We start from the raw sequence: 57,671 nt of genomic DNA, 5'->3' as shown, positions 1-57,671 counted from the left end.
GCCGCCGTCCGCGCCGACGGCCACGTCAACCGCTGGTGGCTCGACCCGATCCACGGCCGGGGCTACCCCGAGGACATGCTGCGGGTCTACGGTGTCGACCTGCCGGAGCGCCCCGGGGACCTCGACCTCATCGCCGCGCCGCTGGACTGGCTGGGCCTCAACTACTACTTCCGCCAGATCGTCGCCGACGACCCCGCCGGGCCGGCCCCGTACGTCCGCCAACTGCCCGGCCCCAACCGGGAGCACACCGCGATGCCCTGGGAGGTCCACGCGCCCGGACTGGAGCAGCTGCTGCTCCGGCTCACCGAGGAGTACGACGCCGAGCGGATCTACGTCACCGAGAACGGCTCGGCGTACGCCGACTCGGTGGCCGCCGACGGCAGCGTGCACGACCCGGAGCGGACCGCGTTCCTGGCCGAGCACCTCGCCGCCTGCGCCCGGGCCGTCGACCGGGGCGCGCCGCTGGCGGGGTACTTCGCCTGGTCGCTGCTCGACAACTTCGAGTGGGCGTACGGGTACGCCAAGCGCTTCGGGCTGGTCCACGTGGACTACCCGACCCAGCGCCGCACCATCAAGTCCAGCGGCCACCACTACGCGCGGCTGATCGCGGCGCACCGGGGGCGGTAGGGGCCGCGGGGGCGCTAGGGGGCGCGCGGGGGGCGTACGGGGTGCCGGGAAGCTGCCGGTCGATCTGCCGCCACCCGCCGTTCCGGCGGCCATAACCTGGGCGCCCGGCGCGCAGGAACGGACCGACGCGCCGTCAGATCAGCGGCCCCGACCGGGCCGCCCCGCACGTCCGGAAGGATCCCGTACCCCGCCATGACCAGTCTCCGCACCAGAGCGGCGGCCCTCGCCGCCGTCGCCGCGATCGGCTTCGCCACCTTCGCCTCCGGCACGGCCACCGCCGCCCCGGCCCCGGCCGCCCCCTCGACGGCCGGGGCCCCCGCCCTCGCGACGGCCGCGCTCACCCCGCCCACCCGCATCCCCGGCAACACCTCGATCGGCCGCAACCAGGCCTGGTACTCGCCGAACGGCAAGGTGATGCTGGCCATGCAGGGCGACGGCAACGTCGTGCTGTACCGCGACGGCAAGGCGATCTGGGTCGCCCAGGGCGCCATGCCCCGCGGCGAGTTCCTGGTGATCCAGGGCGACGGCAACCTCGTCGTGTACGCCGCCGACAACACCCCGCTGTGGAACAGCCAGACCGGCGGCAAGTGGGGCGCCGAGCTGACCATCTACAACGAGGGCGCGATCGCGGTCGAGCTGAACGGCAAGATCCTCTGGACCTCCGCCCCGCCGCAGCCGCTGCCCACGTGCCCGCCGTGGGGCCCGTCCTACCCCGGCCAGGTCATCCCGCCGTGGTGCCCGACCTGGCCCTTCCCCTCCTAGTAGTAGGGCCGGAGCGGGTCGACCGGCCGGGACATCCGCCGGAGCGGCGGGACGTACGGGCAGCCGCCCCCGCCGCTCCGGCACCCGGTCCGCTCGTCAGCCGAGCTTCTTCGCGCCCTGGACGGCCTTGGCCAGGTTCTCCAGCAGCGGGGCGGCGCCCAGCCAGGAGAAGCGCGGCACCGCGTCCCACGGGGCGACCTGGCCGGCCTTGACGGCGGGCAGCGCCGACCAGGCCGGCTTGGCCGCCAGGTCGGCGGGCTGGAGGGCGGTGCTGCGGTTGTCGAGCAGGATCAGGTCGGCCTGGTACTTGCCGGCGTTCTCCCAGCTCAGGCTCTCGAAGTAGCCCTGCGGGTCGAGCGCGTCCGGGACGACGAAGTCGACGCCCAGCTCGCGGAAGTACATCAGGTCGGTGCTGACCGCCGGGTTGGTGACGTAGAAGAGGTCGGCGCTGCCGGAGGCGGCCATCACCTTGAGCCCGCCGGCGGCCTTCGCGGCCTGCCGCAGGGTCTCCGCGGCGGCCTCGAAGCGGGCCTTGGCCTCGGTGACCCGCTTGGCGTTCAGGTCCGCGCCGAGCGACTCGGCCAGCGCGGCATAGCGCTTGATCGGCTCGGGCAGCGGGACCCGGGCGGTGGTGACGGCGACGCTCGGGGCGAGGGCGAGGATCTTGTCCTTGCTCTCGTCCGGGACGTACCAGAGGGCGTCCGGGTCGTACATGTGGGTGACCAGCAGGTCGGGGCGCAGCGCCGCGTACTTCTCGATGCCGAACTCGCCCCAGGCGTTGCCGACGATGGTGACCTTGTCGATGTCGAGCTCGCCGGCGGACGGGTCGGCCCTGCCGTCGGCGCGCCTGGTCTCGCCGAAGACGCCGGCGATCCGGTCGCCGAGTCCGAAGTCGTGCAGGGCGGCGGCGGTTCCGGTGAAGGCGACGATCCGGCGCGGGGTGTTCTTCGCGGTGACGGCCCGGCCCCGGTCGTCGGTGAAGGACCAGGCCTTGCCGTCGGCGCCCCCGCCGTCCGCGCCCTTCGTGCCGCCCCCGCCCCCGCTGCCGCAGGCGGCCAGTGCGGCGCCGAGGCCGAGGGCGCCCGCGGCGGTGAGGAGGGTGCGGCGGGTGGGTCGCCCGGGGGTCGGGAGGCCGGGGTTGGGCATGGGGGTGCCTTTGTTCGGTGGTGGGAGTGGTGAAGGTCCCGGGGCGGGTCGCACCCCGAGCCGGGACTTAGGTTAGCCTAACCATATTCACCGGCCTGTCGACCGTCCGTCGGCGCCCCGCCACCCACCGTCCGCACCCCGGTCCCCGGAGCACCCCACCATGCACGACGTCACCGCCCGCCCGGGACCGCCCGCACCGGCCGCGCCCGCCGGCCGCCGCCACCGCCACCGGACCCGCGCCCTCGGGCTGCTCGCCGCCCTCGCCCTGCTGGCCGCCGCCGTGGTGCTCAGCATCGCCGTCGGCGCCAAGGCGCTCTCCCCCGCCGAGGTCTGGCACGGTCTCACCGACCCCGCCTCCCCGGCCTACCCGGTCGTCAACCGGATGCGGGTCCCGCGCACCCTGCTCGGACTGCTCGCCGGCACCGCCCTCGGCCTGGCCGGCGCCGTCATGCAGGCCGTCACCCGCAACCCGCTCGCCGACCCCGGTCTGCTCGGCATCAACGCGGGCGCCTCCGCCGCAATCGCCACCGCGATCGCCTTCCTCGGCGTCGGCGGCTTCACCGGCTACGTGTGGTTCGGCCTGGCCGGCGCCGGCGTCGTCTCCGCCCTCGGCTACGCGGTCGGCGGCGGACGCCGGGCCACCCCCGCCCGGCTCGCCCTGGCCGGTGCCGCGCTCAACGCCGCCCTCTATTCCTACGTCAGCGCCGTGATGCTGCTGGACTCCGCCTCGCTGGACCGGATGCGGTTCTGGACCATCGGCTCACTGGCCGCCGCCGGACCCGGCACCGTCACCGCCGTCGCGCCGTTCGTCCTGGTCGGCGCGGTGCTGGCGCTCGCCCTCGCCCGGCCGCTCAACGCGCTCGCCCTGGGCGAGGACTCCGCCCGCGCCCTCGGTGCCCGGCCCGCCCGGGTCCGGGCCGGCGCCGTCCTCACCGTCACCCTGCTCTGCGGTGCCGCCACCGCCGCCTGCGGACCGATCGTGTTCGTCGGCCTGACCGTGCCCCACCTGGTCCGCGCCCTCACCGGCCCCGACCTGCGCTGGATGCTGCCGTACTGCGCCGTGCTCGCGCCGCTGCTGCTGCTCGGCTCCGACGTGCTCGGCCGCGTCGTCGGCCGGCCCGGCGAACTCCAGGTCGGCCTCGTCACCTCCGTGCTCGGCGGCCTCTTCTTCCTCCTCCTCGTCCGTCGCACGAAGGCGGCCCGCGCATGACCGACCTCACCCGCACCCGCACCCTGCGCACCCCCGGCGGACTCTCCGTCCGCTACCGCCCGCGCACCGTGCTCGCCGTCACCGCCTGCCTGTTCACCGCGATCGCCGTCGCCGTGACGACCCTCGGCAGCGGCGACTACCCGCTCACCCCGGGCGAGGTGATCGGTGCCCTCACCGGCGGCGGCGACCCCGCGGCCGACTTCGTCGTCAACGAACTGCGGCTCCCCCGGGTGGTCACCGCCCTGCTCACCGGCGCCGCCCTCGCCCTCTCCGGCGCCGTCCTCCAGGCCCTGGTCCGCAACCCGCTCGGCAGCCCCGACATCCTCGGCCTCACCCAGGGCGCCACCACCGGTGCGCTGCTGGTGGTCGCGACCGGCGGCAGCAGCCTCGCCCTGGCCGGCGGCGCCGTGGCCGGCGGCACCGCCGCCGGCGCGCTGATCCGCGCCCTCGCCCGGCGCGGCGGCAACGGCGGACACCGACTCGTCCTGGTCGGCATCGGCGTCGCCGCCGTGCTCGGCGGTGTCAACGGCTACCTGCTCACCCGGATCAAGCTGATGGAGGCCGCCCGCGCCCTGCTCTGGCTCACCGGCAGCCTCGACGGACGCGGCTGGGACGACGCCCTCCCCCTGCTCGCCGTTCTCGCCGTGCTGCTCCCGGTGGTCCTGCTCGCCTGCGGCCCCGGCCTGCGGATGCTGGAACTCGGCGACGACACCGCCCTCGGCCTCGGCGTACCGGTCGAACGGATCCGGCCCGTCCTGCTGGGCTGCGCCGTGCTGCTCGCCTCGGTCGCCGCGGCCGCCGCCGGACCGGTCTCCTTCGTCGCCCTCACCGCACCCCAACTGGCCCGCCGCCTCACCCGCGCCCCCGGCCCCAACCTGCTGGCCTCCACCGCGATGGGCGCGGCCCTGCTCGCCGCCGCCGACCTCGCCGCCCAGCACGCCTTCGGCGGGCGGCAGCTGCCGGTCGGCGTGGTCACCGGCGTGCTCGGCGGCGGCTACCTGGTCTGGCTGCTGGCCGCCGAACGCCGCGCCGGCCGGCTGTGACCGCCGCCGCCCCCCCACTACCCGACCCCGACCGAACGAGTCCTCGCCATGACCCTCGCCGCCACCCCGGACACCACCACCGCCCGCCTCACCGCCCACGACCTCACCCTCTCCTACGACCGGCGGACCGTCACCGAGGGCCTGGACGTCGAGATCCCCGACCACTCCTTCACCGTGGTCATCGGCCCCAACGCCTGCGGCAAGTCCACCCTGCTGCGCGCCCTCGCCCGCGTCCTGCGTCCCAGCCGCGGCACCGTCCTCCTCGACGGCGCCGACCTCGCCCGCCTCCCCGCCCGCCAGGTCGCCCGCACCCTCGGCCTGCTCCCCCAGTCCTCGGTGGCCCCCGACGGCATCACCGTCGCCGACCTCGTCGCCCGCGGCCGCCACCCCCACCAGGGCCTGCTGCGCCAGTGGTCCCACGAGGACGAGCGGATCACCGAGGAGTCGATGGCCGCCACCGGCGTCGCCGAACTCGCCGACCGCCCCGTCGACGAACTCTCCGGCGGCCAGCGCCAGCGCGTCTGGATCGCGATGGCCCTCGCCCAGCAGACCCCGCTGCTGCTCCTCGACGAGCCCACCACCTACCTGGACATCAGCCACCAGATCGAGGTCCTGGACCTCTGCGACCGCCTCCACCGCACCCAGGGCCGCACCCTGGTCGCCGTCCTCCACGACCTCAACCAGGCCGCCCGCTACGCCACCCACCTCATCGTGATGCGCGACGGCAAGGTGGTGGCCGCCGGCGACCCGACCGGGATCCTCACCGCCGAGCTGGTGGAGGAGGTCTACCGCCTCCCCTGCCGGATCATCCCCGACCCGGAGACCGGCACCCCACTGGTCGTCCCGGCCGCCCCGAAGCGGGGGTGAGGGGCCCCTCGTGCCCCGAGGAACCCCTCACCCCGAGGAACCCTTCACCCGAAGAACGCCGCGGCGGCGCCCGACGCACCGGCTGCCCGTCGGTGCGCACGAAGACATGACGATCCGTCAGTCGTCCTGACCGGTCGGGGCATTGGCGGCGGCACCAGCCGGTGCGTTGGCCGGCGCTCCGGCCGGGGTGTTCGCAGGAGCCGTGGCCGGCGGATGGGCCGGGGCCGAGGTCCGGCCGCCGCCGGTGCGGGGGTTGGTCGGGGAACCGGTCGGGGAGCCGGTCGGGGAGCCGGTCGGGGAACCGGTCGGCGAACCGGAAGCGCTGGCGCTGCCGCTGGCGTTCGGGTCCTTGCGGGGCGGGGCGTCGGGGATGTCGGCCATCGGTATGGTCTGCTTGGGCGTCCCGCGCAGGGCCTGGTTCATGGCGTCCCGCCAGATCGGCCCGGGGCCGTCGGCGCCGAAGACCTCCTTGCGGTACTTGCCGTTGATGGTGATGTTGCGCATCTCCACACCGCCGTTGGGGCCGCCGATCCAGACCGAGGTGGCGAGCTGCGGGGTGTAGCCGCTGAACCAGGCGGCCCGCTTCTTGTCGGAGGTGCCGGTCTTGCCGGCGATCTGCCGGTCCCCCTCCAGGCCCAGGTCGCGGCCGGTGCCGGTCTCGGTGACGCCGTTGAGGACGGTGTTCACCACCTTGGCGGTGTCGGCGGAGAAGGCCGTCTCGCAGTGGGCGGCCGGGACCGGCACGTCCTTGCCGTCGACGGTGGTGATCGAGGTGATGGCGAGCGGGGCGCAGTACTTGCCGCCGGCGGCGAAGGTCGCGTAGACACCGGCCATGCTCAGCGGGCTCACCTCCTCGACACCGAGGCCCATCGCGGGGACCTCGTCCAGCGGCTTGCCGCTGGCCTTGCCGCCGATGCCGAGCTTGTTGGCCATCTGCTTGACCGCGCAGAGGCCGATCTCCTGCTCCATCTGCACGAAGTAGGTGTTGACCGAGAGGGCCATCGCCTCCTTCAGCTGGTACGGCCCCTGCTCGCTCGCCGACTCGTTGGGCACCACCGCCTTGGGCTTGGTGGTGTTCTTCCAGGTGCCCTCGCAGGTCTTCATGGTCGGGTACTCGAGCTTGTTCGGCGAGGAGTACTCCTGGGTGGGCGTCAGACCCGCCTCCAGGGCGGCCGCCACCACGATCGGCTTGAAGGTGGAGCCGGGCTGGAAGCCGTTGCCGCCGCCCATCGCCGCATCGACGTTGAAGTTGACGACGGTCTGGTTCTTGGCCGCGGAGAGGCCGTACGGGCGGGTCTGGGCCATCGCCAGGATCTTGCCGGTGCCCGGCTCGACCATGGTGGCGGCGGCCGACACCGGGTCGGTGACGCGCACGTTCGAGCTGACCGCGCTCTGGGCGGCGGCCTGCTTGTCCGGGTCGAGGGTGGTGCGGATGTTCAGGCCGCCCTGGTCCCAGAGCTTCTTGCGCTCCGAGGCGGTGGCGCCGAAGGCCGGGTCCTGCTTGACCACGTGGCGGACGTAGTCGCAGAAGAAGCCCATGCCCGCCTTCGCGGTGATGCAGCCGTTCTGCGGCTCCTGGTAGTTCAGGCCCAGCGGGGCGGCCTTGGCCTCCTTGGCCTGGTCGGCCGTGATGTGGCCGTTCTCCAGCATCTTGTCGAGCACGGTGTTGCGCCGGTTGAGCGCGGCCTGCGGGTGCGCCTTGGGGTCGTACTGGGACGGGTTCTGCACCAGTCCGGCCAGGGTGGCGGCCTCGGCGACGGTGAGGTCCTTGTTCGACTTGCCGAAGTACCGCTGGGAGGCGGCCTCGACACCGTAGGCGCCGTTCCCGTAATAGGTGATGTTGAGGTAGTTGGTGAGGATCTGGTCCTTGGTCAGCTCCTCCTCCAGCTTGATGGCGATCTTCAGCTCCTGGATCTTGCGGCCCAGGGTCTTGCGCTGCGCCTCCCGGACCGCCACCGGGTCGTCGCCGGCCTTCTCCACGTTGACGTTCTTCACGTACTGCTGGGTCAGCGTGGAGGCGCCCTGGGCGGTGGTCCCGCTCTCGGCGTTCTTGCTGATCGCCCGGAGCAGGCCCTTGGGGTCGACGGCGCCGTGCTCGTAGAAGCGGGCGTCCTCGATGTCGACCTGGGCCTGCCGCATCAGCGGGGACATCTGCTCGGCCGTGAGCACGGTGCGGTCCCGCTCGTAGACCTTGGCGATCAGCGCGCCGCCGGCGTCGAAGATCTGGGTCGCCTGGGTGAGCGGCGGCGTCCTGAAATCGTCCGGGATGTCGTCGAACCCCTCCGCCGTGTTCTTGGCGGACAGCCCGAGCGCGCCGACGGCCGGCAGGGCCATGCCCGCCAGCAGCGCGCCGGACACCACACTGACGCCCAGGAAGGTCGCTCCGTGGCGGGCCAGCCGCAGCGGCGAGCTCCGGGCCGGCTGCGGTGTCTCGTCCTCGGGCGAGTTCCATATCGGGGGAGTGTTCGATTCCATGCCGGAATGCTAATCCTCGATCGTGAGAGGTCGAACCGGTTTTCCCACAGGATTGTCACAGCCGCGCAACAAACGGCCGGGGCCGACCCTCGGAAGACATTTGTGCACGAACTCAGACGCCGTGAAAGGGTTTCCGCACCGGCACCGCCCGGGGCGACGGGCGGTGCGCCGTCACTGTATGGATGCCTCGGGCGGGTGGAAAGGTTGCACACGCCCGCGCCCGAACGGGCAGGCGGTCTGCCCGGGCGTCCGCCGGGCACCCGGGTCCGGTGTCCGCAGGGTGCCCGGCGGGACCGCTCAGTGGCGGTGGTGGTTGTCCGGCTGGGCCGGGTCCCCCGGGTGTTCGAGGCCGGGGACGAGGACGAGCCGGGTGGCGCGGGCGTGGTCGAGCCAGCGGACGAACGCGGACCGGCGGGCGGCGGCCCGCACCACGGCCGACGGATCGGGGTCGGGGTCGGGCTCGGCGGCAGGCCCGGCGGCGAGGCGGGCGGCCGTCCAACCGGCGGCGGTGACCCACTCGCCGGGGGCCGCGCCGCCCAGGGCCTCGGCGAGGGCGAGCGGGAGGGTGTCCGGGGCGGCCTCGAAGACGGAGCCATCGGGGAGGGCGAGCCGCCACGGAGCGGCGGACGGGGGCCGTTCGGTGAGGGCGCGGTAGTGGGCCACCTCGGCGGCGGAGGGCTCGACCCCGGCGGTGACCGCTTCGCAGACGGCCCGCACCGCCGCGCTGCCCTCGTACGCGGCGGCGGTGACGGAGCCGAGTTCGACCGCGGCCTGCTGGTCGAGGCGGGCGGGCGGCGCCGCCGGGTGGACGGCGAGGCCGCGTTCGGCGGCGACCGCTTCGCAGAGCGCCTCGGTCAGCAGCACCTGGGCGACCCAGCGGGCGAGTTGGCGGTCCTCGCCGCTGCCCGGCACGGGCAGCGCGGCGGCCCCGGGGCCGGCGCGCAGGGCGGCGAGGCGGCGGTCGAGGCCGGTGCGGGGCAGCGGCCGGCCGTCGAGCAGGCCGAGGACCGGGGCTTCGGCGGGGGCGCTCACGGTGCGACCACCACCGCGACGGTGGGGGCGTACTGGCAGCGGCCGAACCACATCACCTTGGCCAGGGCCCAGTACGCGCCGGGGTCCATGGCGGCCGGGGCGGCGAGTTCGAACTCCTCGACCGATTCGGCGCCCGCGGCGAGGGCGAAGCCGCGGACGGGGTCGGCGACGGTCTGCCAGGCGCCCCAGGGCGAGACGAGTTGCAGTTCGCCGCGGATCCCGCCGCGGGTGCGGTTGGTCAGCCGCAGCGCCAGGACGCCCCGCTCCCCCGGGGCGAGCCGGACGGTGTCGGCGAGCACCGCGACGCCGAGGCCGGTGTCGCGGCCCGCGGTGGCCGTGGTGCCCTGGGCGGCGGTCCAGTCCTCGGGGGCCTCGCCGGGGACGGGGAGGAGTTGCGGCAGGTCGCCGACCGCCACCGTGACCACGTCCTCGATCTCCTGCCCGTCGTGGACCACCCGCACGGCGGCGAAGTACAGGCCGGGTTCGGCGCCCGCGGGCGGGGTGAGGGTGACCGGGAAGCGGAGGTGGCCGCCCGGGGCCAGCCGGTAGGGGCGGGCGGTGGGGCCGGCCGTCCAGCCCTCCGGCGGGTGGACGGTGGCGGTGCCCTCCACGGCGGCGTCCTGGAGCTGCGAGGAGAGCGCGACCGAGAGGGTGACGGGCTCCCCGGCCGTCCGCAGCAGGCCGGGCGAGGCGCCGACGGACACCGGGAGGTAGCCGAGCGGCGCCGGGCCCCGGTTGTGCAGCCAGTAGCGGGCGTGCACCGGCTGGGCCAGCTCGGCGACCGCACCGAGGACGGCTCCGGCCGGGTCGGCGGCCACCCCGGGGCGGGCCAACAGGGTGGCGAACGCCGAACCGGGGAGCGTGAGTCCGCCGTCGACCGGGCCGGTGGGCCGCTCCAGCAGATCGGCGTGGCGCAGGTCGACCAGGCCGAGCGCGCCGCCCAGGGCGACGGCGCCGCCCAGTCCGGTCGACTCGACCAGGCGGAGGGTGAGCTGCTCGGTGGAGGTGGTGACGGCGGACCCGTGGGCGATCGGGTTGCCGGCCGCTTTGAGGGCGCCCAGCAGCACCCGGCGAGCGGGTTCGACCCGCAGCCAGGAGAGCGTGGCCGGCAGCGGGCCCGACTGTCCGGCGGGTACCGCCCGCGCGTACAGCGGGTGGTTGAACTCCTGCCCCTGAGCGGGGAGTTCCTGGTCCCGCCAGTCGCCGGGCCCGCCGACCAGGGCACAGTGGAAGTCGTGCGTCCAGTGCTGGAGCTGGAAGGACGCGCCGTCGGGCAGGGTGCGCCGCGGCGGGTCGATCCAGACGCCGGAGGGCCAGCCGGTGCACGAGCGCAGCAGCGACAGATGGAGCGCGCCGGTGGTGTCGACGGCGAAGCCGGGCAGGCCGTAGGTCAGCAACGCGACGGTGTGGTCGGTGAGTTGTTCGGCGGCGGGCGGGACCACCGGGCAGCGGGCGGTGATCCGGGCGTCCGCGAGGTCGGCGGCGAGCGCGGCCGGGTCGACGACCACCAGCGCGGGCAGGGCCCGCAGGTCGCGGAGGTCCGCGCCGGGCCGCCAGACCTCGGCCAGCGGGGCGTCGGCGGGCACCCAGACGGCGCCGTGCGCCTTCAGCACGGCCGCGTACTCCTCGCCCGCGCGCTCCAGCAACTCCCGGGTGGCGTCGTTGGTCTCGGGCCCGCCGAGGAGGATCCGCAGGTCCGGCAGGTTGGAGTCGACGTCCAGCCAGCCGTACCGGGCCCAGTCGGCGCCGGAGGTGGTGGCGGTGACGCCGACCCGGGCGAGGGCGACGACCAGCTCCCGGGCGTCGGCGGCGGCGTCCAGCCCGGGGACGACCACCTCCGCGACACCGAAGGCCCGTTCGCCGAGCGGCGCGCCGGTGACCGGGTCGGTGAGCACGGCCCGCGCGGTGGAGCCGAGGCCGAACCAGGTGTTGGCGGGGTTGTCGAGGGTCCACGGCGCTTCGGCCGAGTCGACGTCCGGCATCGCGAAGCCCCGGCCGACGACGGCGCCCGCCACCTCGCTGACCGGCAGCGCCCCCGGCAGGTCGACCGGGAAGCGCAGCCGCAGCAGCCGGTCGGCGCCGCGGTGGTCGAGCACCCTGGTCCGGCAGTCGACCCGGTCGAGGCCGCGCCAGAGGGTGACCGTCTGCTCGAACCGCAGGCCGTCCACCGTCCCGGTGACCACCAGGCGTTCACCGAGCGGGCCGGTCTCCCGGCGGACCTCGGCCGGGCGTTCGGCGGAGCCGGTCACCGGTCCCTTGGGGATCAGGTGCCAGGGGCCTTCGCCGAAGTCGGGGTGCTGGGGGTACTCCTCGTACACCCGCAGTTCGTTGCCGACCAGTCCGGTCCGGATCAACTCCCTTTTCTGGCGCAGGTCCCGGACGGAGCAGAGGCCGCCGCCGCGGGCCGGGTCGGCCGTGACCCGGTAGCGGGCGTTGGCGACGGTGAGGCCCTCGGCCGGGTACCAGGGCGTGCTGTCCGGGGCCCCGGGCAACAGCCGCCAGGTCCGCCAGCCGAGCGCCGGCACGTCCTCGGCCAGGAAGCGCAGGGTGCCCCGGTCCAGCGCGCAGGGCACCGGCGCCCCCGTGTCGTCCAGCACCCGCACCCCGCCGGCCGTGACCTCCGGGGGCAGCGGGACGGCCACCAGGTCGGTGCGGTCGAAGGAGAGCGCATTGGTGACGACCAGCGCCCGGCCCTCGCCCGCCGGGGTGGCGATCCGCGCCGTCAACGCGTCCAGCGCCCGGTCCCGGACGTCGACCGCGAGGTCGTACGCCTCCCGCCAGCCGCCGAGCAGGTCCAGGTACACCTGGTCGGACTCGGAGCCGGTGATCGCGTCGTGGTGGGCGCCGTAGGCGAGGTGGCGCCACGCCTTGTCGAGCGCGGCCGCCGGGTAGCGGCCCAGGCCCTGCGTCTCGGCGAGCGCCGCGAGCTTCTCGGCGTCGACGGCCGCGGTCTCCGCCGCCCGCTGGGCCTGCTTGGTGTCGATGTAGGAGACGTCCTTGCCGGTGTAGACGGGGTTCATGTCGCGGCTCTGCGGGCCGGGACGGCGGCCGGTCGCGGCGAGTTCGGCGCGCACCGCGTCCAGGAAGTCGCGGGGGGTGGCGCAGACGAACCTCGGCCACAGGTACTTGGCGGCCCAGGAGCGGTGGATCTCGGTGACCCACTTGTTGGGCGGGGTGTAGTCGGTGCCGACCGGCAGCAGCAGGTTCCTGGTCGCGCCGACCGGCTTGAGCTTGCGGTAGAGCTCGTACACGGCACGTTCGGCGGCGGCGAGGTCGGCCGAGGAGTCCATCCACCAGCCGGCCGAGTAGTGGTGCGGCATGTAGTGCGTGAGCACACCCTCGCCGCTCGGGGCGATCCATTCGAACTCGCTGGGGAACTGCATCACCCGGGCGTCGTCCTTCGCCTCCCGGAAGTTCTTCTGGATCGGGCCCCACTGGTGGAACGGGCCGCGCGCCCAGGCGCTGCCGGTGAGTCCGGCGGCGGCGAGGTGGCCGGGGAACTGCGGGTCGTGCCCGAACACGTCGAGCTGCCAGGCGGTCCGCGGATCGCCGCCGAGGATGTCGCGCTGGTAGCCGATGCCGTACACGATGTTGCGGATGGTGGTCTCGGCACCGGTGAGATTGGTGTTGGGCTCGTTGTAGGTGCCGCCGACGAGTTCCACCTGGCCCCGGTCGAGCAGCAGCCGCAGGGTCTCCCGGCGCTCCGGGTACTGGTCGAAGTACGGCTTCAGGTAGTCGACTTCGGCGAGCACGAACTTGTACACCGGATCGCGCAGCGCGAGGTCGAGATGGGCGTCGACGAGCGCGAAGCCGTTGCGCTCCCAGAGCGGCCGGGTGGTGGCGTCGGCGGAGAGCAGCTCCCAGGGGGAGGTGTAGGCGGCCTGGGTGTTCCACCACACCGGGTCGTAGTGGAAGTGGGAGACGAGGAACATCGTCCAGCCGGGCTCGGCGACCTCGACGACGGCCCCGGCGCGGGCACCGCCCGCCTCGACCGGCCCGCCCGCCTCGACCGTGACCGGCAGCCGGTCACCGGGGGCGGCGCCGGTGATCTCCAGGGGGACTTCGACCTGCCCCGTGCCGGCCGCCGCGCCGCGCACGCCCGGGCCGGTGACGGTGATCCGGGTGGCGGGCGGGCCGTCGAGGGTGACCCGCAGCAGTTGCCGCGGGGCGTGCTCGGGGCCGGTGAACAGATCCGTGCTCTCGACGGCGGTGAGGGTGACCGGCACGGGGAGGGTCCTTTCGGGTAGGGGCGGTCCGGGAACGGCGGGGTGTCACCCGCTCCGGGGGGCGTCGGACGCCCGGAGGGGGTCGGGCCCCCGGCGGGTGTCGGACGCCCCGGCGGGTGTCAGGCGCCCCAGGCCTCGAACTCGTAGATCCGGGCGGCCGGATCGGTGCCCTGGGTCGGTTTGGTCACCACCAGCCGGACGTACCGGGCCGTGGTGGTCACGGGGTGGGTGGTGGTGCCGGCGGTGTTGCCGGTGACGGTGGCGACGGTGGTCCACGGGTCGGTGGCGGCGGAGCGGACCTGGACCGAGAAGTCCCGGGTGTTGTACGCGGCGCTCTCACCGCCCGCCTGCGCGTGCTTGACCACGAACTTCGTCAGCGGCTTCGCCGAACCGAGGTCCACCTCCAGCCACTTGGCACTGCTGAGGGTGCACCACTTGTCCCCGTTGCCGCCGTTGACGGTGCCGTTGACGGCCTTGGCCGGGCCCTCGTCGGTGTTGCACTGTCCGGAGGCGGTGGCCGGGCGGCCCAGTGCCAGGTTGGTGCCGGTGGGCGGGGTGCCGGTCCAGGGGACGGTGGTGGCGGCGACGGTGGAGCGGCCGAACTCGGTGGACACGGCCTCGACCTCGACGGTGGTGCTCGCCTCCGTTCCCGCGCGGTCGAGCCGGTTGACGAAGAAGGCGTCCGACGGGGTGGCGCCCAGGTACCCCCGGGTGCCGTCGGCGTTGCGGCGGTACAGCTCGTAGTGGTGCACGTTCCCGCCGGCGGACGGCGTCCAGGCGAGCCGGAGCGACTGGCTGCTCCCGGCCACCACGTCGGCCGCGCCGAGCAGGGTCAGCCCGGACGGTGCCGCCGGTGCGTCCACCGTGCCGTCGTACACCGCGAGTTGGCCGATCCGCAGGTCGTAGGCCGAGCCGGTGCCGGTGGTCCGCAGACCGATCTGGGCGATGGTGCGGCCGGCGTAGGCGGACAGGTCGAGGGTCCTGCGCTCCCAGCCGGTGCCGGTGGTGGCGCCCAGGTCGAGGGTGGTGAAGGTGGTCGGCGCGTCGGTGAAGGAGACCGCGGCGGCGAGGCGGGTGGCACCGGCGGCCGGGGTCTTCAGCACCACCGACAGCTTGGTGTCGGCCGCGACCGGCAGCCTGCTCTGGTACAACCGCACGGTGTTGACGGCGCTCGGCGTCCCGGTGAGGCGCAGCGAGGAGCCGCCCTCGTAGGCGTCGGCGAAGTCGACCGACGGGGTCACCTTGCTGCCGGCCGACTCCACCAGCCAGTGGTAGGTGGGCGGCACGTCCTGGAGCGAGAGGTTGTTCCAGCCTCCGGTGGCGACCCGGGTGCCGGCCGCGTTGTAGAAGTCGCCCTCGCCGGAGGAGAAGTTGGTGACGAAGGGCTTGGCGGTGACCGGGGTGGACTCGGCGACGTAGCTCGCCAGGCCCTTCCAGGAGGAGGAGGTGGAGGTGTTGGAGGGGTCGTTGTTGGCGCCGACCCAGTACCGGGCGTCCTTGGTGAGGTAGTCGGCCCGGTCGGTCGACGACTTCCAGGTCCACTCGGGGCGGTAGAGGCCGAGCGAGGTGGTGTGCGGTTTTCCGGCCGGGAAGAGCGCGTTCCAGTCGACGCCGGTGTTGTAGCCGTTCGCCTCGGTGTCGATGCCGGAGTAGAGCTCGTACTCGCCCCGGCCGAGGCCCCGGGCCAGGGTGCGCGAGGAGTCCAGGCCGCCGGACGACCAGTTGAAGTTGAGGAACATCGAGTCGGAGGTGCGCTTCGCACCGTCCTGGAGGAAGGCGTCGTTGGCCGTGGTCAGGGCGTTCTGCCAACTGACCGATCCGGACTCGGTCATGGCGTCGTACCACATGAACTCGGTCCCGCTCTGAGCCTTGGTGTACTGCATCAGGTCGCGGACCTGGCCGGCGAGGGCCGAATCGCCGCCGCCGGTCTCCTGGTTGACGAACCAGCCGTCGAAGCCGTAGTACTGGGCGGCCTGGACGAGTTTGTCGGCGACGGGGTAGCGGCTGCCGGACTTCTGCACGAAGTCGCGCACCCACTGGAGTTGGCCGCCGTACGCGGCGGGCGGGAAGAAGACCGTGCCGTAGACCTTGACGCCGTTGCGGTGGGCGGCGTCGATCACGGTCGGGTTGGGGGCGAGGATGAGGCCCTCACCGGCCGAGCCGCCCCAGAACACCAGCTTGTCGACGTACTGCCAGTAGCCGAAGGCGTAGTAGTTGGAGTCGGTGGAGCCCTGCGAGGGGTTGTTGGAGGTGGGCCCGAAGGAGACCAGGGAGGCGATCCTCCCTTCGCCCGCACGGGCGTTGGGGTTCGCCTTGAGAGCCGGGTCGGCGGTGCGGGGCTGGAGCGGCACGCGGGCGCGGTTGAACCGGGCGTCCGGGTCGGTGGCCGGGTCCCAGCCGAGGATGGTGTTCGGGTACCAGTAGGAGGCGTAGGGCTGGGTGCCGGTGGCGGCACTCACCGCGGCGGGGGCGGCCGCCGGGCCGGGGGCGGCCCCGGCGATCGTCGGGGTCAGGCCCAGGACGGCTGTGCCGAGGGCGGCGCCGAGGAGGCGGGGGATCCTTCGTCGTGACATGCGCTGGCTCCGTTCGCGCGGAAGGCGGAGGAGGGTGGGGGCGGGCCTCGCCCGGGGCGGGCGCGGCCCGGGGGTGCATGTGCGGGTGCGGGTGCGATGTGTACGGGTACGGGTGCAACGTGCACGGGTGCGTGTGCGGCGGGTACGGGGTGCGGCGGGTGGCTGCGGGACGGGGCCGGGTGCGCGGTGCCGGTGGTGCGGGCTCCGGACGGGGTGCGGCGCGCGGGCGCGGTGGAACCGGCGCGGGCCCGGGTGCGAACGGGCCGGCCGGGCGGCCGTGGGCGCCCTCGCCGCGCTCCGGCCCACGGTGCTGCGCCGAGCGGGGCCCGCTCGGCGCCAGCGAGGCTAAACCGGTTCAGAGGCGCTGTCAACGGTGCCGGTGGAGTTCACACCCACCGGTGAACCGCCGGCCGGCGGCGAGGTGGACTCCCGCACGGTCAGCCGCGGGGTCGGCATCTGCAGGTCACGGTCCGGGCCGGTGCCGTCGATCACCGCGAGCAGGCTGCGCGCCACCTGCTCGCCGAGCGCGAAGGTGTCCCGGCTCAGCGCGGTGAGCGGCGGGTGCACGATCCGGGCGAGCACCGAGTCGTCGAAGGAGACGATGGACAGCTCCCCGGGCACCGCGACGCCCATCTCCCCCGCCACACCGAGGCCGGCCACCGCCATCACGTCGCTGTCGTAGACGATCGCGGTGGGCCGCCGGGGCCGCGAGAGCAGGGTGCGGGTGGCCGCGGCGCCCTCGGCGTCGCTGAAGTCGGTCGGCACCGAGAGCGCCTCCTCCAGCCCGAGCCGGCGGGAGGCGTCGCGCAGCGCCCGGATCCGCCGCTGGGTGTGCTGGAAGTGCGGCAGCCCGGCCAGGTGGGCGATCCGCCGGTGCCCGACGGCGGCCAGGTAGTCGACGATGGAGAGCATCGCCTCGCGGTCGTCGGCCCAGATCCGCAGCGGCCCGGCGCCCTTGCCCGGCCCGCCGAGCACGACGGCGGGCAGGCCGAGGGCGTCCAGTACGGCGAGCCTGGGGTCGCGCAGCTGGAGGTCGACCACGATGAAGCCGTCGACCCGGTGCTCGGACGTCCAGCGGCGGTAGACCTCGATCTCGGCCGCGGTGTCCTCGACCACCATCAGGTGCAGGGCGACGGAGTGCGCGGACAGCACCGCCTGGAGGCCGGAGAGCAGCTGGCTGAAGAACGGCTCGACCCCGATGGTCCTGGCCGGGCGGGCGATCACCAGTCCGACCGCGTCCGCCCTGGCCCCGCCGAGGGCCCGGGCCGCGCTGTGCGGCCGCCAGTTCATCTCCTCGGCGACCTGGAGGATCCGGGCCCTGGTCGCCTCGCTCACCCCCGGGCGGCCGTTGAGCGCGAAGGACACCGCGCCCTTGGAGACGCCCGCCCGACGGGCGATGTCGGCGATGGTCGGTCTGCCCACGCGTTCCGACTCCTCTCTTGACAGCCAAGTTTAGGCCGGAGCATAGTCCCTGCAACAGCTAGACCGGTTTAGTAAGACAGGTTCCAGAACCGCACGCAATCCCACCCGCGCAGTCCCACCCGCGTCATCCCCGATGCATCCCCCTCCCCCACCCACCACGGGAGAACCCTCATGCGTAGAATCCGGGCGGCAGTCACGACGGCGGTACTCACCGCGACCCTGGCCACCGGCTGCGGACTCGGCTCCGACGGCAGCTCCGGCAGCGGCGACAGTGCGGCGAGCGCCGCCGCCACCGGCGAGGTCAAGGGCAAGGTCTCGCTCCAGACCTGGGCGCTGAAGCCCAAGTTCACCGCCTATGTGCAGGGCGTGATCGACGGCTTCAAGCAGAAGTACCCGGGCGTCGAGGTCGACTGGCTGGACCAGCCCGGCGAGGGCTACTCCGACAAGGTGCTCAGCCAGGCCGCCGCCGGCACCCTGCCCGACGTGGTCAACCTCCCACCGGACTTCGCCCTTCCGCTGGCGAAGCAGGGCCTGCTGCTGGACGTCGCCAAGGCCGACCCGAAGGCCGCCGAGGAGTACGTGACCGGCGGCCTCGACGCCTACCGCTTCGCGGGCCAGGACGGCACCTTCGGCTATCCCTGGTACCTCAACACCGACGTCAACTACTGGAACGCCGAGCTGCTGACCAAGTACGGCCTGGACCCGAAGAAGCTCCCCACCACCCTGGACGAACTCATCGCCCAGGCCAGGACCTTCAAGGAGAAGGCCGGCGGCTCCGCCTACCTGATGAGCCGAAAGCCCGGCCTCGGCGACCTGGTCGACGCGGGCGTCAAGGTGATGGCCGAGGACGGCAGGTCGTTCACCTTCAACACCCCCGAGGCCGCGGCCGTACTGGACAAGTACCGCGCCGCGTTCAAGGAGGGGCTGCTGCCGAACGACGTCCTCACCGACACCTACGCCGGCAACTCCAAGCTCTTCACCGCCGGCACCGCGGCCTGGACCACCGCCGGGGCCAACTTCATCACCGCCGTCGCCACCGACAACCCCACCCTCGCCCCGAAGATCGTCTCCTCCCCGTCGATGGGCACCCCTCCGCTCTACGTCCAGGGCGTGTCCGTGCCCAGGAACACCAAGAACCCGGCCGCCGCCGTGGCCCTGGCCCGCTGGGTCACCAGCCCGGAGAACCAGGCCGCCTTCTCCCGGCTGACCAGCATCTTCCCCTCCACCAAGGCCTCCGCGAACGACCCGCTGTTCAGCAAGTCGGACGGCAGCAACGCCGGCGACGCCAAGGTCGTCGCCTTCACCTCGCTGGCCAGGGCCAAGATGCTCCAGCCGGTCCAGGTGGACGACGCCATGAGCACCATCGTCAAGCAGCAGTTCACCCTCGCGATCAGCGGCGACACCAGCTCCAAGCAGGCCCTGGACACCGCCGTCGAGCGGTGCAACCAGCTCCTCAAGGGCTAGGGGTTGCCTGACGGTTCCCCAGCCCTCCCGCCGGCGGGCGGCGGCCCTGCCCCCGGGAGCCACCGCCCGCCGGGTACCACCCGCGACCCCCGCCCCAGGAAGGCACGGCATGACCCACCGGCGCTGGTTCACCCCCTGGCTGCTCGCCGGGCCCGCACTGATCTGGCTGGCCGTCTTCAACCTCTGGCCCGCCGCCAACACGGTGATCCTGTCGTTCACCAACGCCAAGCCCCTCGGCGGCGGGCGGTTCACCGGCCTCGACAACTACCAACGCGCCTTCAGCGACGACCAGTTGGCCGACGCCCTGCTCAACTCCGTGATCTACCTGCTGATCTGCCTGCCGCTGCTGACCCTGCTGCCGCTGCTGCTGGCCCTGCTGGTCCAGCGCCGGCTGCCCGGCATCACCTTCTTCCGCACCGCGTTCTACACCCCCGTCGTCGCCTCCGCCGTCGTGGTCGCCCTGATCTGGGGCTGGGCGCTGAACGACCGCGGGCTGATCAACGGCGTGCTCCAGCAGACCGGCCTCGCCGACTCACCGGTCCCCTTCCTCACCGACCGCTGGCTGCTGCTGCTCAGCGCGATCGCCCTGACCACCTGGAAGGGCCTCGGCTACTACATGGTCATCTACCTGTCGGCGCTGGCCAACGTCGGCCGGGAGCTGCACGAGGCCGCCGCCGTCGACGGCGCGGGAGCGCTGCGCCGCTTCCTGCACGTCACCCTGCCGGGGGTACGGCCCACCATGGTGCTGGTCTCGGTGCTGATCTCGGTGTCCTCGCTGCGGGTGTTCTCCGAGCTGTACGTGCTCTCCAACGGCACCGGCGGCCCGGGCGGCCGGGACATGTCGGTGGTGATGCTGATCCAGATGTACAGCCGCGGTTTCACCGGTCACCTCGGCTACGCCTCGGCGCTCAGCCTGCTGCTCTTCTTCATCACCCTCGGCCCGATGCTGCTGCTGACGCGCCTCAACCGGAAGGCGGCCTGACCCGTGCGGCGCTCCCGAAGCTTCAACACCCCTTCCCCCGCCGAGACCGCGCTGCGCTACCTGCTGCTCCTGCTCGTCCTGCTGCTGGTCGTCGGGCCGTTCCTGTGGCAGCTCTCCACCTCCCTCAAGGGTCCGACCGAGGACGTCTGGTCCGCCACCCCGCGCTTCCTCCCGGACCACCCCACCTTCGACAACTACCTCAAGGTCGCCGACACCGTCCCGGTCTGGACCTACGCCGCCAACTCGCTGATCGTCGCCGCCATCGCGATCATCGGCAACGTGGTCGGCTGCACCCTGGCCGGCTACGCGCTCGCCAAGCTGCGCTTCCGCGGCGCCCGGCTGGTGTTCGGCCTGCTGCTGGCCACCCTGATCCTGCCCGGCGAGGCCACCGTCGTGTCCCAGTACGTCACCGTGCGCAGCCTCGGCCTGGCCGACACCCTGACCGGGGTCGCCCTGCCCGGCGCGCTGGCCATGCTGAACGTGCTGCTGATGCGCACCGCCTTCGCCGCCGTCCCGCCCGAGCTGGAGCAGGCGGCACTGGTGGACGGCGCCAACGTCCGCCAGCGGCTGTGGCACATCGGGCTGCCGAACGTGCGCGGCATGCTCAGCGTGATCGTGATCTTCACCTTCATCGGTGCCTGGGACGACTTCCTCTGGCCGCTGATCGTGCTCAACGACCCGCAGAAGTACACCCTCACCGTCGGTCTCCAGTACCTCAACGGCACCTTCAGCGCCAACCCCCGGCTGATCGCGGCCGGCACCATGATCGCCTTCCTGCCGATCGTGGTGGTGTTCGCGGTGTGCCAGCGCTTCTTCTTCAAGGGAGTGGAGGAGGGTGCCGTGAAGGGCTGAACCCCGCACCGGACCGCACCGGACGACCGCACCGCACCGGACGGCCCCGCCGGACCGCACCGGACGCACCGCCGTTCCTCCTCCCAGGGAGCCACCGACCATGACCACCGCTCCGCGGACCACCGCCCCGCGCTTCGGCGTCAACTACACGCCCGCCGCCGGCTGGTTCCACCACTGGCTCGACTTCGACCTCGACGCCGTCCGCGCCGACCTCGACTCGATCGCCGCGCTCGGCCTCGACCACGTCCGGGTGTTCCCGCTCTGGCCGCTGTTCCAGCCCAACCGCACCCTGATCCGCCCGCGCGCCGTCGAACAGCTCGTGGCGCTGGTGGACGCGGCCGGGGAGCGCGGGCTCGACGTCGCCGTGGACGGCCTCCAGGGGCACCTGTCCAGCTTCGACTTCGAACCGGCCTGGATCCGCACCTGGCATCGCCGGAACATGTTCACCGACCCGGACGTGGTCGACGGCCAGGCCGCCTATCTGCGCACCCTCGCCGCGGCCCTCGCCGAACGGCCCAACTTCCTCGGCATGACGGTCGGCAACGAGGTCAACCAGTTCTCCGGCGAGCCGCACCCCGACCCGCACCGGGCCACCCCCGAGCAGGCCGGGGCCTGGCTGCGCCGGATGGTCGACGCCTGCGAGCGGGGTGCCCCCGGCCGGCTGCACCTGCACGCCTCCTACGACGCGGCCTGGTACCTCGACGGGCACCCGTTCACGCCCTGGCACTCGGCCCGGATCGGCGCGGCCACAGCCGTGCACTCCTGGGTGTTCAACGGCACGGCGCAGCGCTACGGCGCCCGCTCCACCGCGAGCGACCAGCACGCCGCCTACCTGGTGGAGCTCTCCAAGGCCTGGGCCGAGGACCCGCACCGCCCGGTCTGGCTGCAGGAGGTCGGCGCCCCGGCCCCGCACATCACCGCCGCGGACGCCGCCCGGTTCACCGGCGCGACCGTCGCCGCCGTGCTGGACTGCCCCGACCTGTGGGGCGTCACCTGGTGGTGCTCGCACGATGTGGACCGTTCGCTGGCGGACTTCCCGGAGCTGGAGTACAGCCTCGGCCTGCTGACCAACGACCGGCGGGTCAAGCCGGCCGGCGAGCGGCTGGCCGGGGCCGTCGCCGCCGCGCGCGCCGGCTGGCGGGCGCCCGCGCCGCGCCGCACCGCCGTGGTGGTCGCCGCCGGGGACGAGGTGACCGCGCCGGGCCGCTCGGTCTGCGGTCCCGGCGGCGCCGTGTTCGAGACCTTCATGCGGCTGGCCGCGGACGGCGCCCGGCCGACCGCGGTCCTGGCCGAGCGCGCCGGGGACGCCGCCCACCTCGCCGCCCGCGGCATCACCGAACTCGTCCACCCGGACGACCTCCGCCGATCCTCCCTCCCCCTCGCCCAGTCGCCCAACGGAGCCCGCTGACATGCACGATGACCGCACCCTCGTCGAAGCCCGCCTCAAGCGCGTCCTGGAGGAGCGCATCCGCCCCGCGGTGTACCCGGAGTCCGTCCCGCTGACCGTCTCGGTCTGGACCGCGCCCGGCGAGCCCGTCCCGGTCGCCGAGGGCCTGGCCGCGCCGCGCTCGCCGATCGCGGTCGGGGACGCCTGGGGCGCGCCCTGGAGCACCAGTTGGCTCACGGTGGCTGGGACGGTGCCCGAAGCCTGGGCCGGGCGGACCGTCGAGGCGCTGATCGACCTCGGCTTCGACGCCAATATGCCCGGTTTCCAGTGCGAGGGCCTGGTGTACCGCCCCGACGGCACCCCGGTGAAGGGCCTCAACCCGCAGAACCAGTGGGTGCGGATCGCCGCCCCGGCGGCCGGCGGCGAGCCGGTGCTGCTGCACGTCGAGGCCGCCGCCAATCCGGTCATCCTCGACTACCACCCCTTCCTGCCCACCGAGCTGGGGGACAAGGAGACCGCGGGGGACGAGCCGCAGTACCGGCTGGCGCGGATGGACCTCGCGGTCTTCGACGAGACGGTCTGGCAGCTGGCGCTGGACCTGGAGGTGCTCGGCGAGCTGATGGCCGAGCTGCCGGCCGACGGCGCCCGCCGCTGGGAGCTGCTGCGCGCGGTCGAGCGGGCCCTCGACGCGATCGACCTCCAGGACGTCAACGGTACCGCGGCGGCCGCTCGTTCGTGCCTGGTCGAGGTGCTGGCCGCGCCCGCCGCGCCGTCCGCGCACCGGATCGGCGCGATCGGCCACGCCCACATCGACTCGGCCTGGCTGTGGCCGCTGCGGGAGACGGTCCGCAAGGTCGCCCGGACCGCCGCCAACATGACCGCGCTGCTGGAGGACGAGCCGGACTTCCTCTACACCATGTCCCAGGCGCAGCAGTTCGCCTGGATCAAGGAGCACCGCCCGGAGGTGTACGCCCGGGTGAAGAAGGCGGTGGCGGACGGCCGCTTCGTCCCGGCCGGCGGCATGTGGGTGGAGTCGGACACCAACATGCCCTCCTCGGAGGCGATGGCCCGTCAGTTCGTGCACGGCAAGCGGTTCTTCCTGGAGGAGTTCGGGACCGAGAACGAGGAGGCCTGGCTGCCGGACACCTTCGGCTTCACCGGCGGCCTGCCGCAGATCATCCGCAACGCGGGCTCCAAGTGGCTGCTGACCCAGAAGATCTCGTGGAGCCAGATCAACAAGTTCCCGCACCACACCTTCCTGTGGGAGGGCATCGACGGCACCCGGATCTTCACCCACTTCCCGCCCGTGGACACCTACAACTGCTCCATGAAGGGCTCCGAGATCGCCCACGCGGCACGGAACTTCAAGGACAAGGGGGTGGCCCGGCACTCGCTGGCGCCGACCGGCTGGGGCGACGGCGGGGGCGGCACCACCCGCGAGATGGTCGGCAAGGCCGCCCGGCTGCGCGACCTGGAGGGCTCGGCCGCGGTGCGCTGGCAGCGGCCGGCCGAGTTCTTCGCCGAGGCCGAGGCCGAGTACCCGAAGCCGCCGGTCTGGGTCGGCGAGCTGTACCTGGAGCTGCACCGGGCCACCCTGACCAGCCAGGCCAGGACCAAGCAGGGCAACCGGCGCAGCGAGAACCTGCTGCGGGAGGCCGAACTCTGGTGCGCCACGGCCGCGTTGCGCACCGGCCTGGCGTACCCGTACGAGCGGCTGGACCGGATCTGGAAGACCGTGCTGCTGCACCAGTTCCACGACATCCTGCCGGGCTCCTCGATCGCCTGGGTGCACCGGGAGGCGGAGGCGACGTACGCGGGTCTGGCGGCCGAACTGGAGGAGCTGATCGGCGCCGCCCAGCAGGCCCTGGCGGGCGATCCGGCGGGCGGGCGCGAGCTGGTGTTCAACGGCGCCCCGCACGGGCGCTCGGCGGTGCCGGCGGGCGGCGCGGCGGTGGCGGTGGCCGGTCCGGGCGACTGCTCGGTGGCCGGGCGCGAGGGCGGCGGCTTCGTCCTCGACAACGGCCTGCTGCGGGTCGTGGTGGACGGTGACGGCCTGGTGGTGTCGGCGGTCGACTCGGCGAGCGGCCGGGAGACGGTCGCCCCCGGCACCCGGGCGAACCTGCTCCAGCTGCACCCCGACTTCCCCAACATGTGGGACGCCTGGGACGTCGACCAGTTCTACCGGAACACGGTCACCGACCTGGTCGGGGCCGACGAGGTCGCCGTGCACACCGAGGGCCCGGCGGAGGTCGCGGTGCGGGTCGCCCGCTCGTTCGGCTCCTCCACGGTGACCCAGACGCTGACCCTGCGCGCGGGCTCGGGCCGGCTCGACATCGACACCGAGGTGGACTGGCACGAGGCGGAGAAGTTCCTGAAGCTCGCCTTCCCGCTGGACGTGCACACCGAGCGGTACGCGGCCGAGACGCAGTTCGGCCACCAGTTCCGGCCCACCCACACCAACACCAGCTGGGACGCGGCCAAGTTCGAGGCCTGCAACCACCGCTTCGTGCACCTGGCCGAACCGGGCTGGGGCGTCGCGCTGGTCACCCCCTCGACCTACGGGCACGACGTGACCCGGGCGGTGCGCGCGGACGACGGCGGCACCACCACCACGGTCCGGTTCTCGCTGCTGCGCGCGCCGCGCTTCCCCGACCCGCGCACCGACCAGGGCCGGCACCGGTTCCGGCACGCGCTGGTGCCGGGCGCGGAGATCGGCGACGCGGTCCGCGAGGGCTACGCGGTGGGCCTGCCCGAGCGCCGGGTGACCGGTTCGGCCGAATCGGTGCGGCCGCTGGTCGGGCTGGACCAGGACGCGCTGGTGGTGAGCGCCGTCAAGCTGGCCGACGACGGCAGCGGGGACCTGGTGGTGCGGGTCTACGAGTCCGCCGGCGGCCGGGCACGGGGGCGGCTGGCGACCTCCTTCGCGCTGGCCGCCGCAGTGCCCTGCGACCTGCTGGAGCGGCCGTGGGACGGCACCCGCGGCGAGGTCGTGGCGGACGGCGACGGGGTGCGGCTGGCGCTGCGGCCGTTCGAACTGGTGACCCTGCGGCTGACGCCGGCGCGCTGATCCTGTTTGCTGTCCCTGTCGTGCCGCTCGTCCGGCCCGTCCCGCTCCTCCCGTCCGGCCCGCCGTCCCGGTCCCCCCGGGGCGGCGGGCCGGACGCCCGTCCACCCGTTCGTCCACCGCACCGGAGCCCTCCGCCATGACCGCGCCCTCGCCGTCCACCGCCCCGCTCCCCGCCGGCCCGCCCCGCACCGGCCCGGTCTGGGCCGCCGTCGACATCGGCGGCACCAAGATCGCCGGGGCGCTCGTCGACTCCGCCGGGACGCTCGCCCACCGCGTCCAGCTGCCGACCCCGGCGAAGGAGTCCGGCGCCGAGGTCCTGGCCGTGGTGCACCGGGTGCTGGACCACCTCGCCGCCACGCCCGACTGGGCGGCGGTCACCGCCGTCGGCATCGGCAGCGCCGGACCGGTGGACCTCGTCGGCGGCACGGTCAGCCCGGTCAACATCCCCGGCTGGCGGGAGTTCCCCCTCACCGCCGAGGTCGCCGCCCACCCCGCAGTGGCCGGCCGCCCGGTGGCGCTGGCCGGGGACGGGGTCGCGATGGCCGCCGCGGAGCACTGGCGCGGCGCCGCCCGGGGCGCCGGGAACGCGCTCTGTCTGGTGGTCTCCACCGGGGTCGGCGCGGGCCTGGTGCTGAACGGCGCGGTGCACCCCGGGCCCAGCGGCAACGCCGGCCACCTCGGCCACATCAGCGTGGACCTGGACGGCGAGCGGTGCCCGTGCGGCTCGTACGGCTGCCTGGAGAACATCGCCAGCGGCACCGCGATCGCCCGGCGGGCGCTCGCCGGTGGCTGGGAGCCCCGGGACGGGGACCGCTCGGCGCGCGCGGTGGCCGAGGACGCACTGGCCGGGCACCCGGTGGCACTGGCCGCCTTCGACCGGGCGGCGCAGGCGCTGGCGGCCGGGATCGCCGCCACCGCCACCCTGGTCGACCTGCGGCGGGTGGTGGTCGGCGGCGGGGTGGCGGCGGCCGGACCGGTGCTGTTCGAGCCGCTGGCCCGGCACCTGGACCGCTACGCGGCACTGCCGTACGTGCACGGACTGGACGTGCGGCGGGCCGAGCTGGGGAACGACGCCGGGCTGATCGGCGCTGCCGCGCTCTGCCGCTGAACAACAGGCCCCGCCCCTCGCCCCTGCCCGTACCACCGTCTCCGGGAGACCTCCGCATGGCGCTGTTCGCCCCGCTCACCAACCCGGTGCGCCCGTACGCCTGGGGATCCGTCACCGCGATCCCCGAGCTGACCGGCACCGCGCCCACCGGCGGGCCGCAGGCCGAACTGTGGCTGGGCGCCCACCCGTCCGCGCCGTCCCTGCTCGACGACGGACACGGGCCGCGCCCGCTCGACCGGCTGATCGCCGAGTCCCCGGAGGAACTGCTCGGTCCGGCCACCGTCCGGCGGTTCGGCCCCCGGCTGCCGTTCCTGTTCAAGGTGCTGGCCGCCGACCGGGCGCTGTCCCTCCAGGTCCACCCGACCCGGGCCCAGGCCGAGGCCGGGTTCGCCGCCGAGGAGGCGCTCGGGGTGCCGCCGGACGCCCCGGAGCGGGTCTACAGGGACCGCCAGCACAAGCCGGAACTCCTCTGCGCGCTCGGCGACTTCGAGGCCCTGTGCGGATTCCGCCCGACCGCGGCCACGGCCGGGCTGCTGGAGTGGCTGGCCGTCCCGGCGCTGGCGGGCTGGGCCTCCGAGCTGCGCGCGCGGCCCGCCGCGGAGGTGCTGCCCGCCCTGCTCCGGCAGGCCCTCGGCGGCGGCGCGGGCGGTCCGGGCGCTCCGGGCAGCGCCGCCGTGCTCACGGAGGTCACCGCCGCACTGGACCGGGTCGCGGCGTCCGGCGGCCCCCACGCCGCCGCCTGCGCGGCCTACGCCCGGACCGCCCGGGACCACCCCGGCGACCGGGGCCTGCTCGCCGCGCTGCTGCTGAACCACGTCCGGCTGCGGGCCGGCCAGGCGCTGCACCTGGACGCCGGCGTGCCGCACGCCTACCTCCGCGGCCTGGGGGTCGAACTGATGGCCAACTCGGACAACGTGCTGCGCTGCGGTCTGACCCCCAAACACATCGATGTCCCGGGCCTGCTCGCGGTGACCGTCCCCGAGGCCGCCGAACCGTCCGTGCTGACCGCCGCACCGGTGGCCGGCGGCGATCCCTCGGAAGCCTGCTTCCCCTCCCTCGCGGCCGAGTTCCGCCTCTCCCGGCTCCGCCTCGCCGACACCGGCGTGCGGATCGACCGTGCGGACTCCCCGCAGATCCTGCTGTGCACCGCCGGCGAGGCCCGACTGTCCGCCCCCGACGGCACGGCCCTGCGCCTCGCCCGGGGCGGCTCCGCCTATCTGCCGCCCACCACCGTCCCGGTCCGGCTCGACGGCCCGGGCGCGGAGCTCCACCGCGCGACCGTCGGCTGACGCGGCCGCCCGGCCCTTCCGGCACTCCCGCCTCCTCGCCCCTCCGGCCCTCGGTCACGCCCGACCCTCCGTCGGCCCGTCCGCCTGTCGGCCCGTCCGCCCGCCCGTCCGCCCCCGCACAGGAAGAAGCCCCAGTCGACTTCCTGTGCCGGGCGTCGGCCGGCCCGGCCTGGAGGGTCAGCGCGCGCGGTGCCGGTTCGAGCCCACGGGGACACCCCGGGCCAGCGCGCTCAGGCCGGGCAGGCGCCGGCGGGGCTGGTGGCGTCCGGCGGAGGCGGCGACCAGGGCCCCGCGCGGGGCGTTCACGCCCGGCCGGGACGGCACCGCGACGCCCGCCTCGTCGGCGAGGAAACCGGAGAGGAACCGCCGCTCCGACGGGCTGAGCGTGCGGGAACGGCCGGAGGCCCGGTCCCGGGCGACCACCACGGTCCGCGCCCGCATAAACGTGTGCGGGTCACGGCACACATTCACCACGACATGCGCGGAACTGCGTCCGAGCCGTTCCACCGTCAGCCGCACCAGCAATGGCTCCGGCCGGTGGTGCAGCTGCTCCAGATAATCGATCTCGTGCCGGGCGATCAGGAATCCCGCCGGAAATAGCGATTCCCGCACCGCGGTCGAGTGGTGGCAGAACAGGTCGTGAATTCCCTCCTGCACGTAGGAGACCAGCCGGGCGTTGTTGATGTGCCCGTTCTCGTCGACGTCGCTCCACCGGGTGGGACAGGCCAGGACGTGGGCGTTGGCGTCCGCCGCGTGGTTCCGTGCCGCGCTCACCGGTTCTCGGCCGCGGCACCGGTGGGCAGCAGCGCCCGCTGCAACCGCGCGTAGTAGACGGCGTGTTCGGAGGCCATCCGGGCGGCCGTCCAGCCCTCCTCGGCGGCCTCGGCGGCGGCCCGGACGACCAGGCTGTCGAGCACGCCGTCGACCGCCCGGCACAGCTCGGCCACCGCGGCCAGACGCTCGGGGACGTCCGCCCCGCCGGGCGCCCCGCCGGCCGGGAAGGCCGCGAGCGAGTCGACCGCGAGCCGCAGTTCGTCGACGTTCTCGGACCTGGATTCGGAAACGAAATTGCGCACAGTTCTCTCCCTAAACGGTTACGGCATTTCTGGATGTGAACCCGTCGAGCGGGTCCGTGTTCCCCCCGGCGCCATGGACGCTATCCCAGCCCGAGGCGCTACGGGGAGGTATTCGGAACAGGAGCGGAAACTGACCACCATTGGAGTAGTTTGACGGTGCATAAAATCAGCCGCATCCACCGAATGCCACCCCGTTCGGCCCCTCCCGCCACCCCGGCCCCCGGTCGGCCGTTCACGCCCCGCTCCCCCAACTGGTCCACCAGCGCGCCTTGTAGAGCTGGGCACCGGGCAGGTACCGGACCCCGTCCGGGCGGTGCAGGGTGAGCGCCGAGGTGCACCAGGCGCACGGGCCCGCGTGGTCCGGGGCGGCCGTGAGCAGCCGCCCGCTGCCGGGCTCGTCGCCCACGCTCTTGATGTCCCGCTCGGCCCGTTCGTCCGCCAGCCGGACCCGGGTGAAGCGGTCCGCCGCCGGGTCGAACCGCCACAGGTGCGCCGCCGTGCTCACCCAGAACCGGCCGGGCGCGGCGAGCACCGGGGCGAGGTCGTGGCCGCCGGGCTCGGGCAGCGGCACCGACCGCTCCGCGGTCAGCGTCGGCGCGGCCGCCGTGCCGCCCACCCGCAGTGCCGTCAGGGTGTCGTCGCCCAGCGCCCAGAGCAGCCGGGTGCGCGCGTCCCACTGGACGCCGTGCGCGCCCGGCAGCCGGTACTCGGCGTACGCGGTGCTGCGCGGGCCCAGCGAGGCCGCGTACAGCCGGACCCAGCCGCCGCCCGAGGCGGCCACGGCGGCATTGCCGTCCGGGAGCAGTTCCGCGCTGTGCGGGTTGGTGCCCGGACCGGTGTCGACGGCCCAGACGGCGGCGCCGGTCACGGTGTCGACCACGGCGGCCAGACCGCCGGAGGCGGTGGTGAGGAGGTATCTGCGACCGTGCCGCACCCGGCTCTTGGCCTCGTCCGGCAGGCTCCAGGTCCGGCTCGGCTCCAGGTCGCCCAGGCCGGGATCGGTGTCCGCGGACCAGGACCACACGACCGGGCGGAGCTCCGGCGCCCGGAGCGCGGCCGGGCGCTCGGCGCCCAGGACCAGCACCCGGCGGGAGGCCTGGTCGACCACGGCCACCGTCCAGGTGGGCCGCAGCCCGGCGGCCGCAGCCGGGGCCGCGCCGATCCCCAGCACCAGGGCGGCCGCGCCCGCCACCGCCCGCCACACCCGCCGCGCCCGCCACACCCGCCGTGCCCGCTCCGCCCGCCTCGCCCGCACCTGGCCGCCTCCCGCTGTCCGGCTCGCGCTGTCCGACTCCCGCTGTCCGACTCCCGCCACCACCGTGCGACGTGCCCCCGCCCGCCGCCAGCGCACGGGCGCCGACCGGCCTAAACACCGTTTGTCGTACCCGGGTGGTTGGATCGGAACCGAGGGCATCGCCAGAGGAACCGGAGACACCATGAGCACGGCCAGGAGCACCGGCGCGCAGGCACCCGAGCCGCACGCCGCCGACAGCCACGATCTGATCCGCGTCCACGGGGCGCGGGAGAACAACCTCAAGGACGTCAGCATCGAGATCCCGAAGCGCCGGCTCACGGTGTTCACGGGCGTCTCCGGCTCGGGCAAGAGCTCCCTGGTGTTCGACACCGTCGCCGCCGAGTCGCAGCGGCTGATCAACGAGACGTACAGCGCCTTCGTCCAGGGCTTCATGCCCTCCGTGGCGCGGCCCGACGTGGACGTTCTCGACGGTCTGACCACCGCGATCATCGTCGACCAGCAGCGGATGGGCGCCGATCCGCGCTCCACCGTCGGCACCGCCACCGACACCAACGCGATGCTGCGGATCCTGTTCAGCCGGCTGGGGCAGCCGCACATCGGCTCGGCGAAGGCCTTCTCCTTCAACGTCGCCTCGATCAGCGGGGCCGGCGCGGTCACGGTCGAGCGCGCCGGGAAGACCGTCAAGGAGAAGCGCAGCTTCAGCGTCACCGGCGGCATGTGCCCGCGCTGCGAGGGCCGGGGCTCGGTGTCGGACATCGACCTCACCCAGCTCTTCGACGACTCCAAGTCGCTCTCGGAGGGCGCGATCACCGTCCCCGGCTACACCGGTGACGGCTGGATGACCAGGATCTTCGCCGGTTCCGGCTTCCTCGACCCGGACAAGCCGATCCGCGACTACACGGAGCAGGAGCTGCGGGACTTCCTGCACCGCGAGCCGACCAAGGTGAAGGTCAACGGCATCAACCTCACCTACGAGGGGCTGATCCCCAAGGTCCAGAAGTCCGTGCTGGCCAAGGACCGGGAGGCGATGCAGCCGCACATCCGGGCGTTCGTGGACCGCGCGGTCACCTTCACCGCCTGCCCCGACTGCGGGGGCACCCGGCTCACGGCGGCCGCCCGCTCGTCGAAGATCGGCGGCATCAGCATCGCCGACGCCTGCGCGATGCAGATCAGCGACCTCGCGGAGTGGGTGCGCGGTCTGGACGAGCCCTCGGTGGCGCCGCTGCTGGCCGCGCTCCGGCAGACCCTGGACTCCTTCGTGGAGATCGGCCTCGGCTACCTCTCGCTGGAGCGGCCGGCCGGCACCCTGTCGGGGGGCGAGGCGCAGCGGGTCAAGATGATCCGCCACCTCGGCTCCTCGCTGACCGACGTGACCTATGTCTTCGACGAGCCCAGCACCGGTCTGCACCCGCACGACATCCAGCGGATGAACGGCCTGCTGCTCCAGCTGCGGGACAAGGGCAACACGGTGCTGGTGGTGGAGCACAAGCCCGAGGTGATCGCGATCGCCGACCACGTGGTGGACCTCGGCCCGGGCGCGGGCTCGGCCGGCGGCACGGTCTGCTACGAGGGCCCGCTGTCGGGCCTGCGCGCGGCGGGCACGGTGACCGGCCGTCACCTGGACGACCGGGCCGCGGTGAAGCCGGCCGTCCGCACCCCGACCGGCAAGCTGCCGATCCGCGGCGCCACCGCCCACAACCTGCGCGACGTCGACGTGGACGTGCCGCTCGGCGTCCTGGTCGTCGTCACCGGGGTGGCCGGCTCAGGCAAGAGCTCCCTGGTGCACGGCTCCGTCCCGCCCGGGGAGGACGTGGTGTCGGTCGACCAGAGCCCGATCCGCGGCTCCCGGCGCAGCAACCCGGCCACCTACACCGGCCTGCTGGAGCCGATCCGGAAGGCCTTCGCCAAGGCCAACGGGGTGAAGCCGGCCCTGTTCAGCCCGAACTCCGAGGGCGCCTGCCCGACCTGCAACGGCGCCGGCGTCGTCTACACCGACCTCGCGATGATGGCCGGCGTGGCCACCACCTGCGAGGACTGCGAGGGGCGGCGCTTCGACGCCTCGGTGCTGGAGTACCGCTTCGGCGGCAAGGACATCAGCGAGGTCCTGGCGATGCCGGTGGCGGAGGCCGTCTCCTTCTTCGCCGAGGGCGAGGCCCGCACCCCCGCCGCGCACCGCATCCTCACCCGCCTGGCCGACGTCGGCCTGGGTTACGTCAGTCTCGGGCAGCCGCTCACCACCCTCTCCGGCGGGGAGCGCCAGCGCCTCAAGCTGGCCACCCACATGGGCGACAAGGGCGGCGTCTACGTCCTCGACGAGCCGACCACCGGCCTGCACCTCGCCGACGTCGAGCAGCTGCTCGGCCTGCTGGACCGCCTGGTCGACTCCGGCAAGTCCGTCATCGTGGTCGAGCACCACCAGGCCGTGATGGCCCACGCCGACTGGATCATCGACCTCGGCCCCGGCGCCGGCCACGACGGCGGCCGCATCGTCTTCGAGGGCACCCCCGCCGAGCTCGTGGCCGCCCGCAACACCCTCACCGCCCAGCACCTGGCGGACTACGTGGGCTCCTGAGCCGAGGCGTCGGGCCCCGGGCGCTCCCGGGGCCCGACGCGCCCCGCCCCTCCCGCCCCCGTTACCGGCCGGCGATGGTGTCGGCGAGGCGGGCGAGGGGGGAGGTGGTGGGGCGGCGGGTGGTGGCCTCGCGGCGGTCGGCGAGGTGGTAGGCGGCGTAGAGGGCGTGGACGCCGAGCCAGCGGAAGGGCTCGGGCTCCCAGCGGCGGACGGTGTGGCCGACCCAGGGCAGCCGGGTGAGTTCGGTGTCGTGGCCGAGCACGAGGTCGCGCAGGGTCCGGCCGGCCAGGTTGGTGGTGGTGACGCCGCTGCCGACGTAGCCGCCGGCCCAGCCGAGGCCGGTGCGGCGGTCCAGGTCGACGGTGGCGCACCAGTCGCGGGGCACGCCGAGGACCCCGGCCCAGGCGTGCTCGATCCTGGCGGTACGGGCGGCGGGGAAGAACTCGTGCAGGATCTCGCGCAGCTGGCGGACGGTCGCGGGCTGGGTGGCGCCGTCGGTGTCGGTGCGGGAGCCGAAGCGGTAGGGGACGCCGCGGCCGCCGAGGGCGATCCGGTCGTCGGCGGTGCGCTGCGCGTACATGTAGGCGTGGGCGAAGTCACCGAGCACCTCCCGGCCCTCCCAGCCGGTCTCCTCCCAGAACGAGGCCGGGAGGGGCTCGGTGGCGATCATCGCCGAGTTCATCGGCAGCCAGGTGCGGCGTTCGCCCGCGAGGCCCGAGGTGAAGCCCTCGGTGGCGCGCAGCACGTAGCGGGCGGTGACGGTGCCGTGCGGGGTGACGGCCCGGGGTTTGCGGCCGCCGCGGATCTCGGTCACCGGGGTGCCCTCGTACAGGTCGACGCCGAGCCGTTCGACCACGTCGGCGAGACCGGCGGCGAGTTTGGCGGGCTGGAGGCGTGCGCCGTGGGGGCTCCAGACCGCGCCGAGGGCACCGGCGACGTTCAGGCGGCGCGCGGCCTCGGTGGCGTCGAGCTCCTGGACGCGGCCAGCCCCGTAGGCGCGTTCGGTCTCGGTGAAGTCTCGCAGCCGGGCCAGTTGGGCGGGGGTGCGGGCGACCTCCAGGACGCCGCCGCGCACCAGGTCGGCGTCGATGTTCTCGGCGTCCAGGGTGTCGGCGACCTCGCCGACCGCCCGGTCCATCACCCGCTGCATCGCGGCGGCGCGCTCCTGCCCGTACCGGCGGGCGAAGGCACCGCGGCCGGCGAAGCCGTTGTAGAGCCAGCCGCCGTTGCGGCCGGAGGCGCCGTAGCCGCAGAAGCGCTGTTCCAGCACCGCGATCCGCAGGTCCGGGTCGGCCTTCTTGAGGTAGTAGGCCGTCCAGAGGCCGGTGTAGCCGCCGCCGACCACGCAGATGTCGACCTCCCGGTTGCCAGGCAGGGCCGGCCGGGCGTCGGGAATCCCGAGCCGCCCCCACCAGAAGGACACTCCGCCGTTCACACCCGTGCCACCGGATCCCACGGAACCCGACCTCGCTCTCACGCCGACAGTTTCCCGGACGCTATGCCCGGCGGACGGGGTCGAACCACCGCCAGCTTGGAAGAATCCGGCGCCCGTGCGCTGCACCCTGTCAGGTCAGGAGTTGTTCCAGGAGCTCGGCCACCGACGTGTCGTCGTGCTTCTCCGGGACGGCGCAGCGCACGTCGAAGGCGGCGTCGCGGGCACGGGCGAGCGCGGCGGCGTCGCGGGCCGGGTCGAGGAAGGCGGAGCGTCGTGGTGACAGGAGCATCGGCACGCTGCCGGCGGTCCAGTCGGGGGTGAGTTCGACGAGTCCGCCCTCGCCGTCCGCCAGTACCGCCGCGAGGCCGCGCAGGACGGTGAACGCCCAGATCATGCCGGGGAGTTCGAAGTCGACCCGGGTGTCGAGGTCGAGCACGAGGGCATCGCCGGCGCCGTCGTGGCGCAGTCCCAGGTCGTCGTGCTCGGCCAGGTCGAGGAGGTGGTCGGCGTGGTCTCCGTCGAGCCAGCTGTCGCACTCGGCGACGGCGGCCGGGAGTTCGGCGAGGTACCGGCCGCGGAGGGCCCGGTCGGGCCAGGGGGTGCAGAGGCCGGTCCAGTCGGACTCGGGCCAGGCGGAGGCCGGGGCGAGCGGCGAGCGCAGGTAGGCCCGCAGCCGGGGTTCGGCGACGGTGACCGCCGCCGTGACCGTGATGTACCGCGCCATGTCCGCCGTTCCTCCGTCGTCGCTCCGGCCCCACCGGTCTGGTCCCACCGGTCTGGTCCCACTGGCACCACCCCCCGGACGCGCCCGCCGCGCCCGGTCGGGGTGGTGCCGATTGTGCCCGCACCCGCCGACAGTGGGGGCCGCGGCGGGGGCGGGCGGCAGGGGTGGCCGGATCAGCCGATGGTCGATCCGGTGATCGGCCCGGAGATCGGGATGCTCTCACCGGCGAGTCCGGCCTTGACGAACTGCCAGGTCAAGCCGTTGATCACACCCTGGCCGAGGGGTGCGAACCGGGCGAAGGCGGGCTGACTGAGGTCGAGGTGGGTGGAGTCGCAGGACGGACACTTGTCCCGGACCGGGACGGTGACGGTCTTGCCCTGGTAACTCACCTTGACCGAGATGCCCTTGCAGAGCGGGTCGTTGTTGGGGTTGGCGCTGGTCCACCAGGTGTGCGAGACGGCGACCAGCATCTGGTTCCCGGCGTTGATCTGGGTGCCGCACGCGCCGTAGCCGGCGTCGTTGTAGTAGGTGGCCTTGCCGTTCATGGGCTTGTTGATCGGTATCGCGGCGCTCGCGGTGCCGGCGGTGAGCGCGACCAGCGCGGCGGCGGCCAGCGGGACGCCCGCCAGGATCCGGAGGTTCGGGACAACTCGCATGTGTACCCTCCCAGTTCGGTGACTGGAAAGGACAGTAGGCAGAGCATCCAGCATTGGTACAGACATCTGACATGTTGTCATGAACACAAGTCAGGATGCTTTACTCACTCGGCCGACAGGGGGACGATGCGTGACCGCACGACCGCGCCGCGCGTTCAGCAGGGCGCCCGATCCCGCGTCCTCGGAGGCCCCGTTGCGCACCTTCGCCCTGCTCGCCACCCTCACCGCCGTGCTCACCGGCACCCTCGCCGGCCCGGCCGCCGCCGCACCGGAGCCCCGGGAGGTCAACCAGGGCTACAGCATCCCGGTCGGCGCCGTCACCGACCTCGGCGCGCTCCCCGTGCTCGGCAGCCTCGGCCTGGACTTCGCCCGACTGCTGGGGGCGTAGCGACCCGGGGCGCCCGCGACCGCCTGTCAGGTGCCGGACAGTGCAAGAACTGTCCGGAAGATGATCGTCAGCCTGTCAGGCGGGCCCCTGACCTGCACCGTCACAGGAATACCACATCGATTCCGGTCGGAATTGGTCTCGACCATTGCTCGGCGTTCACATTCGGAGGAGGCTCCTCGGCGAAGCGCAGGGGTACCGACCCCCGCGCTCACCAATGGGAGGAAGACCACTCATGTCGCTTCGCAAGGCCTTCTCCAGCGTTGCCGTGGCCGGAATCATGGCGGGCGGCGCCCTGATCGCGGCCCCGAGCGCTCAGGCGGCCACCTACACCTACATCGGCATCTACCCGACCGCGGCCTCCTGCCACGCGGCCGGCCAGGCGTACGTGAGCAGCCACCGGGCCATCGTCTACTTCTGCGACACCACCACCGAGACCGGCCCGGCGCGACTCTCCGTCGTCCTCGCCTGAACCACCGGAACACCATGACGGTGGGCCGCACGACCGTGCGGCCCACCCCCGGGATCCGCCCCGGCACCGCGCGGACACCCCGGACCGAGCGACTCGGTCCTCCCCCGGATCCGATCCCCGAAGGCGATCTCCAGGGGCACCCCTCGCGGCACACGGGCCCGTCCGGACACCCTCCGGGCGGGCCCTTCGACTGCCCACGGTTGTTTCCGCTGCGAAAGTTAGTCCTCCCGACACGCCCGCGACAGGCGGGAACACGCCCTCGCAGCGGCCGCGTCATCACCCGAAAGCCTCCCGCAACGCGGCGTCACGCGGCCGCAACACCCGTTCCCAGCAGGCAGAACGGGTGATTGACAGGGAACCGCGGGCTTCAGCACGATGAGCGCCGAGCCCGGTCGCAGCACCTCGCAGCACCGGCCGCAGCACCCGTCGCAGCACGCGTCGCACCACCCCGAGACAGCGGAAGGAGGGCCGATGATCACCCGCACCGTTCACCGTGTCGCCCCGGCCCGCCGCCGCTGTTGTTGTCGCGGGGCGCTCGCCCGCTGATCCCCGGCCGGACCCCGGCCGTCCTTCCTCCCCACGGCACCCGTGCGCCCTCCGTCGCGCCCCGCCGTGTCGCACCCCGCCGCACCCCGCCCGTGCCCCGCCCGCGTCCGCGCCGTCGTCCGCGGCGGCCGGGCCCTGCCCGCACACCCGCCTCCACCGCACCCACCTCCGTACGAGAGTCGAGGATCCGCCATGTCCACCGCCACCACCACCGCACTCCGCCTCACCCCGGCCGCCGGCCGGATCGGCGCGATCGTCCACGACGTGCGCCTCGGCGGCGAGCTGCCCGCCGAGACCGTCGCCGCGATCGAGGCCGCCCTGTACGAGCACAAGGTGCTGTTCTTCCGCGGCCAGCAGCACCTGGACGACGCCGAGCACGAGGCCTTCGCCCGCCTGCTGGGCCACCCGGTCGGCCACCCCACCGTCCCCAGCGCGGACGGCCGCTACGTCTTCGAGCTGGACGCCACCAAGGGTGTGCGGGCCAACAACTGGCACACCGACGTCACCTTCGTCCCCTCCTACCCCAAGGCCTCGATCCTCCGCTCCCTCGAGCTGCCGCCGGCCGGCGGCTCGACCGTGTGGGCCAACACCGCCGCCGCGTACCAGGACCTGCCGGAGCCCTTGAAGGTGCTGGCCGAGTCGCTGCGCGCCGTGCACACCAACGACTACGACTACGCGGCCAGCCTGGCCCTGCGCCCGGAGCTGGCCGACAACGCCGAGATCGCGAACCTGTTCCGGCAGGTCTTCGTCTCCACCGCCTTCAAGACCGAGCACCCGGTGGTCCGGGTCCACCCGGTGACCGGCGAGAAGAACCTGTTGCTCGGCGCCTTCGCCCAGCGGATCCAGGGCGTCTCCGGCGCCGACAGCCGCGCCCTGCTCGCGCTCTTCCAGCGCTACGTGGAGCGGCTGGAGAACACCGTGCGCTGGGACTGGCAGGTCGGCGACGTCGCGATCTGGGACAACCGCGCCACCCAGCACTACGCCGTCAACGACTACGGCGACGAGCCGCGCCTGGTCCGCCGGATCACCCTGGACGGCGACCTGCCGGTGGGTGCGGACGGCGCGCCGAGCCGGCTGCTCGAGCCCGCCGAGCCGCCGCGGGTGGCCGGGCTGGTGCCGGCCGAGGAACTGGAGACCGCCGCCGCCGAGGCCGCCAAGGTCGCCGCCGCCGAGGCGGCCGGGGCCGGGGCCGCGGTGGCCCCGAGTCCGGTGACCCCGGCCGCCGACCGGGGCTGAGCGGAACCGGAACGGAAGCGGATCGGCAAACGGAACCGAGGAAGGCGAAGCATGGTCACCGAGACCGCCCCCGCCACGCCCGTCGGCGGGCCGCGCACCGGGGACGCCCGGCGGGACGTCAACGCGGCCGCCGTCCTGCGGGCGGTGCTGGACCACGGCCCGGTGGCCCGCGGCCGGGTGGCCGCGCTCACCGGCCTGAGCCCGGCCGCGGTCTCCCGCCAGGTGGTCGACCTGGTCCGGCTCGGACTGCTGCGCGAGCGGCCCGAGTTGACCGCACCCGGCACCGGGGCGGTGGGCCGGCCGCAGCTCCCGGTCGACGTGGACACCGGCCGGATCGCCGTGGCCGGTCTGCACATCGGCCTGCCGTACACCACCTTCGCCTTCCTCGATCCGCGCGGCAACGTGCTGCACCGCAGGGAGTTGAGCAATCGCGGCCGCACCGGCCGGGCCGTGCTGCGGCCGCTGCTGGAGCGCCTGCCCCGGCTGCTGGCCGCGGCGCCGGACGGACGGACCGTGGTCGGTCTGGGCGCGGTCGCCGGCGGATCGGTCGACCGGGAGCGCGGGCTGATCGTCCGTCACGACCCATTGCGCTGGCGGGACCTGCCGCTCGCCGCGCTGCTCTCGGACGCCTCCGGGCTGCCCGTGCAGGTCGACAACCACGCCCGGGCGCTGGCCCAGGCGGAGATCCTGTTCGGACACCCGGCGGCCCGGCGCTCGATGGTGCACCTGTTCGTCGGCCACGTGGTGGACGCGGCCCTGGCGGTCGCCGGCACCGTGCACGTCGGCCCGGCGTCGCCGACCGGGGACGTCGCCCATCTGCCGGTACCGGACAGCGACCTGCTCTGCCACTGCGGCCGCACCGGCTGTCTGGCGGTCGCCGCCTCGGACACCACGCTGTTCGAGGCGGCGGCCGCCGAGGGGATCACCGAACGGCCGGACCGGGCGGCCTTCCTGGCCGCCGTCCAGGCCGGCGACCCGCGCGCCGACCGACTGGTGCGGCGACGCGCGGAGACCATCGGCCGCGCGCTCGCCCTGCTGGCCGACGTGGTCAACCCCGACCTGCTCGTCCTGACCGAGACCTTCGCCCTGCTCGACCCGGCCTACCTGGACGTGGTGCGCACCGAGTTCGCCCGCCGCTCGCACCTGCGGCGGGACGCCGATCTGCTGATCGCCCAGCAGCGCGGCGCCGATGTGCTCGCCGTGGCCGCCGGAGCCGCCGCGCTCACCGCCCTGCACGCCCGTCCGGTGCACGCCCTGACCGCCGCCCCCGGCCGCAGCGACCGACCCCGCAGCCGCCGACCCCGCACCCGCCGACCCCGCACGCCCCTTCCCGCAGAGGACCCCACTCGTGACCAGCTTCCCCACCGCCCCCGCCCTGTCCCGCCGGGCACTGCTGCGCGGCGGCCTCGCCGGCGCCGGCCTGCTCTCCCTGGCCGCCTGCCGCTCGGCCGCCGACGCCGCCGCGGGGCAGGCCACCGGCGACGCGGCGGGCCCGCGCCGCGGCGGCGTCCTCACGGTCGGCACCGGCGTCGACTTCACCCCGGCCCTGCTGTTCGCCCAGAGCGCCAACACCCTCGTCCAGCGCCTGGTCTTCAACACCCTCACCCGCTACGACGACAAGCTCCAGCCGCAGCCCGAGCTGGCCACCTCCTGGCAGGTCGCCCCGGACGGCGCGAGCGTCACCCTCAGGCTGCGCGAGGACGTGACCTTCCACAGCGGCCGCCGGTTCACCGCGGACGACGTGGTGTTCGCGGTCAAGAACCTCCAGAACCCGGCCCGTTCGGCCCAGTTGAGGTCGACCGCGGCCGCCGTCACCGACTTCCGCAAGAACGGCGACTTCGAACTCACCCTCGTCCTCGCCCATCCGGTGAGCAACCTCTTCGACCTGTTCGAATTCATGATCGTCCCGGACTCGGCCACCGTCGAGGAGGCCTTCGCCGGGACGAAGCTGATCGGCACCGGCCCCTACACCTTCACCGAGCGCAAGCCCGGCAGCTCGATCACCTTCGCCCGCAACGAGAAGTACTGGAACCCGGGCCGCCCCTACCTGGACGGCGTCGAGATCCGCGTGATCCCGCAGGCGGAGTCGCTGCTCTCCTCCCTGAAGACCGGACAGACCCACCTCTCCTACGGCATCCGCGGCAAGGACATCGCCACCCTCCGCAGCGACCCGCAGTTCCGCATCACGCCCTACGACACCGGCTCCGGCGCCTACTACATCGGCGCCAACCTCACCGCCGAACACGTCTCCGACAAGCGGGTGCGGCAGGCCATCGCCTGGGCGGTCGACCGCGACCGGCTGGTCGAGCAGGCGCTCGGCGGCTACGGCACCGTCTCCGCCACCCCGTGGCCCAAGTCCTCCCCCGCCTACAGCGCGGACGCCGCCGGCCACTACCGCCACGACCCGGAGCGGGCGAAGCAGCTGCTCAAGGACGCCGGACTCACCGGCATCAGCCTGCCGTTCGCCCACAGCAACGACCCCGGCAACACCGCCGTCGCCCAGATCCTCCAGTACGACCTGAAGCAGGTCGGCATCGAAACCGTCCTCCAGCCCACCGACTCGCCCACCATGCAGAAGCAGCTGATCGCGCAGAGCATGCCCGCGCTGTGGACCCTGAGCCACGGCTTCGCCCAACTCCACCCCGCCACCCTGGCGGTGAGCGCCTACCCGTTCAACGAGGCGAAGAACAGCTCGCGCTTCAGCTCGCCCGCCTACACCGACATCGTCCAGCGCGCCTGGCAGCGGCCCGACAGCGACAGCCCCGAGGCCAGGGCGCTCTACGGACGGATCACCGACGTCCTGCTGGACGAGCAGTTCGTGATCGACCTCGCCATCGCCGGCCTCACCGAGGTCGCCGTCGGCAAGGCACGCGGCGCCACCCTCAACAAGTTCGGCTACCTCAACCTCGACGACGCCTACCTCACGGCCTGACCGGAGGACCCGGACCCGATGCGCACCTTCCTCCTCAAGCGGCTCCCCTCCGCCCTGCTCGTCCTCCTGCTCGCCTCCTTCCTGGTCTTCCTGATCCTCCGCCTCATCCCCGGCGACCCGGCCACCACACTGGCCGGACCGGACGCCGGACCGGACGCCGTGGCCGCGATCCGGGCCCGACTCGGCCTCGACCGGCCGCTGCTCGGCCAGTACCTGCACTGGCTCGGCCGACTGCTCACCGGGGACCTCGGACCCAGCTACGCGATCGGCGGCCAGGTCGCCGACCTGATCACCGACGGACTCGGCGCGACCGCCCAACTCACCGCCGCCGCCCTGCTGCTGGTGGTGCTGATCGCCCTGCCGCTCGGCGTCCTCGGCGCCACCGCCCGGCGCCGTCCGGCCGGCGCCGCCGTCCGCGCCCTCACCACCACCGTGCTCGCCGTACCGCCGTTCGTCACCGGAGTGCTGCTGGTCCTGCTGTTCGCGGTCACCCTCGGCCTGCTGCCCGCCGGCGGCCACGAGTCCCTGCTCGACGCCCCCGACCTCGCCCTGCAGTACCTGCTGCTGCCCGCCGTCTGCCTCGCCCTGCCCAGCGCCGCCGTCCTCGCCCGCTACCTCACCGACGGCATCGAACGCGCCCTCGCCGAGGACTACGTGCGCACCGCCACCGCCGTCGGCGTCTCCCGCCGCCGGATCGTCTGGCGGCACGCCCTGCCCAACGCGCTGCCCTCCGCCGTCACCGTGCTCGGCCTGCAGATCGGCCACCTGGTGGCCGGGGCCGTCCTGGTCGAGCGGATCTTCGCCTGGCCCGGGCTCGGCCAGCTCGTCGAACAGGGCGTGCTGCGCCGCGACTACCCCGTGGTGCAGGACCTCCTGCTGCTGATCGTCGCCGTCTACGTCATCGTCCAGCTGCTCACCGACCTGGTGTACGCCTGGCTGGACCCCCGGATCCGGTGGGAGTAACCCATGACCGCCCTCGCCGCCCCCGCGCGTGCCCTCCCGGCCCGCGCCCGCAACCGCTACCTCGCCGGACTGCTCACCGGACGCGGCCTGACCGGGCTCGCCCTGGTCGGCACCGTCGCCCTGGCCGGACTGCTCGCCCCGCTGCTCACCGGCCAGGACCCCGACGCCCAGGGCCCGCTGGCGCTGGCCGGGCCGAGCGCCGCGCACCCGTTCGGCACCGACGACCTCGGCCGGGACCTCTTCAGCCGGGTCCTGCACGGCATCACCACCGACCTCGCGCTGATCCTCCCCGCCGTGCCGGTCGGCGCGCTGGCCGGCTGCTCGCTCGCCCTGCTCGCGGCCACCCACCGCTGGGCCGACACCGCCGTCCAGCGGGCCTTCGACCTGGTGCTCGCCTTCCCCGGACTGATCCTGGCACTGGCCGTCACCGCCGTGCTCGGGCCCGGCCGCTGGCCGGTGTTCATCGTCGTCGCCCTGGCCGAGATCCCGCTGTTCGGACGCCAGCTGCGGTCCGGGATCCTGGTCCAGCGGGAGCGCGAGTACGCGCTCGCGGCCCGGGTCGGCGGTGCCTCCCGGCGCCGGGTGCTGCTGCGGCACGTGCTGCCGAACGCGGTCGATCCGCTGATCGTGCAGGCGGCGGTGGCGCTGTCCGTCGGCGTCTTCATCGAGGGTGCGATGAGCTTCCTCGGGCTCGGTGTCCGGCCCCCGGAGCCGACCCTCGGCTCGATCCTCAGCCAGTCCGTCGGCTACCTCGCCACCCGTCCGACCTTCGCGGCCGCCCCGCTGGCCGCCACCACCGCGCTGGTGCTCGGCTTCACGCTGATCGCCGAGGCCCTGAACCGGGGGATCCGCCGATGACCGCCAGCACCCCGCACCGCACCGCCGGGACTCTCCCGTCGGCCGCCGCCGGAGCCCCCGCCCGCACCGTCCTGAAGGTCACCGACCTCACCGTCGAGTTCGACGGCACCACCGCCGTCGACGGTGTCGGCTTCGACCTCGCCGCCGGGGACACCCTCGGCCTGGTCGGCGAGTCCGGCTCCGGCAAGTCCACCACCGCGCTCGCCCTGCTGCGGATGCTCCCGCCCGGCGGCCGGATCACCGGCGGTTCGGTGGAACTCGACGGCCAGGACCTCGCCGCCCTCCCCGAACCGGCCCTGCGCGCCCTGCGCGGCCGGCGGATCGCCATGGTCTTCCAGGACCCGATGTCCTCGCTCAACCCGGTGCTGACCGTCGGCCGCCAGCTCGACGAGGCCCTGCGCGCCCACGGCGCCCACCCCGACCGCCGCGAACGCACGGCCCGGGCGGTCGAGTTGCTCGAACTGGTCGGCATCCCGGACGCCGCCGGGCGGCTGCGCGACCACCCGCACCGGTTCTCCGGCGGACAGCGCCAGCGCATCATGATCGCCCTCGCGCTCGCCAACGACGCCGAGGTCCTGGTCGCCGACGAACCCACCACCGCCCTCGACCCGACCGTGCAGCGGCAGATCCTGGACCTCCTCACCCGGATCAACCGGCGGACCGGCACCGCGCTCGTGGTGATCAGCCACGACCTCGGGGTGATCGCCCGGACCTGCCGCCGGCTGCTGGTCATGCGCCACGGCAAGGTGGTCGAGTCCGGCACCACCGCCGAACTCCTCGGCGCGCCCCGGCACCCCTACACCCGGCAGCTGCTGGCCGCCGTCCCGCGCCTGGAGACCCCCTCCGGCGCGGCCGCCAACAGCGTGCCCGGACCGGAACCGCTGCTCACCGTCACCGGCCTGCGCAAGACCTACGGCTCGCGCCGGCGCGCCGTCACCGCGCTGGACGGCGTCGACCTGGAGCTGCACCCCGGCGAGACCCTCGGCCTGGTCGGCGAGTCCGGCTCCGGCAAGTCCACCCTGGCCCGCGCCCTGGTCCAGGTCCACGCGCCGAGCGGCGGTCGGATCCGGTTCCGGGGCGAGGAGTTCGGCCGGGGCGGCGAGCGCACCGCCCGGCGCGAGGTGCAACTCGTGTTCCAGGACCCGTACTCCTCGCTCAACCCCCGGATGACCGCCGGGCAGATCGTCGCCGAGCCGCTGATCGCCCACGGCCTGGGCGACCGGGCCGCGCGGGCGAAGCGGGTCGCCGAACTCCTGGAGCAGGTCGGCCTCGACCCGGCGAGCGCCGACCGGCATCCCCGGGCGTTCTCCGGCGGCCAGCGCCAACGCATCGGCATCGCCCGGGCGCTGGCCCCCGAACCGAGCGTCCTGATCTGCGACGAACCGGTCTCCGCACTCGACGTCTCGGTCCAGGCCCAGGTGCTCGACCTGCTGGCCCGGCTCCAGCGCGACCTCGGCCTCGCCATCCTCTTCATCGCCCACGACCTCGCGGTGGTCCGGCAGGTGAGCCACCGGATCGCCGTGCTGCACGGCGGCCGGATCGTCGAGACCGGCCCCGCCGACCGGGTCGTCACCGCCCCCGAGCACCCGTACACCGCCGAACTCCTCGCCGCCGTCCCCCGCCTGGACGCGGTCGCCGCGCCGCCCGCCCCCGCCCTGACCCTCCGGAGCACCGCATGAGCAGCGACCCCCGCCGGGACCCGCAGCCCGCCACCCGCCGCGACCCCTACCAGGGCTTCCCCGGCACCGTCGGCCGCACCTTCGCCGAATCCACGCCCGCCTGGCCCGAACGGGTCCGCCCGCGCGAGGGCGCGCCCAACATCGTCGTCGTCCTGGTCGACGACCTCGGCTACAGCGACATCGGCCCGTTCGGCGCCGAGGTCCCCACCCCCGTCCTGGACGGCCTGGCCGAGCGCGGCGTCAAACTCGCCAACTACCACACCATGCCGCTCTGCTCGCCCGCCCGGGCGGCGCTGCTCACCGGCCTCAACCCGCACCGGGTCGGCTACTCCTTCGTCGCCAACGCCGACCCCGGCTTCCCCGGCTACGGCATGGAGGTCGCCGGGGACATCCCCACCCTCGCCGAACTGCTGCACGACAGCGGCTACGCGACCTGGGCCGTCGGCAAGTGGCACCTCACCCGCGACTCCGCCTCCAGCGCCGCCGACAACCGCGCCAACTGGCCGCTGCAGAAGGGCTTCGACCAGTACTACGGCGTGCTGGAGGGCCTGACCAGCCTCTTCCACCCGCACCAACTCGTGCGCGACAACAGTCCGCTGGACATCGACGAGTTCCCCGACGACTACTACTACACCGACGACATCACCGACCGCGCCATCGACATGGTCAAGTCGCTGCGCGCCCACGACGCCGACAAGCCGTTCTTCCTCTACCTGGCCCACAACGCCGTGCACGGCCCGCTGCAGGCCAAGCCCGCCGACCTGGCCCGCCACCGGGGCCGCTACGACGGCGGCTGGGACGAACTGCGGGCCGCCCGCTTCGCCCGCCAGCTGGCCGCCGGCCACTTCCCGCCCGGCACCGAACTGCCCGACCGCAACTCCGAGTCCGGCCACGAGGTCGGGCCCTGGAGCGGACTCACCGAACCCGAGCGGCGGTTGTACGCCCGGTACATGGAGGTCTACGCGGCGATGGTCGACAACGTCGACCAGAACCTCGGGCGACTGCTCGACACCCTCACCGAGCTCGGCGAACTCGACAACACCATCGTGGTGTTCACCTCCGACAACGGCGGCACCGGCGAGGGCGGCGCCGAGGGCACCCGCAGCTACTTCAGCCGCTTCGTCCACCACCCGAACCTGCCCGCCGACTGGAACCCCGACGTCGAGCGCGAGGTCGAACTCGTCGGCGGCCCGCGCTCGCTGGTCCACTACCCGCGCGGCTGGGGGATGGCCTCCAACACGCCGTTCCGCCTCTACAAGGGCCAGACCCACGCCGGCGGGGTGCGGGTCCCGTTCGTGCTGTCCTGGCCGGCCGGCCTCCCGCGCGCCGAGGGCGACCCCGGCGTCCGCACCCAGTACCAGTACGTCACCGACCTGCTGCCCACCCTGCTGGACCTGGCCGGCGTCGAACGGCCCGCCCACCGCGCCGGGCAGCCCGTGCAGTCCCTCGACGGCTTCCCCTTCACCGATGTGCTGCGCGACCCCGCCGCGGACTCCACCCACCACGAGCAGTACTGCGAGATGACCGGCAACCGCAGCTACTACCGCGACGGCTGGAAGCTGGTCACCCTGCACCGCCCCGGCACCCCGTACGACGACGGCGAGTGGGCCCTGTACGACCTGCGCACCGACCCCACCGAGATCCACGACCTGGCCGCCGAACACCCCGACCTGGTCAAGGAGTTGTCCGAGGCCTGGGAGGTCGCCGCCCGGCAGAACGGGGTCTTCCCGCTCGCCGACGGCAGCGGCGCGCTCGCCCGCCGCCACCCGGACGACGCCCGGCTCCGCCGCCCGGTCCGACTGCTGGCCGGCACCCCCGAACTCGAACGCTACCGCTCCTCCCGGCTGATCTCCTTCCGCTCCTTCACGATCGAGGCCGAACTCTCCCAGCACGCCGACGGGGACGCCGGCGTGCTGGTCTCGCACGGCGACCAGGGCGGCGGCTACAGCCTCTACGTCGAGGACGGCCGGCTGCGCCTCGCCTACAACCAGTACGGCGAACTCCTCGAGGCCGACGCCGGGCCGCTCGCCCCCGGCGCCCACCTGGTCACCGTCGAGGCCACCGCCGTCCCGGGCCTGCGCTGGGAGTTCCGGGTGCTGGTCGACGGCGTCGCGACCGGGCGGCTGGGCCCCGTCCACCAGCTCATCGGGATGGCCCCGTTCCAGGGCATCAGCGTCGGCGTCGACCGCAAGTCCCCGGTCTCCTGGCCGGTGTACGAGCGCCACCGCTCCTTCCGCTACACCGGCGGCCTGCGCGCCGTCACCTACCGGCCCGGCGACCCCGCCCCCGACGACCCGGAGACCGTCGCCCGGGCCCTTCGGGAGGCCGCCGCCGCGTTCGAATAACCTGTCCCCGCAAGGCCCTGCCGTCCGTCCTGTCCCGGGGGAACAGTGATCAGCGCACTCCTGCCCGCGTCCGTCGTCGTCGAGACCGCCTACTCCGACCCGCCCCAGGCCCGCCTGGAGCCCGAGGAGGAGGCGGTCGTCGCCCGCGCCGTCGAGTCCCGGCGCCGCGAGTTCACCACCGTGCGCCACTGCGCCCGGCTCGCCCTCGGCCGCCTCGGCGTCCCCTACCGGCCGCTGGTCCCGGGCCTGCGGGGCGCCCCGGGGTGGCCGGAGGGCGTCGTCGGCTCCCTCACCCACTGCGCCGGCTTCCGCGCCGCCGCCGTGGCCCGCGCCGAGGACGTGCTCTCCCTCGGCATCGACGCCGAACCCGCCCTCCCCCTGCCCGAGGGCGTGCTCGACGCCATCGCCCTCCCCGCCGAGCAGCAGCGGAACACCACCCTCTCCGCCGTCCACCCCGGCACCCCCTGGGACCGCATCCTCTTCAGCGCCAAGGAGTCCGTCTACAAGACGTGGTTCCCGCTCACCCGCACCTTCCTCGACTTCTCCGAGGCCGACCTCACCCTCCGCCCGGACGGCACCTTCACCGCCACCCTCCTCGTCCCCTCCCCGCTCCCCACCCTGGACGGCCACTGGCGCGTCCACGACGGCCACCTCGCCACCGCCATCACCGTCCTGCGGTAACGCCCCACGGACAAACGGTTCCCACCACCGGTCGTACGGGAAGTCCTTCAGGAGGAGCGGAACAGCGGCGCGTTCGTCCGGGAGTCCATTGCCCGCTCCCGGCGAACGTCGCCACCGGCCCTCGTCACGCGCCGACTCACCCCACGCAACCGGGAGATCGCGATGACCGACAACCAGACCGCGCAGCACGGCGTCCCGTCCGGACCCGACCCCGACCCCGACCCCGGCCCCGACCCCGCCCCCGACCCCGGCCCCGACCCCGCCCCGCCCCGTGACGAGCACACCGGGACCGTGGACGGCGCGGCCGTCGACGGGAACATCCACGTCGGCTACTGGGACGGCCCGGCGGACGGACGGTCGCTCGACCGGGCCACAGACCGGCTCACCGACCTCGTGGCGGGGCGGCTGGCCGCCGCACCCGGCCGCACGCTGCTGGACGTCGGCTGCGGAACGGGGCGGCCCGCGCTGCGCATCGCCCGGGCCACCGGTGGCCGTGTGTCGGGAATCTCGGTCAGCGCCGAGGACATCGCGCTGGCACGGACCCGGGCGGACGCCGCCGGGCTCGCCGACCGGGTGGACTTCCGGTACGCGGACGCCTGCGCGCTGCCGTTCGAGTCCGAGTCCTTCGACGGGGCCTGGGCGATCGAGTCCATGATGCACATTCCCGACCGGACCGCCGCCCTCACCGAGATCGCCCGGACCCTGCGGCCCGGCAGCACGCTGGTCGTCACCGACGTGCTGCTCCGGTCGCCGGTGACCGGTGACGCCGCGGAAACGGTCCGCCGGACCTGCCGGGCGTTCGGGTCCCCCGCGCTCCCCGAGCCGGCGGAGCTCCGCGCGGCCCTCGACCGCGCCGGTCTGGAGGTTCTGGAGTTCCAGGACATCGGAGAGCACGTCCGACCCACCTACCAGGCGTTCGCCGACGCCTTCGCGCATGTCACCCCCTCCGTGGACGATCCGCACTACGAGTTCTTCGACTTCGCCCGTTCCCTGCCCCGGTTCGGCGCGCTCCCGGAGGTCGGCTACGCCTTCGTGGTCGCACGCCGCCGCTGAACGCGGGCACCGGCCGGATCGGCGGGGCCGAAGAACGGCCTCGCCGGAGCTCGGCGGGCAACCGATCCGGCCAATGAAGTTCCACCACGATCCATCGGTGGTGGCAGGAAATATTCGCTCAGAAATCCGTGGCCGACGACCCGTCACCATGGAGCAGGCGGACCGGGCCGGTACCGGACCGTGCACGGACGGGGCCCGGCCCGGCGATTCCGCCGGGCCGGATCCACGGCACCCCTCGGCGGGAAATCCCGCAGCGCGCGACCGTTCACCGTGTCAAGTGGAACTCGGGGCGCCTCGAAGAGATTCGTCCCCGCACTTGCCCTCCGGGATTCCGGTAGCCTCACCGAGTGGAGACGAAAGCTTCAGATCGTCCATTCCCCAGTTCGAATTCAGGCCGCCTCCTCCCGCCCCGACTGCGCCGTTCGGTCTGTTCGGGCCGTTCGGGCCGTTCGGTCCCGCATTCTTCCGACCGTCTGTACGGAAACACCGATTCCCCGCCCCCGCACCCGTCCGAGCGCGACGGGGCCCCCTCATGACCGGGCCGGCCGAGCCCCGACCGGTGGTGGGCGCGCTGATCCGCGACCCGGCCGGCCGGATCTTCGTCCAACGCCGCTCGGCGGACCGCTCCCTCTTCCCCGGTTGCTGGGACGTGGTCGGCGGAGCCGTGGAACCAGGGGAGTCCCTCCTGGAAGCACTTCGCAGGGAGATCTCGGAAGAGACGGGGTGGCGGTTGCGCCGCGTGCTCGCCCGGGTGGCACACACCGAGTGGACCGGGAACGGCACACGGCACATCGAGTCGGACTACCTCGTCGAGGTGGACGGGGACCTCTCCTCGCCCGCACTCGAAGCGGACAAACACACCGAGTTCGCGTGGCTGGCCGCCGAGGACGTCACGCTGCTCGACGAGAACACACGGCGCAGCGGAAGCACCTTCGTCAAGGACGTCGTGACCGCGGCACACGCCTGGCGCGCCGATCCTCCGGGGACCCGCACGGCTCCCTGAACCGTCTGCGGACACCTGAGTCCGATCCGGGCCGCACCACCCTTTCCCGACTTCCCACGTCATCGTCGAGCGGTGTTCTGCGAGGGGAATATTCTGCATGCCCGGCGACAGGCTGAAGGACCTCCGTCCGCGACCACGAGTCCTGATGATCGGATTTGCCGGGCATCAAGGAAAAGAGTACCTGCCGATCATGCGGGAGAGTGCCGATATCGTCGGCGGCGTCGACTCCGCCCCGCCCGCCCTGCCGCTCGCCGGCGAATGGGGATTCCCGTACTACGAGAACCTCGACGACGCCCTGAAATCGGTCGATTTCGACGCCGCGGTGGTCACCGTGCCGCACGGCGAGCACTTCCCGGTCTGCGCGAGCCTGCTCGCGCACGGCAGGCACGTCATCAAGGAGAAGCCGTTCGCGGTCACCGAGCCGGAAGCGCGTCACCTGATCCGTCTCGCGCAGCAGGCCGACCGCAGCGTCTTCACACTGCTGCAGCGCAACTTCGACCCGGTGTTCCGGTTCGCCCGGGAGAACCTCGCGCGGATCGGGGAGCCCTACTGGTTCTCCTACGACTACCACTTCAACCTGGCGCGTCCGACCACGGGTTGGCGCGCCAGCTGGGAGCAGGCGCGGGGTGGCGTGCTCCTCGACATGGGCTACCACCTCGTCGATGTGCTCAGCGGAATGTTCCCCGAAGCCCCCCGGGTGCACTCCGCCTTCGTGCACCAGTACCGGGAGACCCGGGACCGCGGGCTGGAGGATCTGGTCGGCCTCATGTGCAGCTACCCCTCGAGGGGGCTGGAGGGCTCACTGCTCATCTCGCGCCACAGCCTCGCGAAGGCCGAACACCTCTGTGTGCTCGGTTCGGAGGGCGCGTTGAACGTCGCCCCCGGGGCCGCCACCCTGCACGCCGTCGGAGGGGCGCAGCTGGAACGCTGCGCCCCGGAAGGATCCAGGACCGACATCACGCGCTCCATGATCGCCCACTACCTGGAACGCCTGGAGGACCGCGACTACCGCCGGGACCACCTCCTGCGTCAACTCGCCACCGTCCGCACGATCGACGGAATCTACCGGGACCGATCGGGCGGTTCGAGCGAACTCGCCCACCGATGCGCCTGACCCACCCCGCGAAGACCGGAGGAGAACACATGAGCGCCGACGAACGGCTCGCCCTTCTCGGAGGCACACCCGCCGTCCCGCAGCCACGGCCGCACGAGGTGTGGCCGCCCCCCGCGGACGCGGCGGAGCTGTCCGAACTGGCCGCGCAGCGCAACACCGACATCTCCATCAAGGGCAGCAGCGGCCCCATCGGCCGGCTCGAGGCCGACTTCCTCGCCTTCCTCGACGGCGGCGCCCGCTACGCGGTCACCTTCAACTCCGGTACCAGCGCGCTCCTCGCCGCCTACTTCGCCCTCGGTGTGCGCGAGGGGGTGGACGTCGTGGGACCGGCGCTCACCTACCACGCCGCGCTGAGCCCCGTCTTCGCGCTCCGCGGCGACGTGGTCCTCGCCGACATCGACCCCGACACCCGCGGCCTGGACCCCGAGGCGCTCCGGTCCGCGCTGACCGAGCACACCAAGGTCGTCACCGTGGTCCACCAGTGGGGCCACCCCTGCGAGATGGACGCGATCCTGTCGATCGCCGAACAGTACGGGCTGCGCGTCCTGGAGGACTGCTCGCACGCGCACGGCAGCCGCTACAAGGGCCGGCCCGTCGGCACCTTCGGCGACGCCGCCGTCTTCTCCCTCCAGGCCAACAAGGCCGTCTACGCCGGGGAGGGCGGCATCCTCGTCACCAGCGACCCCGGGGTCCAGGACCGCGCCACCCTGCTCGGGCACTACCGGGACCGCTCCCGGGAGTCCGTCCTCGACGAGGACCTGCGGGCCCACTGGGTCACGGGCTTCGGACTCAAGCTGCGGATGTCACCGTTCAACGCCATCGTCGCCCGGCACGCCCTCGCCGCCTTCCCCGCACGCAAGGAGGCCCGGCACCGGTGCCTGCGGCACCTCGGCGAGCAACTCGCCGACGTGGCGTACCTGGAGCGGGTCCAGGTCGCCGACCACGTCGACATGGGCGCCTGGTACGGCTACAAGCCGCTCTACCGGCCCCAGGCACTGGGGGGCGTTCCGCGTGCCGTGCTCATCGAGGCGCTGCGCGCCGAGGGCATGGAGGTCGGCGCCCCCTCCGGCCCCCGGCTGTCGACCCTGCCGCTCTACGCCCGCCCCGAGAACCCCCTCTTCCCGGGAGTCCCGAAGAAGGCCGCCGCGCCGGGGGCCGGCTCGCGGGCCGAGCACGTCGAGCGGCACGCGCTCTCGCTGCCGACCTTCACCTCCTGGCCCGACGACAAGGTGCTGATCGACCAGTACGCCGAGGCGTTCCGCAAGGTCGGCCGTCACCGCGAGGCGCTGGTCCGGTACGCCGCCGAGCTGCCCCGATGACCGGGACCGCCCCGACGACCCGGACCGCCCCGACGACCGGGACCGCAGCACCGAAGAGGGAGTGCGCATGACCGTCGAGGAGTCGCCGGAGGACGTGGCGAGGGCGCTGCAGCACGCTCTCGCCGGTGACGACCTGCCGGACACCTTCACCCTGCTGGGACGGGAATGGAGCCTGCACCGGGGTGTCTGGCCCAGCACGCTGAGCGCGGCCACCGAGGTGATGGCCTCGGTGGTGCCCTATCCCCGGGACGGCTCGTTCCTGGAGGTCGGCTGCGGCACGGGCGTCATCGCCGTCACCGCCGCACTCAGCGGCTGTGCCTCCGTCACCGCGCTGGACATCAACGAGAAGGCCGTGGCCAATACCGTCGCCAACGCCGAGCGGCACGGTGTGGGCGACCGGGTCCGTGCCCTCCACAGCGACCTGTACGCGGCGCTCGACCCCCTGAGCCGCTTCGACACGATCTTCTGGAACGTGCCCTGGACCTATGTGGAGGACGGCTTCGCCCTCTCCAGCGACATCCACTCCGCCGTCTTCGACCCGGGCTACCGGGGCCAGGCCCGCTACCTCGCCGGGGCGCACCGGCACCTGACCGACGGCGGCCGGCTGCTGCTGGGCACCGCCCACCTCGGGGACCGCGAACGGCTCGACGTGCTCGCCGGCGGAGCCGGCCTGCGGATCGACCTGCTGCGCAGGGTCCGCCGGATCGAGGAAGTGGGCGTCATGGAGTACCACCTGCTCGAACTGCGGACGAGGTGATCCGGTGACGCCGCCCGTGCCGCCGGAGGACGACCTCGAGCTGGCCCTCCGTCTGGGCGACCTCGCCGACGGGCTCACCGTCCGCCGCTTCCACGCGCTCGACCTGCGGGTCCGGGAGAAGCCGGACCGCACACCCGTGACCGACGCGGACACCGCCGTCGAGAGGGCCGTCCGCGAGGAGCTGCGATCCGCCCGCCCCGACGACGCCTTCGCCGGGGAGGAGACCGGCGGCTCCGTCTCGTCCGGGCGCACCTGGCTGGTCGACCCCATCGACGGCACCAAGAACTTCCTGCGCGGCGTACCGGTCTGGGCCACACTGATCGCGCTGCTGGAGGACGGCCGGCCCACCGTGGGCGTGATCAGCGCGCCCGCCCTGCACAGCCGCTGGTGGGCGGCGGCGGACCGGGGCGCCTGGCTGCGCCGGGGACCGGCCGGCACCGCCCCCGCGCGTCTGGGGGTCTCCGGGCGTTCCTGCCTCGACCAGGCGTACCTCTCCACCACCAGCACCCGCACCTGGGACGTCTTCCACTCGCGGGCGGCCTATCTGCGCCTGGCCGAGTCCTGCTGGGAGGACCGTGCCTTCGGCGACTTCCTCCAGCACTGCATGGTCGCCGAGGGAACGCTCGACATCGCGGCCGAACCGGTCGTCAACCCCTGGGACATCGCCGCGGTACAGGTGCTCGTGGAGGAGGCCGGCGGCCTCTGCACCGATCTCCTGGGCGCCTCGCCCCGGAGCGGCACCGGCGCCCTGTCCGCCAACCCGCGGTTGCACCGGCTCGCCCTGGCGGCCCTCTCGGCGCCGTCCGCGGCACCCGGGGTACCCGGGGCACCCGGACCCTGAGCCCGCCCCGAACCGTCGGACGCGGCACCCACCGAGAAACGGACCATCATGCTGATTCTTTCCCTCAAGGAAGGCCATGACGGGGCGATCGCGGCCGTCGAGGACGGCAGGCTGCTCTTCTCCCTGGAGGCGGAGAAGGACTCGTTCCTCCGCTACAGCAATCCGACCGCCGAACTGTTCGCGACGGCGGCGGAGCGGCTGGACCGGCAGCCCGACGTCGTCGCCGTGAGCGGCTGGATCAAGGGCACCCAGTGCACCGACCAGCCCTCGCGCGCCGGGTACTTCGGGGTGGGCGCGTCCGCGATCACGGACGAGCCCGGCCGGTTCTTCGGCAAGGCCGTGCGGGTCTTCTCGTCCACCCATGAGCGCTCCCACATCATGACGTCCTACGGCATGTCGGCGCTCCGCCGGGACCAGCCGTTCTACAGCCTGGTGTGGGAGGGGAACATCGGCTCGTTCTACCGGATCGACGAGCACGGGAAGGTGACCCACCTCAAGGAGGTGCTCAACTACCCGGGCAACAAGTACTCCTACGGCTTCGCGCTCGCCGACCCGAGGTTCAGCCCGCACCAGGAGTTCGTCCGGTTCCAGGACGCGGGCAAGCAGATGGCCCTGGCCGGATTCGCCGAGAACCGGCCGCCGACCCGGGCGGAGCAGGAGGTCGTCGACTTCGTCCTCGGCCAGAAGGAGGTCATCACCGGGAGCCTGAAGGACCGGATGACCGATTCCCCCTTCCACAACGTCGGGGTGGAGTCGAGCGCGTACAAGAACCTGGCGGCCCGGCTCTCGGACGCCATCTTCGACCGCTTCCACGCGTACGCCCGGGAGCACCTGACCGAGGGATTCCCGCTGCTCGTCTCCGGCGGCTGCGGGCTCAACTGCGAGTGGAACCGACGCTGGCGCGAGTGCGGGCTCTTCCCGGCGGTCTTCGTGCCGCCGTGTCCCAACGACAGCGGCTCCGCGATCGGCACCGCCATCGACGCCCAGCACTTCTACACCGGGTCGGCCGGCCTGGAGTGGGACGTCTACGCGGGCGGCGAATTCGTGGAGGACGTCGGGTTCGACCCGCGGCGCTACGAGATCCGCCCGCTGGACCACGGCGAGGTCGCCCGCCACCTCCGCGACGGGAGCATCATCGGCTGGGCGCGGGGCCGCTGGGAGATCGGCCCCCGCGCGCTCGGGAACCGGTCGATCCTGGCCGCCCCCTTCACCGAGGAGACCACGGCCAGGCTCAACAGGATCAAACAGCGCGAGAGCTACCGCCCGATCGCCCCGATCTGCCTGGAGCAGGACGCGGGCCGCTGGTTCGGCGGGGGGCTCCCCGACCCCTACATGCTGTACTTCAGCCGGGTCGAGTCCGCCGACCTGCGTGCGGTCACCCACGTCGACGGAACGGCCCGCACCCAGACCGTCGACCCGGCCGCGAACCCGGCCATGGGTGAACTGCTGACCGCGTTCGGCGCACTGACCGGATTCAGCGTCCTCTGCAACACCTCGCTCAACTACTCGGGACGCGGGTTCATCAACCGGAGCAGCGACCTGATCGCCTACGGCGAGCTGCACGGACTGGACGGGTACGTCGTGAACGACGTCTTCGTCACACCGCGACGCTAGGGGTCGCGTCCGCGAAGCCGCAGCGGCCCCGGCGGGGCCCCGGGAGCGGGTGCGGACCGTCCGGACGGTCTCCGGGCAGGGCCCGGCGAGACCGGGGCGCGGGTGGGACCGGAGACTCATGTTCCCGGGACAGGAACGGGAGGAGGGTGGAGGTACAGCGCCCGCCGGATCGGAGCGGGCCAGGACGGTCACGAGGTGTCACCATGAGTAGTGATTCCGTTACCAACGCGCCCGCTCTGCTCGTCGCCGTGCACGCCCAGGTGAGTGACGGCGTTCCCGGCGAGCTGCTGGCCCACGGGTTCATGACCAGCCGGGCGACCGTGCTGGTCCCGGATCCGCCCCGGGAGCTGGCGAGCCCGTGGCACAGATACATCCTCCGAATATCCCGGTCACCGGGGCACGACGGCACCACCGAGGTGCTGCCCGTCGCCGGCATCAGCCTGGCGGCGGTCCACGGGGACGGGATCAGCACGGCGGCCGCCATGCTGACACTGATCTGGCCGACCCGGTTCGAGGTCCCCACCGTGACCTCCACACCGGAGCGGGTCGCCGGGCTCCTGGTCCGCCACCACGGCGACCAGTGGGCGGTCTACGCCGAACTCGGCCTCCGGGTGGTGCGTCCGGCGCGGAAGGCCGGCCCCGCCGACGAGTGGTGGCTCGGCCCGGACTTCGCCAAGGACGTCCACGGCTCGGTCGAGGACTACAGCTGCGGCACCTGCGGCAGCAGCCCCAACTGCTGCCGACGCCCCGGCCCGGAGTCCGCGGCCCCGGCCACCGAAGCGGCCTGACCGGACCGTGGGGTGGTCCCGATGATCACAACCGCAGCACAGGAGCGGCGGGGGGAGGCCCGGGACACCGACCCGGGCCTCCCCCCGCCGGTCTGCTGGCAGGACGTCGCGCTGGCGCTCGCGGCCGTCGTCCCGGAGCTGTTCTACTTCGGGACCGTGCTCGCCCCCTGGACGAGCTGGGACCAGCGGGTGTGGATGTTCCTGCTCGCCCTGGGCGAGGCCGCCGCCCTGGTGGTGCGCCGCCGGTGGCCGGTGGCGGTGTTCGGCGCCGTGTGGGTGGTCTCCGCCGGCTCCGACCTGCTCTCCTGGGCGAACACGCTCGACTACGTGCCCTGCTTCGGGCTCCTGATCGCGCTCTACACCGTCGCCGCGTCGTGCCGGCGACCGGTCGCGTACGCGGCCCTGTTCCTCACCCTGGTGCCGCTGGGGCTGGCGATCGCCGAGACCATCGGCGACTACCAGGGGCCGCGCTTCGCCTCCGTCCTCGTCGCGAACCTCGCCTTCTACGTGCCGGTGACGCTGGTGGTCTGGGGCTTCGCCCGGTGGAGCCGGGCGGCCGAGGAGGCCGCCGAACGGCACCGGCGGGAGGTCGCCGACGCACGGCTGCGGGTCACCCAGGAGCGGGTGCGGATCGCACGGGAACTGCACGACATCGTCGCGAACGCCGTGGCGGTGATCGTCATGCGGGCGGAGACGGCGCGGGTCACGGCCCTGGAGGACCCGGCACGCGGGGAGGCGTTCGGGCACATCGAGGACCTCGGCCGGTCGACGATGGCCGAGCTGCGGCACATGCTGCGGCTGCTCCGCAGTTCCGAGGCGGCGGTCGAGTGCGGCTACAGCCACGGCCTGGCCGATCTGGACCGGTTGCTGGCGGACGTCCGCAAGGCCGGTGTCCGGATCTCGGTGGAGACCCGGGGCGCCCCGCTGCGGATCGACGACAGCGTCAGCCAGACCGCCTACCGGCTGGTCCAGGAGGCCGCCACCAACATCACCAAGCACGCCGGTCCCGGCACCAGGGCGGTGGTGCGGATCACCTGGGACCGGGCACTGCTGATCGAGGTGGTCGACGACGGCGCCGGGCGGCCGCCGGACGACCGCCGGGAGCTGTCCACCGGGCACGGGCTGCTCGGACTGCGCGAACGGGTGGCGCTGTACGGCGGCCTGCTGAGCGCGGCCCCGTACGGGCCCGGGTACCGGGTGGCGGCGGCACTGCCGGTGTCCATGGCCGCTGCCCCGGCGCCCTCACTGGCCCGCCCCGGGCGAAGACACCGGAAGGCCGCCTGAAGGCACGATCGGCACTGGAAGTTCCCCATCGACAACTGCCTTGTAGGACGAACCCGGACCGTGACGGGGTAGGGCGCCTGATATCGCGTGGCACTGACCTTTCGGGCCAGACTGAACCGACTCGGCACGACGAATCCCTGATTGAGTATCACGCGGTGCACAACACAACGCGATCTACAGCCGGCACACCAGGAATCCGCCGAGGCATGTGATCTTGAACGACCCCTCCGTCGCGATCGTGGCAGCGACTATCTCTGCTGCCCGGCTCACAGTCCGGTGGAAAGGGACACCGCTTTGGTCGGCCCATGCCTCGTAGGAGGCCAGGTGGGCAACGATCGGCGCAGGGTCGGTCATCTCGATGGTGCCGGGCAGTTCACGGACCCCAATGTCCTCGAACGCCGTCCGGAGGTAGCTGGGAGCCTTCTCCAGGGAGAAGCGGGAGCTGAGGGAGACCCGGGCCGGCCCCTCCGGAATGCCGAGGACGTCGCCCGCAGCTCTGGCCCAGAGCTGATCCAGCTCCTTCTTGTCAGCGTCGCTGTTGGTCGAGGCGA

The 57,671-nt window shown here is 73.6% G+C and carries 44 protein-coding genes and 1 pseudogene (2 of these 45 cut by a window edge); 32 read left to right on the top strand and 13 right to left on the bottom strand.

What is annotated here, in order from left to right; translation table 11 throughout:
• Together BLU95_RS33250 and BLU95_RS33245 are read left to right on the top strand one after the other, a co-directional pair.
• A protein-coding gene (locus BLU95_RS33250) for a GH1 family beta-glucosidase (protein ID WP_093863246.1) crosses the window boundary here: on the top strand, positions 1 to 627 show its final stretch. It extends 726 nt beyond the left edge of the window; 627 of the gene's 1,353 nt are visible here — the last part of the coding sequence; its start codon lies beyond the left edge, outside the window; it ends in the stop codon at positions 625 to 627.
• Positions 628 to 819: 192 nt separating this feature from the next.
• Positions 820 to 1,389: a hypothetical protein gene (locus tag BLU95_RS33245; protein ID WP_093863245.1), complete on the top strand. Its 570-nt coding sequence runs from the start codon at positions 820 to 822 to the stop codon at positions 1,387 to 1,389.
• Between the two features lie 96 nt (positions 1,390 to 1,485).
• Here the strand turns inward: BLU95_RS33245 and BLU95_RS33240 are convergent, their stop codons facing one another.
• Positions 1,486 to 2,535 carry an ABC transporter substrate-binding protein gene (locus tag BLU95_RS33240; protein WP_093863244.1) on the bottom strand — a complete coding sequence of 350 codons (1,050 nt, stop codon included), beginning with the start codon at positions 2,533 to 2,535 and terminating at the stop codon, positions 1,486 to 1,488.
• A 160-nt stretch (positions 2,536 to 2,695) separates the two neighbouring features.
• Between BLU95_RS33240 and BLU95_RS33235 the strand changes: the two genes are divergently transcribed.
• From BLU95_RS33235 to BLU95_RS33225, 3 genes are read left to right on the top strand one after another with little or no spacing between them, the layout of a single operon-like run.
• The gene (locus BLU95_RS33235; RefSeq protein ID WP_093863243.1) at positions 2,696 to 3,745 is read left to right on the top strand and encodes a FecCD family ABC transporter permease; all 1,050 of its coding nucleotides are present in this window, start codon (positions 2,696 to 2,698) and stop codon (positions 3,743 to 3,745) included.
• Positions 3,742 to 4,788, top strand: coding sequence for a FecCD family ABC transporter permease (locus tag BLU95_RS33230; RefSeq protein ID WP_093863242.1), 1,047 nt, complete (start codon positions 3,742 to 3,744; stop codon positions 4,786 to 4,788). Before BLU95_RS33235 ends, BLU95_RS33230 begins: the two co-directional genes overlap by 4 nt.
• Before the next feature lie 48 nt (positions 4,789 to 4,836).
• Positions 4,837 to 5,655 (top strand): ABC transporter ATP-binding protein, encoded by an 819-nt coding sequence (locus BLU95_RS33225; RefSeq protein WP_093863241.1) that lies wholly within the window; start codon positions 4,837 to 4,839, stop codon positions 5,653 to 5,655.
• A 117-nt stretch (positions 5,656 to 5,772) separates the two neighbouring features.
• On the opposite strand, the gene BLU95_RS33220 is transcribed toward BLU95_RS33225, so the two are convergent.
• The 5 genes from BLU95_RS33220 to BLU95_RS33200 form a co-directional block, all read right to left on the bottom strand.
• Positions 5,773 to 8,130 (bottom strand): transglycosylase domain-containing protein, encoded by a 2,358-nt coding sequence (locus BLU95_RS33220; RefSeq protein WP_107452626.1) that lies wholly within the window; start codon positions 8,128 to 8,130, stop codon positions 5,773 to 5,775.
• A gap of 297 nt (positions 8,131 to 8,427) precedes the next feature.
• Positions 8,428 to 9,162 carry a DUF7158 domain-containing protein gene (locus tag BLU95_RS33215; RefSeq protein WP_093863240.1) on the bottom strand — a complete coding sequence of 245 codons (735 nt, stop codon included), beginning with the start codon at positions 9,160 to 9,162 and terminating at the stop codon, positions 8,428 to 8,430.
• On the bottom strand, positions 9,159 to 13,388 hold the full coding sequence (locus tag BLU95_RS33210; RefSeq protein ID WP_093863239.1) for a glycoside hydrolase family 38 N-terminal domain-containing protein: 4,230 nt from the start codon (positions 13,386 to 13,388) through the stop codon (positions 9,159 to 9,161). The genes BLU95_RS33215 and BLU95_RS33210 overlap by 4 nt, the downstream gene beginning before the upstream one ends.
• A gap of 119 nt (positions 13,389 to 13,507) precedes the next feature.
• On the bottom strand, positions 13,508 to 15,961 hold the full coding sequence (locus BLU95_RS33205; RefSeq protein WP_093863238.1) for an endo-beta-N-acetylglucosaminidase: 2,454 nt from the start codon (positions 15,959 to 15,961) through the stop codon (positions 13,508 to 13,510).
• 345 nt (positions 15,962 to 16,306) lie between these two features.
• A complete protein-coding gene (locus BLU95_RS33200; RefSeq protein WP_093863237.1) occupies positions 16,307 to 17,383 on the bottom strand; it encodes a LacI family DNA-binding transcriptional regulator in 1,077 nt (358 codons plus the stop codon).
• 171 nt (positions 17,384 to 17,554) lie between these two features.
• Between BLU95_RS33200 and BLU95_RS33195 the strand changes: the two genes are divergently transcribed.
• The 7 genes from BLU95_RS33195 (at position 17,555) to manA (ending at position 27,532) form a co-directional block, all read left to right on the top strand.
• A complete protein-coding gene (locus tag BLU95_RS33195; protein WP_093863236.1) occupies positions 17,555 to 18,847 on the top strand; it encodes an ABC transporter substrate-binding protein in 1,293 nt (430 codons plus the stop codon).
• Positions 18,848 to 18,956: 109 nt separating this feature from the next.
• Positions 18,957 to 19,829 (top strand): carbohydrate ABC transporter permease, encoded by an 873-nt coding sequence (locus BLU95_RS33190; protein ID WP_093863235.1) that lies wholly within the window; start codon positions 18,957 to 18,959, stop codon positions 19,827 to 19,829.
• Between the two features lie 3 nt (positions 19,830 to 19,832).
• The gene (locus BLU95_RS33185) at positions 19,833 to 20,681 is read left to right on the top strand and encodes a carbohydrate ABC transporter permease (protein ID WP_093863234.1); all 849 of its coding nucleotides are present in this window, start codon (positions 19,833 to 19,835) and stop codon (positions 20,679 to 20,681) included.
• A 100-nt stretch (positions 20,682 to 20,781) separates the two neighbouring features.
• Positions 20,782 to 22,089: a glycoside hydrolase 5 family protein gene (locus BLU95_RS33180; RefSeq protein ID WP_093863233.1), complete on the top strand. Its 1,308-nt coding sequence runs from the start codon at positions 20,782 to 20,784 to the stop codon at positions 22,087 to 22,089.
• A 1-nt stretch (position 22,090) separates the two neighbouring features.
• Complete coding sequence (locus BLU95_RS33175) at positions 22,091 to 25,135, top strand: alpha-mannosidase (protein ID WP_093863232.1); 3,045 nt, start codon at positions 22,091 to 22,093, stop codon at positions 25,133 to 25,135.
• A 136-nt stretch (positions 25,136 to 25,271) separates the two neighbouring features.
• Positions 25,272 to 26,243 carry an ROK family protein gene (locus BLU95_RS33170; protein ID WP_093863231.1) on the top strand — a complete coding sequence of 324 codons (972 nt, stop codon included), beginning with the start codon at positions 25,272 to 25,274 and terminating at the stop codon, positions 26,241 to 26,243.
• Between the two features lie 56 nt (positions 26,244 to 26,299).
• Positions 26,300 to 27,532 (top strand): mannose-6-phosphate isomerase, class I, encoded by a 1,233-nt coding sequence (manA, locus tag BLU95_RS33165; RefSeq protein ID WP_093863230.1) that lies wholly within the window; start codon positions 26,300 to 26,302, stop codon positions 27,530 to 27,532.
• A 177-nt stretch (positions 27,533 to 27,709) separates the two neighbouring features.
• On the opposite strand, the gene BLU95_RS33160 is transcribed toward manA, so the two are convergent.
• The 3 genes from BLU95_RS33160 to BLU95_RS33155 form a co-directional block, all read right to left on the bottom strand.
• Positions 27,710 to 28,306 (bottom strand): acyl-CoA thioesterase, encoded by a 597-nt coding sequence (locus BLU95_RS33160; RefSeq protein WP_159425085.1) that lies wholly within the window; start codon positions 28,304 to 28,306, stop codon positions 27,710 to 27,712.
• Entirely contained in the window at positions 28,303 to 28,608 is a 306-nt protein-coding gene (locus BLU95_RS42585) for a hypothetical protein (RefSeq protein ID WP_159425084.1), read from the bottom strand. The genes BLU95_RS33160 and BLU95_RS42585 overlap by 4 nt, the downstream gene beginning before the upstream one ends.
• Positions 28,609 to 28,840: 232 nt before the next feature.
• The gene (locus tag BLU95_RS33155; protein ID WP_197698647.1) at positions 28,841 to 29,863 is read right to left on the bottom strand and encodes a DUF6528 family protein; all 1,023 of its coding nucleotides are present in this window, start codon (positions 29,861 to 29,863) and stop codon (positions 28,841 to 28,843) included.
• Positions 29,864 to 30,044: 181 nt separating this feature from the next.
• Between BLU95_RS33155 and BLU95_RS33150 the strand changes: the two genes are divergently transcribed.
• On the top strand, positions 30,045 to 32,435 hold the full coding sequence (locus tag BLU95_RS33150) for an ATP-binding cassette domain-containing protein (RefSeq protein WP_093865296.1): 2,391 nt from the start codon (positions 30,045 to 30,047) through the stop codon (positions 32,433 to 32,435).
• A gap of 61 nt (positions 32,436 to 32,496) precedes the next feature.
• On the opposite strand, the gene BLU95_RS33145 is transcribed toward BLU95_RS33150, so the two are convergent.
• From BLU95_RS33145 to BLU95_RS33135, 3 genes are all read right to left on the bottom strand, one after another.
• On the bottom strand, positions 32,497 to 33,870 hold the full coding sequence (locus BLU95_RS33145; protein WP_231978004.1) for an NAD(P)/FAD-dependent oxidoreductase: 1,374 nt from the start codon (positions 33,868 to 33,870) through the stop codon (positions 32,497 to 32,499).
• Between the two features lie 130 nt (positions 33,871 to 34,000).
• Positions 34,001 to 34,594, bottom strand: a complete 594-nt coding sequence (locus BLU95_RS33140; protein WP_093863227.1) for a hypothetical protein — start codon at positions 34,592 to 34,594, stop codon at positions 34,001 to 34,003.
• 173 nt (positions 34,595 to 34,767) lie between these two features.
• Entirely contained in the window at positions 34,768 to 35,250 is a 483-nt protein-coding gene (locus BLU95_RS33135; protein WP_093863226.1) for a cysteine/serine endopeptidase inhibitor, read from the bottom strand.
• A 130-nt stretch (positions 35,251 to 35,380) separates the two neighbouring features.
• On the opposite strand from BLU95_RS33135, the gene BLU95_RS33130 reads away from it, so the two are divergent.
• From BLU95_RS33130 to BLU95_RS33040, 19 genes and pseudogenes are all read left to right on the top strand, one after another.
• Positions 35,381 to 35,638: a hypothetical protein gene (locus BLU95_RS33130; RefSeq protein ID WP_159425083.1), complete on the top strand. Its 258-nt coding sequence runs from the start codon at positions 35,381 to 35,383 to the stop codon at positions 35,636 to 35,638.
• A gap of 232 nt (positions 35,639 to 35,870) precedes the next feature.
• The gene (locus BLU95_RS33125) at positions 35,871 to 36,107 is read left to right on the top strand and encodes a hypothetical protein (RefSeq protein WP_093863224.1); all 237 of its coding nucleotides are present in this window, start codon (positions 35,871 to 35,873) and stop codon (positions 36,105 to 36,107) included.
• Positions 36,108 to 36,845: 738 nt separating this feature from the next.
• Positions 36,846 to 37,889: a TauD/TfdA dioxygenase family protein gene (locus tag BLU95_RS33120; RefSeq protein WP_093863223.1), complete on the top strand. Its 1,044-nt coding sequence runs from the start codon at positions 36,846 to 36,848 to the stop codon at positions 37,887 to 37,889.
• Positions 37,890 to 37,940: 51 nt separating this feature from the next.
• Positions 37,941 to 39,101: pseudogene (locus BLU95_RS45665) on the top strand (ROK family protein); the annotation flags it as partial.
• 136 nt (positions 39,102 to 39,237) lie between these two features.
• Entirely contained in the window at positions 39,238 to 40,821 is a 1,584-nt protein-coding gene (locus BLU95_RS33110) for an ABC transporter substrate-binding protein (RefSeq protein WP_093863222.1), read from the top strand.
• 18 nt (positions 40,822 to 40,839) lie between these two features.
• The gene (locus BLU95_RS33105; RefSeq protein WP_093863221.1) at positions 40,840 to 41,784 is read left to right on the top strand and encodes an ABC transporter permease; all 945 of its coding nucleotides are present in this window, start codon (positions 40,840 to 40,842) and stop codon (positions 41,782 to 41,784) included.
• Between the two features lie 3 nt (positions 41,785 to 41,787).
• Positions 41,788 to 42,642 carry an ABC transporter permease gene (locus tag BLU95_RS33100; protein WP_093863220.1) on the top strand — a complete coding sequence of 285 codons (855 nt, stop codon included), beginning with the start codon at positions 41,788 to 41,790 and terminating at the stop codon, positions 42,640 to 42,642.
• The gene (locus tag BLU95_RS33095) at positions 42,639 to 44,321 is read left to right on the top strand and encodes an ABC transporter ATP-binding protein (RefSeq protein WP_093865295.1); all 1,683 of its coding nucleotides are present in this window, start codon (positions 42,639 to 42,641) and stop codon (positions 44,319 to 44,321) included. The genes BLU95_RS33100 and BLU95_RS33095 overlap by 4 nt, the downstream gene beginning before the upstream one ends.
• The gene (locus BLU95_RS33090; RefSeq protein ID WP_093863219.1) at positions 44,318 to 46,666 is read left to right on the top strand and encodes an arylsulfatase; all 2,349 of its coding nucleotides are present in this window, start codon (positions 44,318 to 44,320) and stop codon (positions 46,664 to 46,666) included. The genes BLU95_RS33095 and BLU95_RS33090 overlap by 4 nt, the downstream gene beginning before the upstream one ends.
• Positions 46,667 to 46,711: 45 nt before the next feature.
• Positions 46,712 to 47,347 carry a 4'-phosphopantetheinyl transferase family protein gene (locus BLU95_RS33085; protein WP_093863218.1) on the top strand — a complete coding sequence of 212 codons (636 nt, stop codon included), beginning with the start codon at positions 46,712 to 46,714 and terminating at the stop codon, positions 47,345 to 47,347.
• Positions 47,348 to 47,509: 162 nt separating this feature from the next.
• Complete coding sequence (locus BLU95_RS33080) at positions 47,510 to 48,400, top strand: SAM-dependent methyltransferase (RefSeq protein ID WP_093863217.1); 891 nt, start codon at positions 47,510 to 47,512, stop codon at positions 48,398 to 48,400.
• Between the two features lie 532 nt (positions 48,401 to 48,932).
• Positions 48,933 to 49,403: an NUDIX hydrolase gene (locus BLU95_RS33075; protein WP_093863216.1), complete on the top strand. Its 471-nt coding sequence runs from the start codon at positions 48,933 to 48,935 to the stop codon at positions 49,401 to 49,403.
• 97 nt (positions 49,404 to 49,500) lie between these two features.
• Entirely contained in the window at positions 49,501 to 50,517 is a 1,017-nt protein-coding gene (locus BLU95_RS33070; RefSeq protein ID WP_286158594.1) for a Gfo/Idh/MocA family protein, read from the top strand.
• 29 nt (positions 50,518 to 50,546) lie between these two features.
• Positions 50,547 to 51,836: a DegT/DnrJ/EryC1/StrS aminotransferase family protein gene (locus BLU95_RS33065; RefSeq protein WP_093863214.1), complete on the top strand. Its 1,290-nt coding sequence runs from the start codon at positions 50,547 to 50,549 to the stop codon at positions 51,834 to 51,836.
• 67 nt (positions 51,837 to 51,903) lie between these two features.
• Positions 51,904 to 52,593, top strand: a complete 690-nt coding sequence (locus BLU95_RS33060) for a methyltransferase (protein ID WP_093863213.1) — start codon at positions 51,904 to 51,906, stop codon at positions 52,591 to 52,593.
• Positions 52,594 to 52,609: 16 nt separating this feature from the next.
• Complete coding sequence (gene hisN / locus BLU95_RS33055; RefSeq protein ID WP_093865294.1) at positions 52,610 to 53,434, top strand: histidinol-phosphatase; 825 nt, start codon at positions 52,610 to 52,612, stop codon at positions 53,432 to 53,434.
• A gap of 48 nt (positions 53,435 to 53,482) precedes the next feature.
• On the top strand, positions 53,483 to 55,048 hold the full coding sequence (locus tag BLU95_RS33050) for a carbamoyltransferase C-terminal domain-containing protein (protein WP_093863212.1): 1,566 nt from the start codon (positions 53,483 to 53,485) through the stop codon (positions 55,046 to 55,048).
• 203 nt (positions 55,049 to 55,251) lie between these two features.
• Positions 55,252 to 55,836: a hypothetical protein gene (locus tag BLU95_RS33045; RefSeq protein WP_159425082.1), complete on the top strand. Its 585-nt coding sequence runs from the start codon at positions 55,252 to 55,254 to the stop codon at positions 55,834 to 55,836.
• Between the two features lie 21 nt (positions 55,837 to 55,857).
• Positions 55,858 to 57,120, top strand: a complete 1,263-nt coding sequence (locus BLU95_RS33040) for a sensor histidine kinase (protein WP_159425081.1) — start codon at positions 55,858 to 55,860, stop codon at positions 57,118 to 57,120.
• 174 nt (positions 57,121 to 57,294) lie between these two features.
• On the opposite strand, the gene BLU95_RS33035 is transcribed toward BLU95_RS33040, so the two are convergent.
• A protein-coding gene (locus BLU95_RS33035; RefSeq protein ID WP_093863209.1) for a class I SAM-dependent methyltransferase crosses the window boundary here: on the bottom strand, positions 57,295 to 57,671 show its final stretch. The gene runs 442 nt beyond the window's last position; the window shows 377 of its 819 coding nt (coding positions 443-819); the start codon falls outside the window, past its right edge; the stop codon is at positions 57,295 to 57,297.

The sequence above is a fragment of the Streptomyces sp. TLI_053 genome, from assembly GCF_900105395.1.
Classification (GTDB): Bacteria; Actinomycetota; Actinomycetes; order Streptomycetales; family Streptomycetaceae; genus Kitasatospora.
Note: the sequence above shows the minus strand (reverse complement) of the source record. Positions and strands in the feature narration are given on the sequence as shown.

Excerpts from the sequence above, each read along its gene's own strand:
- BLU95_RS33245 (WP_093863245.1), top strand. The coding sequence starts at position 820 with ATGACCAGTCTCCGCACCAGAGCGGCGGCCCTCGCCGCCGTCGCCGCG.
- BLU95_RS33240 (WP_093863244.1), bottom strand. The coding sequence starts at position 2,535 with ATGCCCAACCCCGGCCTCCCGACCCCCGGGCGACCCACCCGCCGCACC.
- BLU95_RS33235 (WP_093863243.1), top strand. The coding sequence starts at position 2,696 with ATGCACGACGTCACCGCCCGCCCGGGACCGCCCGCACCGGCCGCGCCC.
- BLU95_RS33230 (WP_093863242.1), top strand. The coding sequence starts at position 3,742 with ATGACCGACCTCACCCGCACCCGCACCCTGCGCACCCCCGGCGGACTC.
- BLU95_RS33225 (WP_093863241.1), top strand. The coding sequence starts at position 4,837 with ATGACCCTCGCCGCCACCCCGGACACCACCACCGCCCGCCTCACCGCC.
- BLU95_RS33220 (WP_107452626.1), bottom strand. The coding sequence starts at position 8,130 with ATGGAATCGAACACTCCCCCGATATGGAACTCGCCCGAGGACGAGACA.
- BLU95_RS33205 (WP_093863238.1), bottom strand. The coding sequence starts at position 15,961 with ATGTCACGACGAAGGATCCCCCGCCTCCTCGGCGCCGCCCTCGGCACA.
- BLU95_RS33195 (WP_093863236.1), top strand. The coding sequence starts at position 17,555 with ATGCGTAGAATCCGGGCGGCAGTCACGACGGCGGTACTCACCGCGACC.
- BLU95_RS33190 (WP_093863235.1), top strand. The coding sequence starts at position 18,957 with ATGACCCACCGGCGCTGGTTCACCCCCTGGCTGCTCGCCGGGCCCGCA.
- BLU95_RS33180 (WP_093863233.1), top strand. The coding sequence starts at position 20,782 with ATGACCACCGCTCCGCGGACCACCGCCCCGCGCTTCGGCGTCAACTAC.
- BLU95_RS33175 (WP_093863232.1), top strand. The coding sequence starts at position 22,091 with ATGCACGATGACCGCACCCTCGTCGAAGCCCGCCTCAAGCGCGTCCTG.
- BLU95_RS33170 (WP_093863231.1), top strand. The coding sequence starts at position 25,272 with ATGACCGCGCCCTCGCCGTCCACCGCCCCGCTCCCCGCCGGCCCGCCC.
- manA (WP_093863230.1), top strand. The coding sequence starts at position 26,300 with ATGGCGCTGTTCGCCCCGCTCACCAACCCGGTGCGCCCGTACGCCTGG.
- BLU95_RS33150 (WP_093865296.1), top strand. The coding sequence starts at position 30,045 with ATGAGCACGGCCAGGAGCACCGGCGCGCAGGCACCCGAGCCGCACGCC.
- BLU95_RS33140 (WP_093863227.1), bottom strand. The coding sequence starts at position 34,594 with ATGGCGCGGTACATCACGGTCACGGCGGCGGTCACCGTCGCCGAACCC.
- BLU95_RS33135 (WP_093863226.1), bottom strand. The coding sequence starts at position 35,250 with ATGCGAGTTGTCCCGAACCTCCGGATCCTGGCGGGCGTCCCGCTGGCC.
- BLU95_RS33125 (WP_093863224.1), top strand. The coding sequence starts at position 35,871 with ATGTCGCTTCGCAAGGCCTTCTCCAGCGTTGCCGTGGCCGGAATCATG.
- BLU95_RS33120 (WP_093863223.1), top strand. The coding sequence starts at position 36,846 with ATGTCCACCGCCACCACCACCGCACTCCGCCTCACCCCGGCCGCCGGC.
- BLU95_RS33105 (WP_093863221.1), top strand. The coding sequence starts at position 40,840 with ATGCGCACCTTCCTCCTCAAGCGGCTCCCCTCCGCCCTGCTCGTCCTC.
- BLU95_RS33100 (WP_093863220.1), top strand. The coding sequence starts at position 41,788 with ATGACCGCCCTCGCCGCCCCCGCGCGTGCCCTCCCGGCCCGCGCCCGC.
- BLU95_RS33095 (WP_093865295.1), top strand. The coding sequence starts at position 42,639 with ATGACCGCCAGCACCCCGCACCGCACCGCCGGGACTCTCCCGTCGGCC.
- BLU95_RS33090 (WP_093863219.1), top strand. The coding sequence starts at position 44,318 with ATGAGCAGCGACCCCCGCCGGGACCCGCAGCCCGCCACCCGCCGCGAC.
- BLU95_RS33080 (WP_093863217.1), top strand. The coding sequence starts at position 47,510 with ATGACCGACAACCAGACCGCGCAGCACGGCGTCCCGTCCGGACCCGAC.
- BLU95_RS33075 (WP_093863216.1), top strand. The coding sequence starts at position 48,933 with ATGACCGGGCCGGCCGAGCCCCGACCGGTGGTGGGCGCGCTGATCCGC.
- BLU95_RS33070 (WP_286158594.1), top strand. The coding sequence starts at position 49,501 with ATGCCCGGCGACAGGCTGAAGGACCTCCGTCCGCGACCACGAGTCCTG.
- BLU95_RS33065 (WP_093863214.1), top strand. The coding sequence starts at position 50,547 with ATGAGCGCCGACGAACGGCTCGCCCTTCTCGGAGGCACACCCGCCGTC.
- BLU95_RS33060 (WP_093863213.1), top strand. The coding sequence starts at position 51,904 with ATGACCGTCGAGGAGTCGCCGGAGGACGTGGCGAGGGCGCTGCAGCAC.
- BLU95_RS33050 (WP_093863212.1), top strand. The coding sequence starts at position 53,483 with ATGCTGATTCTTTCCCTCAAGGAAGGCCATGACGGGGCGATCGCGGCC.
- BLU95_RS33045 (WP_159425082.1), top strand. The coding sequence starts at position 55,252 with ATGAGTAGTGATTCCGTTACCAACGCGCCCGCTCTGCTCGTCGCCGTG.
- BLU95_RS33040 (WP_159425081.1), top strand. The coding sequence starts at position 55,858 with ATGATCACAACCGCAGCACAGGAGCGGCGGGGGGAGGCCCGGGACACC.